This window comes from Pontibacter qinzhouensis (assembly GCF_008017455.1).
GTDB lineage: Bacteria > Bacteroidota > Bacteroidia > Cytophagales > Hymenobacteraceae > Pontibacter > Pontibacter qinzhouensis.
Window position 1 is genome coordinate 1 of record NZ_VRTY01000021.1, and the last position, 57,671, is coordinate 57,671.

Sequence of the window (57,671 nt, forward strand, 5' to 3'; positions counted from 1 at the left end):
CAAAAGGATGGTGGCCGCTCCTCCACATCCCTATAAAATGGTTATTGCTTAAGTGCCTAATTCAATAAAAAGAATAAAAAAATCATGACCCGCTAAATCGAGGTCCCCTTCCCCCAACAGTGCCGGCTCATTTGGTGCACCTGGCAAAGGTGCTGGCTCTGTTGCTACCTGTCGGAATATAGTAGAAAGAGCAGTACCAACCAACTTGGGTTATAACGATTAAAAAAAACCTCACAAATCCTCTACTTTATGATAGCACCTGTATATAGTTTCAATTTTTAGTAGAGTAAATGCCTGAAAGTAGACTGCCAGGGAGAACACTAAATAAAAAACCGTTCTCAAACCCTTGGCAAAATTCAGATGAAAATCCTTCTGAAGAGCATTTTCTTTAGAATAATTTAAGTAAACCACTTTCAAAACCGAGTAAATAATTTTTGCTTAATTTTATTTAGACTTGTTCTAAATAAAATTTGTTTTTGATATTTTCTCTTCTCTATATTTGTCATTATTTAGAATTAATCTAAACTTAAATCCGGCAAATATGAACTGTCTTTCTACTGCTTTTAAAAAGACAATGGCGCCACTCTGGCTGCTCTTCTTTTCTCTTTTATTCAGTTTACCGGCCATTGCTCAACAGGGCACCGTTGTTGGGCACGTAGCCACCACCGATAGTCATTCAGCCATAGGAGTTGGGGTTGGAATGAAAGGTACCTCGATGGGTGCTACCACCGATTCTGAGGGTAACTATAAAATTGCCAATGTTCGGCCTGGCACCTACCAAATAATTGTGCAGCAAATTGGCCTGGAGCCGCAGGAGCAGCAAATTACGGTTGTGGCTAACCAAACAACCCGCGCCAATTTTACACTTCGCGAAAGTGCTACCAAGCTACAGGAGGTGGTGGTGCAGGGAACCAAAAATCAGTTTAAAGCTGATTTGCCTTCTGCCACGCTCCGCTCTAATACACCGCTGCTCGAAACGCCTCAGAACATACAGGTAATTACCGAGGGCCTGATAAGAGGACAACAGTCGTTTGATATGTCGGAGGCCGTGGCACGAAACGTAAGTGGGGTAACGGCACAGGAACACTGGGGTAACTATACCCGCCTGAATATGCGTGGTGCCCGTATTGCTCCTTTTCGAAATGGTATGAACGTAGAATCGACCTGGGGCCCGCTTTCAGAAGATATGTCGTTTGTGGAGCGCATTGAGTTTGTGAAGGGCCCGGCTGGTTTTATGCTGGCCAACGGCGACCCGGCTGGTTTTTACAATATAGTTACCAAAAAACCGACAGGCATTAACAGGCAGTCTGTTGGGTTTACGTTTGGCAGCTTTAACACCTACCGCGCCACCGCCGACCTGGACGGTACCCTCACCACCGATGGCAAGCTGCAGTACCGCCTGAACGTAATGGGCCAGCTAAAAGACTCCTGGCGCGACTACGAGTACAACAACCGCTATTCTATTGCGCCCGTGCTCAAATACAAGTTCAGCGACAGAACCTCCCTTACAGCCGAATACACGCACCAGTATTCCCGCATGTCGGCTATTGGTTCTGCTTATGTGTTCTCTGCGCGTGGCTACGAAGACCTGCCCCGCAACTTTACCATTGCCGACCCCGATCTGGAGCCATCCGATATGCACGACAACAGCGCTTTCCTGATTTTTGAACACCAGCTCAACAACGACTGGAAACTGACAGCGCAGGCAGCTTATTTCCGTTATAACCAGGTTGGCAGCTCGCTCTGGGTAAACAGTGTGGCACAGAACGGCGACATGCGCCGCACCACCAGCATCTGGGATGCTCAGAACGACAGTAAATTCGGGCAGGTGTACCTGAACGGCACCGTTAAAACCGGCATCATCACGCACCGCATTCTTGGTGGCCTCGACTACGGCAACAAAGAGTACCTGGCCGATTGGAATCAGTATTTTGAACTGGATCAGGACAAGCCGTTTAATATTTACAATCCTGTGTATGGCTTTGCCGAAGGTGGTGCACCTGTTTTTGACCGCTCAAAACCATTGCGCGAAAGAGCAGGAGGCAATGTGCTGGCGCAGCGCTATGGTGCCGTGTATGTGCAGGATGAGCTTGGCTTTTTTGAGAACAAACTGCGCCTGACACTGGCAGGTCGGTACACCAGCGCCACAACAGAGCAATACGGTGCCTCTGTCAAAAACGAAAAGTTTAGCCCGAGAGTAGGTCTGAGTGCTTCTCTTAGCAGCAATACCTCCCTCTATGCCTTATACGACCAGGCTTTTATTCCGCAGCTTGGAGCCTTAAGAAGCGGGGAAAGTGTGAAGCCGATAACTGGCAACAACATGGAAGCAGGCTTTAAACGCGACTGGCTGAACGGCCGTTTCAATACAACTGTTTCGGTATACCAGATTACCAAAAACAACCAATTGGTGGCAGATCCGAACAGCGACCCGGGGCAGAATTTTTCGTTGCAACTGGGCCAGACCAGAACCCAGGGCGTGGAACTGGATGTACGTGGCGAGCTGACCAAAGGCCTCAACCTGATGGTAAACTATGCCTACACCGACTCCGAAATTACAAAAGACACAGATGCCAGCCGTATAGGCCTGAAGGTTTCTGGCTACGCCGAGCATGTAACCAATTCCTGGCTTACCTACACCCTGCAGAGGGGGCCGCTGCAAGGCCTGGGCTTTTCTGGTGGTTACCAGTGGCAGATCAACCGTTTCCCGTGGTTTGTGGCAGATGGCACACCAGGAGGCCTGCCCGATTACTTCCGCCTGGACGGCGGCCTGAACTACCAGTTTAAAAAAGTAAGCATCGGGCTGATTGTGAACAACCTGCTCGATACGAACCTCTACTCCGGCTCCCCTTACGACTTCGACTACAACGGCTCTATGGATGGCTACTACTGGCAAACAGAGGCACCTCGCAATTATCGTGTAAGCATTGGTTATAAATTTTAGCACATGACGTTTAAAAAACTAATAGGCAAACTGCACTTCTGGCTCGGATTCTCATCCGGGCTATTCGTGCTTTTTCTGGGTATTACAGGTTGCATACTGGCCTTTCAGCGCGAAATAGAAGAGGCCACGCAACCGTACCAGTTTGTGGAACAGCAGGCGCAAATAAAGTTGCCTCCTTCTAAACTCCAGGCCATAGCCGATGCTCAGTTGCCGGGCAAGCATGCGCACAGTGTCAGTTTTGCTCATGGCAAGGCGGCACAGGTAGTGTATTTCAGTCTGATGGAGCCCACCTATTATTATATTGTGTACCTCGACCCGTACAACGGGCAGGTGCTGAAGGTAAAAAACATGGACAAAGATTTTTTCCGGTTCATGATCATGGGGCACTATTACCTTTGGCTGCCTCCGCACATCGGGCAACCAATTTTAGCATCCGCCACATTGGTTTTTGTGTTCATGCTGATTTCCGGGCTGGTGCTGTGGTGGCCTAAGAACAAAGCAGCCCGTAAGCAGCGCTTCTCCATTAAGTGGAGTGCCAGGTGGCGGCGTGTTAACTACGATGCCCACAACGTACTCGGTTTTTACATGACCTGGGTAGCTATTTTTATTGGCGTCACAGGCCTGATCATGGGCTTTCAGTGGTTTGCCAAATCGGTATACTGGGTGGCCTCAGGAGGCAAGCAGCTGGTCGAGTTTTACGAACCACTTTCCGATACCACCGCCATAGATGCAAATACTTCAGCTGTTCCTGCCATGGATAAGATCTGGATGAAAAAATATCCGGAGATTCTTGGCACCAACGCCAAACTGGAGGTGCATGTGCCGGAAAGCAAGTCTTCGTCTATAGAAGTAGCCATAAACCCTGATCCTTCTACTTACTGGAAAGGCGACTATATTTATTATGACCAGCATACGTTCGAGGAGATCCCCGTGACGCACCAGTACGGGCGCTTTGCCGATGCCACAGTAGCCGATAAGATCATGCGCATGAACTACGACATACATGTAGGAGCCATAGGCGGCATTGTCGGGAAGGTAATCGCTTTTTTTGCCAGCCTGATTGCAGCCAGCTTGCCAGTAACCGGTTTTATAATCTGGTGGGGCAGAAGAAAAAAGCAGAAGCAGCCGCAACCGGTCAGATCAGGTAAAGTGGCAATGGTTAATTCAACGTTTGAACGAATTTAAAATCAGCAGAATAGCTGATTTTGCCTTAGCTATAAACAAGAGCGGGTGCAGGAAAGGTTAAACCTCCTGCACCCGCTCTTGTTTATTTGCGGCCTAAGCTGCGTTTATTATTGTGTTACCAGCATTCTGCGGGTTAAGCTAGAGCCATCGGTGCTCAGTTTGTAGAAATACATGCCGTTGCTCAGGTTTTTGTTCAGCTTAACTTCGTAAGTGCCAGCAGCCTGGTTGCCATTCGCCAAGGTAGCTACTTTTCTGCCCAGGGCATCATACACTTCTAAGGCTACAAAACCTGACTTCTTTAGTTCGTAAGCAATAGTAGTGGAGCCATTGAAAGGGTTAGGGTAGTTCTGACCCAGGTTGAAAGACGCAGTAGCAAGGTTGTTTCTAACACTGGTTACCACGGCAGGGTCTACGGCTGTAGTCGGAACAGGTAAACCAGCCAGGCTATACACGGCGTTTCTCCACAGAGTCAGGTTTTCGGCTGTCATGTTGGTGCCGTTGTCTTTGCTGATGGCGCCGAAGTTCATACCCATCATGATCATTCTGGTCTGGATAGCTTCAGAACCAATCATGGTGCCAGAAGGCAGGTCGTTTAAGAATACCGGGGTTCCTTCTTCTGCCAGACCTGCTACACTAGCCAGCAAGGTGTTGGTGGCTGAAAGTACAGTTGCATTGCTATAGTTAAGAGCTTTCAAGCCTGTTTCTGCCGGTCCGCCATTATCTAATGAACCGGTTTTGAACATTGGAGCAGTACCGGTTTCGGTAAAGGTCAGGCCATTAAACAGGGCGTTGGTTTGGTTGGCGGCGGGCACTGTAATAGCTAATACAGGGGTTCCCTCTACTGCTGCCTCTGCACCACCACCAGCAGTATTGGTTGTAAATGCTCTGCCACCATTTAAGGCATAGGTCTTGTTATAAAGCGTTGGCGCTGTAAATTTAGCCAGCCCCAGCGTTCCGGCAGGAGTTAAGATAGCTCTATTACCACCCATAGATTCCTGCACCACAATGGCATCGAAACCGGCCATGTCAACTTCTGTGTCGGCCGCATTAGCTTCTGCTTGTGTGAGGGCTTTAACTGTTAATTCAATATTCTCATCGGCACGCAACATTCTTATAATCGGATCACTTTCTACTGTCGTAGCAGTTTCATGCATCACTTTAATTTCGGTTACATACAGCACCTTCTTAATGCCAGCAGGCTCCTCATCTCCCGGATCTTCGTCTTCGGCAGGCATGGTGGTTCCTGATATAATAACATCCGAAAAAGAAATGTATTTTCCTGTTTGCGCAGCAGTTTGATTATGCACCCATGGATAGAATCGAAGGTAGAAAGTTTCTCCACTATTAACTATTATATCTACTTCTGCATCAACAGAAGAAAAAGTGGAAGGAATACTATTGTTTTCAGCTCCTGTACCGTCTGCTAGTTCATGAGGTGTTTCAAATTTAGGATCTTTTGAATATAATACTTTTGCTCGCAGATGGGCTGTGCTCATAGAAGCAATATCATACTTTAATGAATTTATATGGAGAGCCATGTTTGCAGTCGGAGTAACAGCAAACTGGACATAAGTATCCTTAATGATATCTGTCTGGTTTAGAGGCCATGAATTACCAATTTGACGATATCGCTGCGTACCTCCTACCCCAGTGAAAGATTGGAAGAGTTCCATTTTATGAAGTGTCATGACTCCGGTTACTTCTCCTTGACTTATTAATCTTTCTCCAGTCGCGTTAGCAGGAGTTTCTGCGGTTTTAAATTCCCACTTCGCAGAAGCCACGGCAGGAGCCTGAGCGAAAGCTACGTTAAACAGGCAGCACAGCATGCAAACTGCGCCTAGTAATGTGTACAGTTTTTTCATAAATGGTTATTTTTTTGTTAAAAGTAAAAATTGAAATACGACAAATTATGGAATTGTGCAATCGTTGGCATAAATATGGTTAATCTGGGTTAAACAACCAAACGTTTGTTAGTTTTATTTATGAAATTATATATTCTTAAATTGTAATGTAACTACCATTTAAACACAGTTTTAAATTTTTAAAATATAAAATAGATACTTTGTAATCGTGTAAATAACAGGTGATTATATAATTTTTGAGATTTTTGTATGACTGTTACAGAAAATGAATAAAGTCAAATGAATAAAGACAAAAGTGGCATCAAAAGCAGAATGAGTTGTGTACAGAAAAATCTTTATGGAGACTTACAAGATAGAAAGGCGGGTGTCTTTGCTGAAGACGCTGCGTGTTAACTAACAGAAAAGAGATTATCTGTATCGATAAAAGACAATTTGCTCCGCCATCCAGTTTATGCAGCAGGTAAAATTTTATGCAATTATTGAAATAAAACTGGCCTTCCAAAGGTAATTTGCTTCTATAGGTGTCAAGGGTAGCTGCCGCACCACAAGCACGTAAGTTCTTCAGAAGTACTGTTCCAGTAAGTCTCCAGGTAAGTTTCTTCCAAAGTGCTGGTCGGTTGGGGCAGTGGCCGAAGCGGCAGTGTATCTTTACTCCTGGGGTATGCTTTTATTTTTAAGAGTATGTAGCCAATTTAAATTTTTGATGCAGACCTTGGAGCATGTTGCCTTAAAAAGCATCCGGAAGGGTAAAACCATTAGAATAATTGTTTTCAGAAAGAAGAATAAACCAGAAAGTAGCGGCCTTTGCTTTTGTTTGTTCGCATGGACCTTTACCTTGTGACAGAACTAAAGCTAGAACGATGCAAACAATCCGCTGGGGAATTATTGGCTGTGGCGACGTAACCGAGGTTAAAAGCGGGCCAGCCTTTCAGAAAATACAACATTCTGAACTAGTAGCCGTGATGCGCCGCAATGGTGCCAAAGCTCAGGATTACGCGCAACGGCACCAAGTACCTACCTGGTACGACAAAGCCGAAGACCTGATAAACGACCCCAAAGTGGATGCTGTATATATTGCCACACCACCCAGTTCGCATGCTGCATACGCCCGGCAGGTGGTAGCTGCAGGTAAGGCAGTGTATGTAGAGAAACCCATGGCACTGAGTTACCAGGAGAGCCAGGCGATGCTGGAAGCCAGCCAGCAGGCGCAGGTGCCGCTTTTTGTGGCGTACTACCGTAGGTGCCTGCCTTCGTTTCTGAAGGTAAAAGAACTTGTAGAGGCCGGTGCCATAGGAAAGGTGCGCTACGTGAACGTACAGTTGTGCCAGCCTCCCAAGCCCAGCCTCGATTGGCGTGTGCGCCCCGAAATAGCCGGAGGCGGCCTGTTCTTCGACCTGGCCGCGCACCAACTCGATTTCCTGGATTACCTGCTGGGGCCTATCGAATCGGCAGCAGGACAGGCGGCAAACCAGGCGGGGCTTTATGCTGCCGAAGACATTGTAACGGCTCAGTTCAGGTTCCGGAGTGGCGTGTTGGGCAGCGGCGTGTGGTGCTTTAGTGTGGCCGAACAACAGCGCAAAGACTTTACTGAAGTAGTAGGCAGTTTAGGAGCCATCCGGTTCCCGAGCTTCAGAGATGAGCCGGTGGTGCTGGAGACAAAAGCAGGCGTACAGCAGTTTTCACTTCCAAACCCACCCCATGTGCAGCAGCCACTTATTCAAACCATAGTAGACGAGTTGCGCGGTCACGGCCAATGCCCCAGCACCGGCGAATCAGCCGCCAGAACTGCCTGGGTGATGGACCAGATCATGGGAAGGTTGGAATGAGCTGATTTTTCTATTTGAAGATTTGGGAATCTGAAGATTTAGAAATGCGGAGAAAGTATCAGGATGAACAATAAGGCTAAATATAAAATCTGTGTTTGCTGATACATTCCTTAAAGCCGTAGTCCAGGTAAAAGACCCTGGAAGCAAAAAGCCCCAAGTGCCATTGAAAGGGTGTTTTCATTAGCATAATTTGAATGAATCCCGAATAGACCTCGCAGCGTGCACAGTTCCTGCGAGTATCTGACCATAGCAGAAAATAAAACAATAGGAATCCTGTTCATCTTTTGATCCTGTAAATCCTGATTCTGACAAAAATGTGCTGTTTCAAAATAAAGCAGCACTTCACAGGATAGTACAGGATAGGAATTTTGGACCATGTTGTTAATTTTAAACAAACGTTCGTGCAAGCAGCTGACCGGGAATAGCGGCGCGCCAAACGAGCCATTACTCAATCACGTTTAAAAATTAACATGTTTCCAAAGCTTCATTTTAAAGCATTATTTCTTCTCATCAGTTTATTTACCTATCAGGCTGTTGCGCAAACCGGCATCGGGAACTACCAATCGGGTTTTCAGAAGAAAGGGAATGAGGTTTTTTTTACCAACTCAGGCGGTGAGGTGCGGCTGGAGTTCTGCACACCCGATATGTTTCGGGTACGGGCCAGCTGGAACAAGCAGTTTCTGCCGAACGAACCCTACATGGTCATAAAGTACGACTGGCCTGCGGTGCAGCTGCAGACATCAGAACAGAGCGATCATTTCCTGCTCCAAACAGACAAGCTTCATATAAAAGTTATCAAAAACCCGTTCCGCATAGAAGTCTCTACTGCTGATGGCAAATTACTTTCGGCCGATGCACTGGCAGGCAGGGAAGGTGGTTTAACCAAGCAAGGAGAGGCTGTGGCAGTAAGCAAGCAACTACTACCCGATGAGCATTTCTTCGGCTTTGGCGAGCGGATGGATTTTCTGGACCAGCGCAACAAGAAACTGAAGATGGATGTGGGCCGGGGCAAAGGGCTGCCGCACCACGTGGGCGCCTATAACGTGCTGGAAGCAAATTACTGCCCGGTACCGTTCTTTATGAGTACCCGCGGCTATGGCATCTTTTTCCATACGGCTTACCCTACCGAGTGGGACATGGGCAACAGCAACCCTAGCACCTACAGCTTTAAGGCAGAAGGCGGCGAGCTGGATTATTATTTCATGAGCGGTCCTTCTTTTAAGGATCTCCTTAACCAGTATACTTCCCTTACCGGCAAATCGCCGATGCTGTCGGAGTTTGCGCTGGGCCTGCACGTGGGCACCTACAGCGGCGGCACCTGGGGCTATGAGCACCTGACCTCCGATACATATGTAGTGGAACTGGGGCGGAAGTTCAGAACCCACGGCATACCTGCCGACCTGCTACACCTCGACTCAACCTGGCGTATTTTCGGCAAAGTGGGCGGCAAAGGGGCAACCTCTTTTGAGTGGCGCGAAACCTTTAAAGATCCCAAAGGCATGTTCGACAGCCTCTACGCCATGAACTACAAAATGGTAGGCCTGCACCTGCGTCCCCGCTTCGACAACGGCACCAAACTGAACCTGCTCGACCAGGCAAGAACTGCCGGGTTTGTATATCCTGAAAAAGATAACCCGGGCGAGTTTGTGAATTTTTTCGATCAGAAGGCGGTAGACTGGTGGTGGCAAAACGGTGTTAAACGCATTGCCGACCAGGGAGCCATGTTCCTTAAAACAGACGAAGGCAGTGCTTTTGGCGGCCTCGCGAACGAAAGTGATAAAGTAGGCCCGACAGGAGATAGTATTAAATGGATGCATAATGTGTTTCCGCTGGTTTACACCAAAGCCTCTTTCGAGAAGTTCCAGGAACATAACGGCATGCGCGGCATGGCGCACACCCGCGAAGGTTATGCCGGTATTCAGCGTTACCCCTTTATCTGGGCTGGCGACTGGCCGAGTGAGTGGCAGTATTTTGCGCCTGTCATTAAAGCCGGTTTGAATGTAGGCATGTCGGGTGTGAGTTACTGGTCGCACAACATGGGCGGTTTTGAACACGTGGCCGATCCGGAGCTATACATAAGGTGGGTGCAGTTCGGCATGTTCAGCCCGATTGCGCACTTGCTCGGTATGGAACACCCCAACTACAAAGAGCCCTGGAACTACGGCGAAGATGCGCTGCGCAACTTCAAGAAATACGACCTGCTGCGCTACCAGCTCATTCCGTATATCTACAGCCAGGCTTACGTAAACCACACCACCGGCACACCACTCATGCGGGCGCTGGTACTGGAGCACCAGAACGACCCGAACGTGTACGATATCACCGACCAGTACCTGTTCGGCAGCAACCTGCTCGTGAACCCGGTTACCACTAAAGGTGCCAAAACCAGAACAATTTACCTTCCCGAAGGCACCTGGTTCGACTACTGGACTGGTAAGCAGCACGAAGGCCGGCAGTTCGTGCATGTGCTGACACCTTTAGGCACCATTCCGATCTTCGCCAAAGGGGGAGCCATTTTACCCATGCAACCCGAAATGCGCTACATTGGCGAGAAACCAGTGAATACCATTACCTTGGATATCTTTCCGCACGGCTCTTCAAAATTTGAGCTGTACGAAGACGATGGGAAAAGCCTGAATTACCAGAAAGGAGCGTTTGCCATTACTGAAATAACATCTGAGCAAACTGCTGCTGGCTTAACTTTGAAAGTGCAGAAGCCAAAAGGAAACTTTCAGCCTCTAACCCACAATTACTTGGCGAAAATTCACTGGAACGGAGCAAAAGCACCAACTGCCATTTCTGAAAACGGTAAAAAAACCGCTGCACTGAAAACAACTGCAGCTCTGGAAAAAGGAGATGGCTGGTTTTATGATGCGCAAAGTAAAGTTCTGTGGGTGAAAACAAAGCGTTCTAATAAAGAGGATATAACTATAGTGGTGAAATAATTTACACTATGGCGCGAGCGTCCTCGCTCTTGTATAACCATTGCGCGGCCTCTGGCCGCTACTGAATAAATTGAATAGTAGCGGCCAGAGGCCGCGCAATAGCAATCACGAGCGAAGACGCTCGCGCTATTGGTTAATGAGATAGAATGTCTGAATGAACATCATTAACTATGAATTTAAAATCTTAACTAAAGTACCTGTGTCTAATAAACTGAGAACAGCCGGAATTGTAGCGATGATGTTGGTGGCAGCATGCCAGTCGCAAAATACACCGCAACATATTAGTGGGGTAGATGCAGGAAAACTATTTTTTGCGTCTACTCCAGCAGTGGTTCCAGAGCCCTCTACCGATAAACTAGACCAGGTGCGCCCGCTGCGCTACAAGCCCGACGGAACTGATTTTGTGATCAAGAATGGAACGAAGCGGTTTAACAGAGCACTTTATGGCACACCTACCGCTTTCAGGGTAGAGGCCGGCGACCTGCCGGAGTTCCTGCTCTACATGCCGAACAAAGGTGGTAACTTAAAGCTAGGCATCGCCACCGACAAAGGCGACAAATGGCTGATAGAGGCAGCTGATATAAAGGCCATCTACCGGCCCGGTACCATGCTTTACGAGATCAAAGACCCAATGCTGGGCGAGGGGCAACTGAACCTGCAGGTGCTGGCCATGGCCGATGATGAAGGGATGGTGCTCTCGCTGGAGACAACTGCCAACACCACGCCCTTTGAATTGATCTGGACCTACGGCGGAGCCAGTGGCCACCGTCCGGCGCGCGACGGAGACATTGGAGCAGACCCGGAAGAAGGCTTTTACCTGCACCCGGAGCACTGCAAAGGCAATGTCTTCAGCCTTCAGAACAACAGCTTTCGGCTTGGCTTTGAAATCGGGAAAAAGAATGCCGATACCTACGAAGAAGATATTACAGGTGTAGAAGACAAAGGAGCCCAGATTTATGGGGTGGTGGCACCCGGTAATGTTCTCAAACTTGGCGACTCCAGGCAGCAAAATTCTCCCACAGCACTATATCAGTCGGAGAAGTCTGAGCTGCCGGTAGTAGTGGGTCAACAGCGGCTAAAGGGAAATCAGAAAGTATATTTTGGTCTGCAGAATAACCTCAATACCAAACCAAAAACTTATAACGAATTGCCAGGCGTTTTTCAGAAAGCTGAAGAAAGCCGGAAGAAAGCCGCCAGCCATATAAAACTTGAAACTCCCGATCCGTTTTTTAACACGTTTGGAGGAGCACTGAGCATAGCAGCCGATGCTATCTGGGACGGCCAGAGCTACATGCACGGAGCCATTGCCTGGCGCATGCCGCTCAATGGCTGGCGTGGCGCTTATGTGGCTGATGCCCTCGGCCACCACGACCGTGCCCGCACCCATTTCCGGGGTTATGCCAAAGCCCAGGTAACCTCACCGGCCAGCGGGCCGGTAGTGCCGGACCAGGAGCGAAACCTGGCCCGTATGGAGGAGAAGCTGGGGCTGTCGCTTTACACCAGTGGTTACATCTCCCGCAACCCGAGCAGCAAGCATGTGGCGCACCACTACGACATGAACATGGTGTTTATAGACCAGCTGCTGCGCCATTTTCTCTGGACAGGTGATAAAGCCTACCTGCAGGAGGCATGGCCGATGCTGGAACGGCACCTGGCCTGGGAGAAACGCAATTTCGATACCGATAACGATGGGTTGTACGATGCCTACGCCAGCTTCTGGGCCAGCGATGGTGTGCAGTACAGTGGCGGCGGCGTAACGCATTCTTCTGCCTATCATCATTTTTCCAACAAAACTGCTGCACGTTTAGCTGCCCTTATCGGCAAGGATCCGAAGCCGTACGAGCAGGAAGCGGCAAAAATTATAAAGGCCATTGAGTCGACGCTCTGGATGCCGGAAGCCGGTGTGTATGCAGAATTTAAAGACCTGCTGGGCCTGCAGAAACTGCACCCTGCCGCCGCTCTCTGGACCGTGTACCACACCCTCGATTCGCAGGTGCCGGACCCGTTTCAGGCGTACCAGGCATTACGTTACGTAGACACCCAAATTCCGCACATCCCGATAAAATGTGCCGATTTGCCCGAAGAGAACCTCTACACCCTCACCACTACTAACTGGATGCCTTACACCTGGTCGGTGAATAATGTGGCACTGGCAGAGGTAGCGCATACGGCTCTGGCTTACTGGCAATCGGGCCATACCGAAGAAGCGAACCGGCTCATGAAAAGCATTCTTATAGAGAGCATGTACATGGGTTCCAGCCCCGGTAACCTGCAACAGCTCTCGTATTACGACCATTACCGCAACGAACTCTACCGCGATTTTGCCGATGGCATTGGCGTTAGCTCCCGCGCGTTGGTAGAAGGTATGTTTGGTATTCAGCCCGATATGCTGGCAGAGGAACTAACGATTCGTCCGGGGCTCCCTGCTGCCTGGGACCATGCCTTGCTGGAAACACCAGACATTAAGTACAGTTTCAGGAGAGATGGCCACAAAGAAACCTACCTGCTGGAACCACACTTCGGCAAGCCGCTGAAGCTAAAATTCAGGGCTGCTGCTTTGGGCGATAAAGTAGCAAGCGTAAAAGTAAACGGCCAGCCTGTAAAATGGACAGCCTATGCAGAGGCTGTTGGCACACCTCAAATAGACATTGTTCCAGCTGTTGCTGCTACATACGAAGTCGAAATTACCTGGGCTGGCGATAAACCTGCTGCACCGGCACATCAAACCATAGCAGCAAAAGGAGCCAACCTGGAGGTGGATTTCGGAAAAGCGGAAGTGCAGGAGCTGAAAGACACACAAGGTATTGTAGCAGGCTCCGACCAGAAAAAGAATAAGGTTGAGGTGAAGCTGGCAGGGCAGGAGGGGCACCGCACTTTCTTTGTACGCACTACCCAGGGCGACCTCAGTTGGTGGCAGCCGGTAAACGTAGAACTCCGCGAGCCATTCCGCCTTATCTCCACCACAGGCCCTGATGAGGCACAACTCCGGGTGGAGCTGCAGAACAATACTTCCGAAGCTTTAAATAAAGAAGTAGAGGTATTTGTTGGGAACTACAAACAGAAAATGAAACTGCAGGTGCCGGCGTTTACCTCCTCTGCTGCCATCGTTGTTCCTGCCTTACATCTTAAGCCAGGAACGAACCAGGTCCAAGTAAGCTCCGGCAACGAAACACTGGCAGCAGCCAGCATCACCAACTGGCATGTGCCAATTGCCACAGCAAAGGCTGCGCCCAAATGGGAAACGCTGGACCTGACGGCTCATTTCAACGATAATGTCACCCAGATTTTCAAGAACGAGTACCTGACCCCACGACCAACGTCTGCAACACTACAGCTGCCGAAGCAGGGAATTGGCAACTGGTGCTACCCGCTCGTAACAGCCGAGGTCGACGATTCAGGTTTACGGGCAAAGGCAGGAGAAGCCGGAAAAATAGCCTTGCCAAACGGCCTGCCATTTAAAACAACAGGGCCGGGTACTGGCAACAATATCCTCTTCACCAGCCAGTGGGACAATTATCCAACTAAAGCTGCAGTGCCACTGCAAGGCTCAGCCTCGCATGCCTACCTGCTCATGGCCGGCTCTACCAACCCCATGCAATCGCGGTTCGACAATGGCGAAGTGGTGGTGACTTATACCGATGGTACACAAGATAAACTGGTGCTGCGAAACCCCGAAACCTGGTGGCCGATTGAGCAGGACTACTATATCAACAGCTACTCCTTTACCAGTTCCAAGCCAAAACCTATCCGGCTGCACCTGAAGACAGGCGATGTACCGACCAACTTCAAATACGCGAGCATTCAGGGGTTTGCCTACGATAGCTACATTCCCGGCGGTGCCGCCACCGTGCTGGACCTGCCCCTGAACCCGGCCAAAAAACTAAAGTCGCTCGAAGTAGTTGCCTTGGCAAACGATGTGGTAATCGGGCTGATGGGGGTGACACTGGTGAGAAATTAGGGCCAAGATGCTAGATTATAGATGTTAGATTTTAGACATAGGAATTTATGAAAGAAAAACAGTTTACCGATTGAAGCGACTAATCACAACATCCTTAGTAAAGGAGGCACTGGGAGTGGTTAGGTGCAAACCGTAACGGAACATCATCCAACAGAACCAAAAGCATTTAAGAAGTCTAATATCTAGCGTCTAAAATCTAAAATCTAAAAAACATGCAGCGATTTGCTTTTAAGATGAAACTAAAGCCTGGTTTTGAGGCTGAATATATAAAACGGCACGATGAGATCTGGCCGGAGCTGGCGCAACTATTGAAAGAGGCGGGTGTGAGCGATTATTCTATTTTCCTGGATGAAGAAACCAGCACTCTTTTCGCAGTGCAAAAGCAGTCTGGGCAATCGTCGCAGGATCTGGGAACGACTGCGATTGTGCAGAAGTGGTGGGCCTACATGGCCGACATCATGGAAACAAATCCGGACAACTCACCGGTGAGTATCTCGCTGAAAGAGGTTTTCTACCTGGCGTAAAAGCTAAGACCTCACAGTGTCTTCCAGACCTCGGAGTTTCTGGGTGAAGCCTAAATATACCATAAGTTACGGCTGTGCCTAAACTTGCGGCAGGAAAGGTAATTTTTCTAATGAAAAAGGGCTTCAGAAGGAATTTCAGCATATTTTGGCCGAGGGTATACCCGATAGATTTAATTTGTATCCACTTAATTTTGTAATCCTGGTTAAGACAAAAAAGTCTATTATCCACTATCTAGCATCTAACATCTTACAAATGATACATAAAAATAAACTTCTCCTCACGCTGGCGCTTTGCGGAGCAGTACTCACCAACTGCCGCCAGTCGCAACCTGCTGCCTCTGCCGACACAGTCACGGCCAGTAACCAACAGGCGGAAAATGCCTGGCCGGAAGTGCAGCGCGAAAACAAGCCCTGGACCCGCTGGTGGTGGATGGGCAGTGCCGTAGACGAGCAGAACATCGACAAGCAGATGAGCCAATATGCTGAAGCTGGACTGGGAGGTGTGGAAATTGCACCTATTTACGGAGCTATGGACCACGAGAGCCGCTACATCGATTTTCTGTCGCCGAAATGGATGGGCATGCTCGACTATACCGTGCAGAAAGCCAACAACCTGAACATGGGCGTGGACCTGACACAAGGAACCGGCTGGCCTTTTGGCGGGCCCCAGGTGAAGCCGGAATTTGCCGCAGCTAAACTGATTGTGCAGACCTACACTCTGAAAGCTGGCCAGACTTTAAAGGAGACGTTAAAGGTGCAGGAAGCAAAACAGCAGGAGCTGAACCCGCAGTTGCAGGCAGTGATGGCCTACAGTGGGAAAGGAGAAACGCTGAACATAACAGATAAGGTCACCGCAGATGGCAAACTGAACTGGACTCCAAAATCCGGAACCTGGACGGTATATGCAGCCTTTAATGGCAAAACGCGCCAAATGGTAAAACGTGCTGCACCAGGCGGTGTAGGCTATACCCTTGATCACCTTTCTGACAAAGCTGTGAACGCTTATCTGCAGCCCTTTACGGAAGCCTTCGGAGGGAGCAACCACGGCGTGAGAGCCTTCTACAACGACAGCTACGAAGTGTACGGAGCCAACTGGTCGCCTACTTTTTTTGAAGAGTTTCAGAAGCGCCGTGGCTACGACCTGCGCCTTTACCTGAAGGATTTGGTTAGCAAAGAGCAGACGGAGCGGGTGGCCAGGCTGAAAGCTGACTACCGCGAAACCATGAGCGAAATGCTCTACGATAATTTCTATAAGACCTGGAACAACTGGGCGCACCAGCACAAGAGCTTCACCAAAAATCAGTCGCACGGCTCACCCGGCAACCTGCTCGACCTGTATGCCGCCGTAGACATTCCGGAGTGCGAAACGTTCGGTTCCAGCTACTTCCCGATTCCGGGCCTGCGCCGCGACAGTGCCGATGTGCGCAACGTGGACCCGGACCCGATCATGTTGAAATTTGCCTCATCGGCCGCACACGTAGCCGGAAAGAACCTGACTTCCAGCGAAACCTTTACCTGGCTGGGCGAGCATTTTAAAACGTCTTATTCGCAGATGAAGCCGGAGGTGGAGCAGGTGTTTCTATCGGGTGTGAATCATGTGTTCTACCACGGTGTAACCTATTCGCCGGAGGATGTTGCCTGGCCGGGCTGGTTGTTTTATGCTTCTCTTAACCTGACGCCAGCCAATAGCCTTTGGTCGCACTTCGGGGCGTTTAACAACTATATTGCGCGGGTGCAGTCGGTGCTGCAGTCGGGTAAGGCTGATAACGAGCTGCTCATGTACTGGCCGATACACGATGTGTGGAGCAACCCCAAAGGCATGGAAATGCTCATAAAAGTGCACGACATAGACGAGTGGCTGCACCCGACACAGTTCTACAAGCAATCGCAGCAGCTCATGGATGCCGGCTACTCGCTTGATTTTGTGTCGGATAAAATGCTGCAGGAGGCGAAGGTGAACAACGGGCAGATCGTAACAGCTTCGGGTGCGCCTACACGTAAGGTGCTGATCGTGCCGCAAAGCAAGTATATGTCAGAAACCACGTTTGAGCGGGTAATTGCCCTGGCAAAAGAGGGTGCCACGGTAGTGCTCGAAGAGTTGCCAACCGATGTGCCGGGGTTACAGGACCTGGAGAACCGCCGCAAAAAGCTGGAGCAACTGGTGCAAAGCCTCACTTTTACGGATGCCGGACAAGGTGTACGCCAGTTTAAAGCCGGTAAAGGAGAGATTCTGCTCTCTAAAAACGTGCAGCAGGCGCTGGAGCTGAAAGACATTGAACGGGAAACGCTGACCGATACCGGCCTCAAATTTATCAGAAGAGAGATAGAAGGCGGTAAATATTATTACCTTGTTAACCACACGCCCAAAGCCATCGACACCACTATTCCGCTGAATATGAAGGCGCAGTCGGTAGTGATCATGGACCCGCAAAGCGGTAAGGCTGGTTTGTCAAAATCTACCTCAACCAATAACAAGACCAATGTGCGGGTGCAGCTAAAATCTGGCGAGGCTTTGATTCTGAAAGCTACCAATGCTCCTGACCCTGGTTTAGTGGCCTGGCAATACCTGGAGCAGCCAGGCGCACCTATTGCCGTAACCGGCGACTGGAACCTGCACTTCACAAAAGGCGGCCCCGAAGTACCAGCCGATAAAAAACTGACGAAGCTGGTGTCTTGGACCGAACTGGGAGATAAGAAAGCAGAAGCCTTCTCGGGAAGCGGAGAGTACACCATCACGTTCGATCTGCCAGCCAAAAATGCCGGAGAATATGTGCTCGACCTGGGCAAGGTAAGCGAAAGTGCCCGTGTCTGGGTTAACGATCAGGAAGTAGGGCACCTGTGGAGCATCCCGTTCCAGGCGAGGGTGGGGCAGTACCTGAAGCCGGGCAAAAACACCCTGAAAGTAGAAGTAGCGAACCTCATGGCCAACCGCATCCGCGACATGGACCAGAAAAAGCTGGAGTGGCGCAAGTACCATGAAATCAACTTCGTGAACATTGATTACAAAGCTTTCGATGCCTCCGTATGGAAACCAATGGCCTCCGGCCTGATCGGTCCGGTAACCATTACACCTTATGTCACCACCGCCCAGGGGCAGGCAAAAAAGTAGCTGCCACCACACAGACCTCGCAGCGTCTTTCAGACCTGCGAGCGTCTTGTGGACTACGAAGCAATTTTGAAATGGTGACTGAGTGAATAGGAGGACGAGTGCTCTTTCAAATTAAAAATTAGAAATTAAAAATTAGAAATGAGGTAGAGAAAGCACGTTTGCTGGGCTTTTAATTCGAAAAACTAAATTGGAAGAGCACTAGAGCTCTGTCTAATTAGAAATTAAAATTTCAAAATGACCATGGCGCGAACGTCCTCGCTCGTGCCAGCTATTCTGCGGCCTCTGGCCGTTATGGAGTTCTTATGCCGATACATGTGTTTTTTGACTATTAATCTGGTGAAGCTCCATAAATTATTCTAATAAAATAGGCCTTCCAAAGCTTTTTGTACCATTTCTGGTCAAGGGTCTGAATCAGAATCTGCGGCATGTTGGCATGTGTGGAGTTGTTAAATTCATGCTTGAAATTCTGATTCAGACGAATTTTCCGTAGCTACCAAGACACTCATAGGAGCTGTGCGCGCTGCGAGGTCTTTACCCATTTTACTTATGAAAAGAAAGCAGATACTTCTTGCCGCATTTGCCTTTAGCTCCCTGTTAGGAGTGCAGGCTTCCCTGAAGCAGCAGCAAATCATAAATTCTGAGCAAAAGCAGGAATTGCCTGCCACACTTATCATACCTGCCTCTGATTTTTTGTATGATCTGCCCAAGGGAGATATCATCGCGGATGCTGGTATGCTGCAGGTGCCGTGGCTTTTTAACAACACTGCTATCCGGCTGAATTCTCCGACCAACCTGCTCACGCAAATACAGGTACCGGAAGCAGGAACGTACTTTCTCTTTGTCAGGAGCCAGGGCGAAGGCAATGCTTCTTTTAAGGTGGCGGTGAATGACCAGGTAACTTCGGAGACCTTTGGTAATGGAGATTTAGCGTGGAAGCGGGGCGGCACCTTCAACTTAGAAGCCGGTACAGCTGTGGTGAAAGTTACCCGCATACAGAGAGGTGCTGCCGTAGATGTGCTGGTGCTGAGCAAGAACCCAAACCTGACGGAGGAAGACATCAGGCCGTACCAGTTGCACGAGGAAGTAAAGCTGCTGAAGGAGTACAAAATACCGGAATCGAATGCTGTAAAGTTTGGTGATGTAAACGGCGACGGCCAGACGGATCTGCTGGTGCTGACGCGTGATTACTCGGCTCACATGATCGACCACAGCGGCAAAGAACTCTGGTCGTGGAAAGCGCCGGAAGAGTTCACCAAGGAACGTTCGGAGTTCGAAGCGCCGGGCGTGCTCTGGGATTTTGATAGAGATGGAAAAGCCGAGGTAGTGCATTGGCGGCAGCTGGAGGGGAAGGAGTGGCTGGTAATAGCCGACGGACAAACCGGCAAAATAAAACGCAAAACAGAATGGCCCACACAGCCGCTGCCACACGTGTACAACAACTTCCGGCTGGCCATCGGCAAGCTCAGCAAAGGCGAGCCAAACCATATCGTAGTGTTTACCGACATGGGCGGCACCATTAAAATTACCGCTTACACCGATAAATTGAAGAAGCTATGGGAGCACACCGAGAACCGCAAAAAAGATAACCTGGGCCACTATGTATATCCGGTTGACCTGAACAAAGACGGCATAGATGAGGTGCTGGTCGGATCGCTGCTGCTCGACTCAAAAGGCAACAAAATATGGGACCGCTTCGCCCTGCTCAACGATAACCACGACCACGCCGACAGCTACAAGTTCGGTGATGTGGACGGCGACGGTAACCTGGATATTGTAACAGCCAACAGCGAAACCGGCGTGTTTGTGTACAAAGCCATGACAGGCGAAATACTCTGGCAGCAGGTAGCGGAGCATGCCCAGCAGGTACAGGTCGGCAATTTTCTGGAGCAGGTGCCGGGGCCGCAGGTGGTGGTAGGCGGCAGAACCTACGGCAACAGGCAGGTAAATGAGCCGTACCTTTCCAGCCAACTCTACTGGTTCGATAACAAAGGCAACCTCCTGAAAAAGTGGCCTGGCAACCCCATCAACGGCAACCCCGATTTTGTAAAAGGTAACTGGCACGGGTATGGCAATGATGAGCTTTTCTGGTTTAAGTTCAGGCTCAACAAGCAGGGAGCAGGCGAACTGTACTTCCCGGACCCGGTTTTCCATATGTTCGATTTTATGGGCAGAGGGGCAGAAGAAGTAATAACTCTGAGCCGTGGCATGTTGCGCGTGTATGGTTCCGGTAAAGCCAGTTACAGCAACAAAGACAGTAAGAAGAACCTCGACTACCTGAAAAACACCGTCGTTAACCATACACATTACTAAGTGTTGCCTCATACTCTGCTACCTAAACCCTTGACATCTTATCGGCTAAAATACCTTTGGAAGGGTATTTTCATTTGAATAATTTGATTGCTGGTTGTTGAATTGTTAATTGAGTTCATCTTTCAACTTATAGCTTTCGATTCTTAACCAATAACTGCCCTTGACTCAAAATCGATGATAGTCCTTTTGGAGGGCATTTTCATTAGAATAATTTATTACATACAGGTGAGTTTCATAAAAAAGGAGCTAATGACTAAGTACATGTAAGGCAAACATGTCTGATAGACCCTTGGCAAAATTCTGATGTAAAACCTTCCGGAGGCTGTTTTCATTTGAATAATTTAGAAGCTAAGACTGAGACCGCTATGACCAATTCGACAGAACTTCCTTGCAGGTACTTCGTCGTGCGGAACGGGAAAGCGACCGGTGTGGTAATATTTTGTTTGAAGGAGCGCTGAACCTCACAACAAGGCAACAGACTGACATACATACTTTTTCAGCTGCACAATGCCTCACCCGCCTTTTCAGATTCACTCACCTGCCAGGCTTGTGCTGCTAATGTGAAATTTCTAATAAGTTAAGCCATTATCATCTTTCATTTCTTTTAAATCAGGCTGCTGTAAGGGTAACCTGCAGGATACTGCATGTTACTACAGGATATATAAATGTATCTTAAACCCTAGATTTGTGTAAAATTGGATAATACTGTTGTGGGTTTAGTCGTATGAGAGCGGCTTTTTAAACTGATGATAATCTAAAACGATGGTGATTAGTCAAATATAAAATTATTTAAAAACCTTCGGATAATTAAATAACAAATAGTAGTTAGTTAATGTAAATCTTGTTCCAGATTTGGTTATATTTATCTAAACAAAAATTAGATTTTAATGTGCTAACATCAAGTCTGTATATTCAGTTATAGCAATGCGCAGGGTGATCAGAGAACTAAATTGCTGACATCAAGAAGCTGCTAAATTATAATTATATGAGTTTTGAAATTGTAAAAAAGATAGTAAGAGCAAACTTAAACCTTTAAACATGAAGAAACGAGTACACTATGCGCACTATGCGTTTCTGGTACTGCCCCTGCTTGGGCTCTCGCCAGTAACCACGCAGGCTGCAGTGCTTGCCCGGGAAACCCATGAGCCCGGAGCTAATCTGCACCTTTTTAATTCTCTAAAACAGACCGGTGTAACGGTTACGGGTAAAATAACCGGCGATAATAACGATGGTTTACCTGGTGTTGCTATACAGGTAAAAGGAACAAGTCTGGGTACTGCAACTGACATAGATGGCAATTACCAGTTGGCAGTGCCCGATGGCAATGCTACACTGGTTATCTCGTATGTGGGCTATACATCACAGGAAGTACCGGTTCGGAACCGGACTACCATAAATGTAACCATGGCCCCCGACGTAAAAGCGCTTAAAGAGGTGGTAGTAGTAGGCTATGGTACTCAGAATAAAGCAGATGTGTCGGTGGCGGTAGGTAGTGTAACCGGTGAGGCCATTGCAGAAAGAGGTACCGTAAATGCGCTGCAAGGTGTGCAGGGGCAGGTTGCCGGTGTCGATATTTCTTCTGGTTCTGGTCGTGCAGGTGCTAACTTCAGTGTACAGATCAGAGGCCAGAACTCGCTTGCCAATGCACAGCCGCTTTTTGTGGTAGATGGAGTTATTGTGCCGGATATCAACTTCCTGAACCCGCAGGATATCGCCAAAATGGACGTGCTGAAAGATGCTGCCTCAACAGCTATTTATGGCTCTCGCGGATCGAATGGGGTGGTAATTGTAACAACGAAACAGGGAACCGGCGTGAAAGGCGGAACTTCTATTTCGTACGACGGCTATACCGGTGTGCGGCAGGTAGCGCGTATGCCCGATTTTATGGATGGCGACCAGTGGTGGGAGTTCAGGCAGAACTCCTTTATTGTTCCTGAATTAATTGCCGGCAATAATGCGTATCCGAGTACCATAGGCGGTGCCGAAAACCCTGCCATAGCCCAACTTATAGCCGATAAAAACTATACCAACTGGCGCGACCAGGTGCTACAGACCGGTAGGCAGAACAACCACTGGATAACAGTTGCCGGCATGAGCGAAAACAACATGCAGTACGTAATTGGTGCTGGCTACCAGAACGAGAAAGGCAATTTCGTAAACGATAATTTTGAGCGCTACAACTTTAAAGCCAGCGTTGATCATAAAATAAGCGACAAATGGGCTGCGGGGGTTAACTTTAACTTTTCTCTTTCTGAAATTGAGCGGGGAAGCGATCTTGCCGTTACCAACGCTTTCAGGATGGCACCTATTTTCTCGCCTTATGATGCAGACGGGAACTTGGTTTTCCGACCAGGGCAGATCCCGATTCCGGGCACGACCAACGTGACCAGTATGACAAGTTCTGTAAACCCCCTGATAGACAATGCTAACTCGGTGAACAACACCAGGCGCTATTTCGGGGTTGGTAACCTGTACCTGCAATACTCCCCGGTTAGCTGGCTCGACCTGCGCTCTACTTTCTCGCCGAGTGTCTCCTTTAACCGCCAGGGGCGTTACTGGGGCCCTTTAACAGAATCGCGTGGTTTACAGGCAGCTGCTGCAGAACTAGAGCGTCGGGAGAACTTCTCTTACATTATGGATAACATTATTACAGCACGTAAAGAGATCAACGAGCATAGTTTCACCTTTACGGGCTTGCACAGTATACAGCGCGATCAGTTTGAGTCTAACTTTAACCGGGTGAGCGGTTTGCCTTTCAACTCCTCCTTCAATAACCTCGAAACGGCCACTACACGGGAGCGCTCTACCAGTGCCTATAGCGAGTTCTCTATTATGTCGTTTATGGCACGGTTAAACTACTCCTTCCACGACAGGTACCTGGTAACGCTGGCCAGCCGCTGGGACGGTTCATCTAAATTGTCTACTGGCAACAAGTGGTCATCTTTCCCTTCGGTAGGTCTGGGCTGGAGAATTTCTGAGGAGAACTTTATGCAGGATGTCTCGCTGGTTTCGGAGTTAAAGGCCCGGGTGAGTTTGGGCTATGCCGGTAACAACAATAACGTGAACCCTTATGGTACTCAAATGAACCTTAGCAGCCCTACCTTCTATGACTTTGGAGGTGCAGTGGCCTTAGGGTATACACCCAATCAGTTGCCTAACCCCGGCCTTAGCTGGGAGCGCACCCGCGAAGTTAACGCAGGCCTGGACTATGGTATCTTAAATAACAGAGTTACCGGTAGCGTCGATGTCTATAATAAGCTTTCAGATGGATTAATATTAAGAAGACAAATTGCTTTGGAGAATGGATACCCTGATGTTATTGACAACATAGGCTCCGTAAAAAATACTGGTGTGGAGCTGTCTTTACGAACAGTAAACGTATCGACAAGTAAAGTAACCTGGACAACTACCTTTAACTTTTCCAGAAACAAAAACGAAATTGTAGAGCTATTGGGTGGGCAGGAAGATATGCCGGGTAACGCCTGGTTTATCGGTCAGCCGATTAACGTGAACTATACCTACATTTTTGATGGCATCTGGCAGGAAAACGAGCGCGACCTGGCAGAGGTATACCGCCAAATTCCGGGCCAGGCCAAAGTCGTGGACATCGATGACAACCAGGTTATCAATAACAACGATAGAGCCGTTATTGGTCAGAAAGACCCGAAATGGATTGGTGGTTTCTCTACGCAGCTAACCTTTATGAACTTCGACCTGTCTGCCTCTATGTTTGGGCGCCAGGGCCAGTTGGTATACAGCCCCTTCCATGCAGAATTTGTAAACATGGGCGACCGCGGCCGTAACAAGCTCGATGTAGATTATTATATGGCACCCAACAGTGTTACCCCCACAAGAGCCTCTAATACTTATCCGCTTCCAGGCCGGCCAGGCGACTATTGGGGCTTGGTAGGTTATTACCGCGATGCCTCCTTCTTTAAAGTGCAGAACATTTCGCTGGGTTACAGCCTGCCTGCACCTGTTCTGGAGCGCATCAGGGTAAAAGCATTGCGTGTATATGCCAATGTGCTGAACCCCTTTGTGTTTACAAAATACGACGGGTTTGACCCAGAATATGCAGACGGCCTTGACCGAACTACCACTAATGTAAACAATAACACAAATGGTAACCTGAACAACACCGGGCCAAGCACTATTACTTACCAGTTTGGTGTAAACGTAAAATTTTAATTGAGCAACATGAAGAAGTTTAAAATACTTAGTCTGCTGATGGCAGTGGTTGTTATGGCAGGCTGCAAAGATTTTCTGGAGGAGGAGAACCGGTCGAACATAGAGGCCGATGCTTACTTTGCCACCGCTGAAGGATACGATAAAATAGTAAATGCCTCTTATGCATCGCTTAGGCCCGTGTATACCGACCCCTGGTTGTTTGCAGCCGGCACCGACATGTATGTGGAGGGGCGCGATGCTCAGCCCAAAGGTATAAGCGAATACCGCGAACTGAACCCGGAAGATTCGAACGTAGAAACATTTTACCGCAGGGTGTATGCCGGTATTCAGGTGTGCAACAATGCGCTCTATTTTAACGAAAGAACAGCTGCTGCCCCTACGTTGGCAATCAGAAAGGGAGAGGTGCAGTTTTTGCGAGCTTACCACTACTTCTTGCTGGTGCAGCAGTTTGGTGGCGTGCCATTGGTTACCGACCGTTTCTCTGCCCCCGAAGATGCTTTTTCCAGAAATTCAGCCGAGGAGGTGTATACCTTTGTTATCAATCAAATGACGGAGGCGCTGGACCTGGTGCCTGAAACTACAACTGAGTTTGGCCGGGTTACCAAACGTGCGGTGCGCCACTACCTGGCCAAGGCGCACCTGACCCGTGGCTACGAGACCTTTGCTGCCTCCGACGATTTTGCCAAGGCTGCTCAGTTTGCTGATGCCGCCATTGCCGGACAATCGCTGGCACTCTCGTTCGAAGAGCTCTTCTTCCCGGGTAATGAGCGGAATCCTGAAATCCTGTTTTCTATTCAGTACGATGCCGGGTCGGTGGCGAACCCTCAGAACACAGGCAATAGCCAGAACTACTGGTACGGACCTTATATGGGCGGTCAGGGAGCAGCACAAGGGTATCCGCAACGTGCTTTCAGGCTGGTGCCAACCATGTATACTTTCGATGTGTTCACGCAAAACGATGCCCGCTTCGATGCCACTTTCATGATCGAGTACTACCAACGCTACTACGATTATTATGACAGGAGTGCGGAGCGAAACACCCTGAACGTACGCTTTTATTACGCTCCCAAGTGGGCTAACTCTGCTGCCGATATCGCGGCCTGGCGTGCGGCAAACCCTGATCGGCGTAACGGGGCACAAGTTATACCCTACTCTACAGTTTGGGAAGCCAACAACAGCACGGCTCTGGATAATGCCACACCTGCCATTAAAAAGTTCGACGACCCTCGCTCTGTATTCGGCGGTGCCACCAGTACCCGCGATATTTTTCTGGCCAGACTCGGCGAAACATACCTGCTTGCGGCAGAAGCTTATTTTAAGCTAGGTGATAACGGAACAGCTGCTGCCCGCATAAACGAAGTAAGAAGAAGAGCCGCAAAACCGGGTGCCGAAGAAGCCATGCGCATTACACCTGCTGATGTGACCATTAATTTTATACTAGATGAAAGAGCCCGTGAACTGGCTGGTGAGTACCACCGCTGGTTCGACCTGAAGCGCACCGGAACCCTGATGGAGCGTACCCGTGAGTACAACAGAGATATCAGAAACTGGTACAACCGTGGCTTTGATCCGTTCCTGGGGCAAGATGGTGCCTTTAAAATTTTACGCCCAATTCCGGCAAATGCGCTGCTTTTAAACAATGCAGAAGTAACGCAGAACCCAGGGTACTAACTCAAAAACACGTATTTTCAGCTCCTGCCATTCTAAATCAGGAGTAAAGTAAAAAGCAGCAGATCAGGAGGTTCCTGGTCTGCTGCTTTTTACTATTAAACCGACCCAGACCCTTGACCTCTGAAAGCCTTGTTTGCCTTCGGAAGGGCATTTTTATTTGAATAATTTGAATGGTTAAATTGTTTAATGGTTAAAGGGTTGATGTGGGGATTATAGGCTTCACCTTGAACAGTTTACGAATACACGAAACTGCAGCAGAAACAGAGAGGTCTTAGCAGAGCGGGCAACTCCTTACCCTTGAGACAAGTTCATGCAAAATACCTTCTGGAGGCTCTTTTTATTTGAATAATTGGAGTGCACACAACGGAAGGGCGGTACGGCTCTATTGTAACAACAAAGAATATTCTTCTATCACAATTTTTTGGTTCGAGGTTATACAAGAGGCGAATTTTTAACTTGTATGTACTACTTCTATGCTTATTTCCGTGGGTTAAAGAATAAATGACATAGAGCCAAACAGGCTACGGCTTAAACCGGATCGTCACTTTTACCTGTTGGGAGGTGGGGGTGCCATTGCTGGTGGCGGGTTGCCAGGCCGGGCCTTGCTGCACCAGGCGTTTGGCTTCGGCATCGCAGGCAGGGTGCAGGCTTTTGGTAACTTGTAAATTAGCTATCTGGCCATTTGGCAGCACGGTAAAGGCAACCACTACTTTGCCTTTTATGTTAGCTGCTCTGGCTGCCTCAGGATACTTCAAATTAGCTTTAATATATTTGTTAAACGCACTGGTGCCACCAACAGGCCGAGGTGCTACCATAGTGGCTGGTGTTGCTGCTGCTGTTGCATAGCCCGTTACAACTACCTCGCTTAAGGCGCTTGTGTTGGGGAACAAACTGATCTGCAGATTAGAGGTAGTGGCATCTATGGTTGTTTCAGCTGTTTCGTAGCCAATGTAGTTAAATACCAGCGTTCCGCTATCGGTGGGTGCTGGCAGCGTAAAGTTACCTTCCAGATCGGTTGCAGCACCAGTATTGGCGCCTCTTAAAACTACCGTTACGCCAGGCAAACCTTCTCCAGTCTCTGATAATACCCTGCCTGCTAATTTACTGCTTTGAGGTACCTTTGCCAGCTTTGAACTCTCTCCTGCTCTAGCTTTTGCCACAGTTGCTCCTGGTGCTGCCTGGGTTTGGAAGCCTGCTTGGCTGGTGGTCGTGCTATCTTCCTTCAGCTTGGTACTTGTCGCAGCCACAGGTGGAGTTGTCAGAGGTTTGAAATCGAGAGTGTTTAACGTATTTGTTTCTACTTTAAGTTCTTTTTTTGCCAAGAAGGGGGCTTGCTTACCAACAGTGGCAGGCGCAGTCGGGGTTTCAGTACCCGCTGCAGGTTCAGGTGCAAAAACCTCTTCTCTCAACTCCTCAGAAAGCGGTGCAGGTGCAGCTGGCGATAGCTCAGTTGGCTTGTTTGCCACAGTTACGGCCGGAGGGCGCTCTTTCGTGAATTGGGTGTACTGGTAATAAATAACCAGGGCCAGAGAGCACAGCAGAGCCACAATGGCAGCTGCAGCCCGCCAGTCGAGGAGGGGCATAGCTGGCAACCGACGTTTCTTTTTGGGCTGTTTCAGGTTTTGTAGCCGGAAGTTGATAGAGTGGACTGCATTGCGGGTAGTGGCACGATCGGCCAGCACCATGCCATCTACCACATCTGTACAGATGTCGCAGGTAAGAAGGTGCTGCTCTACCTCCAGGCTTTCAGCAGAAGGCAAGGTGTTCTCCTGGTACTGGCGCAGCTCCTCCAGCGTGGGGTGCTCCGCGCCTCCCCAAATCAGTTCCTCTTTATGGCTGCTCATGATGGTTCTCCAGGTAAATTTTAAGATTTCTTCGGCCGTTCTGTATGTAGCTTTTCACTTTGGGTAATTCACATCCGGTTATAAGGGCAATCTCTTTGTAACTTTTATGCTGCAGGTAAAACAGCTCCAGGCAGGTTTTCTGTTCAGGAGGCAGTTCTGTAAGTCCTTTTTCCAGCAGCTGCAGGGTTGCTTCCTGTTGGTCTTCCTCTACAAGATGCAGCAAAGCTGTTGATTCCATAAGCAATGCTGTTTTGTCGTCTACTGGCACCTGCTTAGTGTTGTGGCTACGCAGCAGTACCAGGCAGTGGTTGCGGGTGGTAACGTGCAGCCAGCTCTTGAAATTGGTTATCTGGTGTTTTTTCAGAAGCTCGATCAGCTTTTCGAAAACCTGCATGGTGGCATCCTTGCTGTCGTCCTCATCTTTCAGGTATTTGAGGCAAACGAGGTACACCATTTCCGTGTAACGCTCAAAGAGTTCTCCCATGGCGCGCATGTCGCCGGTTTGCTGGTACTTTTGCACCAGCTCCAGGTCGCTTGGAGGCGTAGGTTTGGAGAACAGTTTTAGAAACATGGAGCTGTAACGGTAGCTTTGGTTGTAAGCAGGTTATAAGTAAAGCCAGTTTTACACTTGTACGGATATCAAAGGACACACGGCAAAAGCTGTCAGGAATCGTGGTTGTAACCTAACGAAAATTTTCCGAAAGAAAAATCCTGTTTTTTTATGGAAACACCGGGCTTGCTGCATCCTTTTACAAACCATATAAACTAAGACTATGATCAGACATGCCTCTATTCTCGCCGTGCTGCTAAGCCTCTTTGTGCTGGGCGGCTATGTGTTTGCGCTCCAGACACAAGACCGAATTATAACAGGTAAGGTTACTGCCGCCGATGATGGGGCACCTTTGCCGGGTGTTACCGTTTCGGTTAAGGGCGCGCAGGTGGGCGCCACCACCAATCAGGACGGACAGTATAAGCTGGTGGTGCCTGCTAACCATAACATGCTGGTATTCTCTTTTATTGGGTTTAAAACGCAGGAAGTAAAGATAGGTACCCACACCGAAGTTAACGTAAAACTGCAGCTCGACAACAGGCTGCTCGAAGAGGTGGTGGTAACCGGCTACGAGAGCCGAAAAGGCAAAGTAACGCGCCACGGAACAATTTCCGAAATGCAGGTAATGGCTCCTGCACCCGTTAAACATACCACACCGGTTCTACAGCAAAATTCCGAAATGGTAGTAACAAGCCGGTTCAATACCGAAGAGTACGATGCCGTGCACGAAAGCATCTTTCTGGAAGCCACCCGTAACCCCCTCTCCACCTTTTCTATAGACGTTGATAATGCCTCTTATAGCAACGTGCGCCGCTTTTTGAATATGGGGCAGAAACCGCCAAAAGATGCAGTCAGAGTAGAGGAACTTATAAATTACTTTACCTATGATTATCCGCAGCCCCAAGGCCAGGAACCTTTTTCTGTTACGACAGAACTCTCTGCCTGCCCCTGGAACCCGCAAAACCAGCTGCTGCATATCGGGCTGCAGGGCCGCAGCATACCGGCAGAAAACCTGCCGGCCTCTAACCTGGTGCTGCTGGCAGATGTGTCGGGTTCTATGGATGAGCCTGCCAAGTTGCCGCTTGTAAAAGCCGGGTTTAAGTTATTGGTGGAGCAGCTTCGGCCTCAGGACAAAGTTGCCATTGTGGTGTATGCCGGGGCAGCAGGGCAGGTGCTTGCGCCAACCCCCGGTAACCAAAAGGCAAAAATTCTGGAGGCCATCGAGAACCTGCACGCCGGAGGTTCTACAGCCGGTGGCGAAGGCATAACGCTGGCCTATGCCATTGCACAGCAGCATTTTATAAAAGGAGGCAATAACCGAATAATTCTGGCAACAGATGGCGATTTTAACATAGGAGCCTCAAGCAATGCCGACATGGAGCGCCTGATAGAGCAGAAACGGAAATCGGGGGTTTATTTAACTGTGCTGGGCTTCGGCATGGGTAATTACAAAGACTCTAAAATGGAGATTCTGGCCAACAAAGGCAATGGCAACTATGCCTACGTAGATAACCTGCTGGAGGCAAAAAAAGTGTTTGTGAGCGAGTTTGGCGGCACCCTCTTTACCATTGCCAAAGATGTTAAGCTGCAGCTGGAGTTTAACCCGGCCAACGTGCATGCCTACCGCCTGATCGGGTACGAGAACCGCGCCTTGAAAAACGAAGATTTCAACAACGATGCCAAAGATGCCGGCGACCTGGGAGCCGGCCACACCGTTACCGCACTTTACGAAATTGTACCTGCAGGAGCTGGCACTGCTACAACTACACCAGCCCCTGTAGATGCCCTGAAATACCAGCAAGCACCAGCTACCACGGCTGCAGCCAACACAGGTGAGTTACTAACACTGAAACTGCGCTACAAGCACCCCGACGGCGATAAAAGCAGCTTGTTGCAACACACAGTGCAGCAGCAGGTTATAGCAGGCCCCAACACCTCCGATAATTTCAGGTTTTCGGCGGCTGTTGCCTCTTTCGGCATGCTGCTCCGCGATTCTGAATTTAAAGGCAATGCCACTTTTGCCTCCACCCTGCAACTAGCAGAGGGTGCCAGAGGCAAAGACAAAGAAGGCTATCGGGTAGAATTTATTAACCTTGTAAAGTCGATGAGCCTGCTGAGCAGCGGGAAGTAAGTAGATTTGTAGATTACTGAAGGAGATTTTGTACTTTTTTTTCTGGTCTGCAATTTTCAAATATCTTGTTTACCCTTGGCATTATTTGAACCAAAATCCTTTTGGAGGCACTTTTCATTCGAATAATTTAATTTTGCCGTAGCTGTTGTATGTGTCTTTAAGTTGAAAGTAAAGACTACTCCAAAAGGTTTTCTCCTTCTGCTGTTCAGATTTCAGCAGAAGGAGAAAACCTTTTGTCCTGTGCCCTCATGCTTATGTCTTGTTTCTAAAAGATGTCTGATTACAAAGTCAGAAAGATAATACTGGCTGCAGGAGAAATCATTTACCTGGCAGAGGTACTTGCAGAAAACCAACGTTTTGGAAGTACAGAGCGCTGCTGGAGGTAAAATAACTAAAAAAAATTATTCTTATAGTTAACTGTTTCAGAATACTTTGCAGTTAAATTGAATTTTTTAAAAAATGCTTTTGTATATATCCATACGATCGACTAGATTTATCATAAAGTTCAAGATTTAATAGCATTTTTCTGTTATTATTTTTAAAAAGACAGCAGCTTTTTCAGGGTTAATTTGTTATGGAATGGAGAGTAATAAGAGTAGTGGCGTATTAGGTCGGGTAGTTGATTTTTCTCTTGATCTGATTTGTGCTATTGACAAAGAAGGACAAATTTACCAGATAAATGACATCTGCAAGCAAATTCTGGGTTATGAGCGGGAGGAACTGGAGAACAAGAACTTCTTCAGTTTTATTCATCCTAAACATTATGAGGCCACCCGTTCTTTTGCAAAAGATATCTTTAAAAAAGCTAAGAAAAGTTATTTCGAGAACTGCTACCTGAGCAAAACCGGCCACGAGGTGCACCTGCAGTGGTCTACTGTCTGGTCTGAAGAAGATGAACTGTACTTTTGCATCGGGCGTGATATAACCGAGCAAAAACGGGTTACGCAGCAACTCCGCGAAAAAGACGAGCTCTACAGGTCGCTGATCGAGTACGGTGCCGATATGCTCGGGTTACTGGATGCCACAGGTACTTACCTGTATGTTAGCGAATCAACGAAAAATGTGCTGGGCTATTTGCCAAGCCAGTTGCTGGGGCAAAACGCTTTAAGTTTAATACACCCCGATGACCTGGAAAAAGTGCAGGAGGGGCTCTCTCAGATTAACACAGGCAATTATCTTCAGATTCTCGAATTTCGATTTAAAGCGGAAGATGGAAATTGGCGCTGGATCGAAACCAAAGCCAGCAACCAGTTAAATAACCCGGCCATTAAAGGCATTGCCATTAGCTCGCGCGACATAACAGAGCAAAAGCTGAACCGGCTGCAGCTGCAGGAGAGCGAGCAACGTTTCCGCTCTCTGTTCGAGAATAATCCGAACCTGGTGTATTACCAGAACCGCGAAGGCAAGATACTCGATGCAAACCCGGCTTTTTTAACCGCTTTCGGCCTTAGCAAAGGTGGGTTCGTGGGCTACTCAATTTTCGATTTCCTGCCATCGGATGTGAAAAGTTATACCTACCAAAAACACCTGGAAGCCTTTGATGGAAAGCTGGTTAGCTACGATCTCGAAACGGAGATAATAGGTTTTGACCACAAAGGCCGACGAAATTTTAGCATTACCAAAGTTCCTGTTACTATAAACGATACAGTTGTCGGGATCTACAGTATTTTAAAAGATACAACAGACATTATTCAGTCGCAGAAAACAATTCAGCAGCAGGCTAATAAGCTGAACACGATCTTCGAAAGCATTACAAACGCATTTTTTGTACTCGACAAAAACAGGAACTTTAACTATATAAACAAAGAAGCAGAGCGGCTGCTGCAACTTAACCGGAAAGATTGCCTGGGAAAAGACATTCTGACATTTTTCCCGGAAGAAAATACAGGCGGTTTCATACCTTATTACCAACAAGCCATAACAACAGGTGAAACAGTTTATTATAAAACGTTCATTCAAAAGGCAGATGTGTGGTTAGAAGTTGCCATGTACCCGTCTGAAGAAGGCGTTTCTGTTTACTTTACTGATATTACTGATAGAGTAAAGACAGAGCAGGAACTTGTAAAGCTTTCGTTGGTGGCCAGTAAAATAACAAATGGCGTTAACATTATGGATGCTACCGGCCACATAGAATGGGTAAACGAAGGCTTTGCTGTACTTACCGGCTATACGCTGGAAGAAGTGGTTGGCAAAACGCCGGGTGAGTTCTTATACGGGCCGGAGACCAGCCTCGAAACTGTTAACTACATCAGGGAACACCTGGTAAAGGGCATGGCTGTATCAGCAGAGATGCTCGATTACCATAAATCTGGCGAAAAAATTTGGCTGGCGGTGAACATAACCCCGATCCTGGATACTACCGGCAAGGTTAACAGGTTTATTAGCATTCTAACTGATATTACTGATAAAAAAGAAGCAGAGCAGGAGCTAAAGCAGCTGTCGTTAGTGGCCAACAAGATATCTAACGGCGTTACTATTATGAATGCCAGTGGCTGCATTGAGTGGGTAAACGATGGCTTTACCACCCTTACGGGCTACAACAAAAGCGAGGTTATGGGCCGTAGGCCACAGGATTTCCTGCACGGTCCCGAAACAAATCTCAACTCGGTTCGCCTGATAGGGGAGCGGTTAAGCAACGCCTTGCCGGTTTCTGTTGAAATGCTTGATTATCAGAAATCGGGTAGCAGAATTTGGCTGGCTGTAGATATTACACCTGTTTTGGATGACGCTGGCAAGGTTGTTAATTTTATCAGCATCCAGACCGATATTACCGAAAGAATCAGGTTTAGAGAGGAGTTGAAGAAACTCTCGCTGGTGGCCAGCAAAACAACCAACAGCGTTATTATAATGGATGCCTATGGCCGAATAGAGTGGGTAAACAAGGCTTTCTGCACGTTCTCCGGTTACGAAATGGCTGATGTGCTCGGGCAGGTACCGGGTGAGCTTCTAGCCGGCCCCGACTCTGATGCAGCGCAGATACAGGAGCTCCAGGACAAGTTAAAAATGGGGTTACCCGTTTCTATGGAGCTTTTAAATTACATTAAGTCCGGTGAGAAAAAATGGGTTCTGGTAGAAATAACTCCCGTGAAAGATAAAAATGGGCAGGTATTGCGCTTAATTGCCATACAAACAGATATAACAGAGCGCAAGCAGGCAGAAGTACAGCAGATGAAAATGACGCAGGACCTCTACAAGCAGAACCGGGACCTGCAGCAATTTACCTACATCGTGTCGCATAACCTGCGGGCACCCGTTGCAAACGCCCTTGGCCTTACTAACCTGATGGGAAGGGTAGATAAACATGACATAGCCTTCGATAAAGCATTGCTCAACCTTAAAAAAAGCATTATGCAGCTCGATTGTACTTTAAAAGATGTTAACACCATTCTTACAGCACGAAATCATAAACCAGAATCTGCTCTGCTTAATGTAAAGGAGGTTTGCCAACAGGCAGAAGAAGCGTTGCAGGACCAACTCATAGCCTGCTCAGGCAATATTCATTACAGATTTACCGGAAATTTGTTTATTCAGGCAGATAAAGCATATCTGTACAGTGTTTTTTACAACATGCTCTCCAATGCCATTAAGTACCGGTCGGCAGACAGGGCTTTAGATGTTGTCGTTACGGGTTCAAGTACTCCCGAAAATACAATAGTGCTGTCTGTTGCCGACAACGGATTAGGCATGGACCTGAAAAAAGTAGGGAAAGAAATGTTTAAGCTGTATAGCCGGTTTCATCCTGATATTAATGGCCGGGGCATTGGGCTATTTCTGGTTAAGTCGCATGTAGAAGCGATGGGAGGCAGCATAGAAGTTGAAAGTGAATTGAACGTAGGAACCAAATTTATAATTAGTTTAAACTGATAAACATGCAAGTTTTTGTTATAGATGATGACGAGATAAGTACTTTTCTGGCAGAGCAGGTCTTGCTGGAGGAGGACGAAGCCACTTCTGTCTCAACTTTTGCCTCGGCTTCAGATGCCTTTGAAACATTAACAAAGCATGCCCAGACCGATGTGCCAGAGATGGTGCTGCTCGACCTGCACATGCCCGAAATGAGCGGCTGGGAATTTCTGGATGCGCTGAGGCCTTATGAGCAATACCTCTATGGCAGATGCCACATCTATATTCTCAGTTCCTCACTCGACCCGGAAGATGAGACAAAAGCAGGCTTGTATACCCTCGTAAGTGGCTTTCTGCAAAAACCTATTGACCCCGATGTGCTGCAGGCACTTTTCTCGCAGGTAAAAAACGACACTATATTTTAACGCCTCTCCAGTAGTACCAGTGCCAGGTGGTATGCCATTGCTGCTACTGCTGGTTGTGGTTAAGGCTGGTTTTTCTACTGCGCTGCCGGGGTTTTAACTATAATGTTTGGTTTTGGCGGCTTGGCCATGCCGTGGCCCAGAAAGTAGCTGGTATGTGGCGGCTGGTTGTAACCTACGTTCTGCCAGGCAATGCTCAGGCGGTACTGCGGGTCGTGCATGAGCGTGTAGAGCCGGTGCTCGGTAGGGATGGTGGTGGTAAAGATCCGTAATTCTTTGCTGTCTTCTGTCCGGAACATTACCTCTTCGCGCCAGTCGCCTAGTATGTCGGCGCTAAGAGCAGGAGTGGCCTTGGTGCCGTTGTTGGAGCTGCAGCCTTCAGCGCTGAACAGGCGCACGGCTTCTTCTTTCTCGTAATCCCACTTGTCTATAAAATTTCGGTCCAGGATTTCGCGTAGCAGGTCACCATCCCACCAGATTCCGAAGTTAACAGATGTAGGTGCTTTGCTGATGCGCTTGCCTTTTACATTGTAGAGTCCATCACTACCATTCCACCACATTTCAGCGCCAGGGTTACGTGGGTCCAGGTCGGCTATCATGCCGCGGCCTACGTCTCTTTTTTCTTCGCCACCCCAAATTATTTCGCCGGTACGGGCATTAAACAGTGCCACGCCATACCCTTCGGCTGCAAGACCTTCTTCTGTTTCAATTTCGTGCACGCCCCACACCAGCTGGTCGGGGTTAGTTGGGTCGAAGCGGCTCACGTGCAGGGCGTCGCCGTGGCGCAGGCCGGTGGAGTAAATGCCTTTGCCATCGTCGTCTACTGCCATGGCACCGTACACAATCTCATCTTTGCCGTCACCGTCTATATCGTTCACGCTTAAGCTGTGGTTGCCCTGGCCCGAGAAAGGGTTTTTGCTGTTTTCAGAGTCGAATACCCAGCGCGAAGTGAGTTTGCCATCGCGCCAGTCCCAGGCGGCGATAACGCTGCGGCCGTAGTAACCACGGCACATAAGCACACTTGGGAGCTTGCCATCTAAGTAAGCGGCACCGGCCAGAAAACGGTCGGAGCGGTTGCCGGAGCAGTCGTTGCCACCGTTGCCGCCTACGCCGCCCCAGCCACACAAGTCGCCCCGGCCCACCAGGTAGTCGGCCGTGGCCAAGGCTTCGCCTGTTTCGCCGCTGAACACTGTAAAGAACTCCGGCCCCTGCAGAATCTTGCCATCGGCATCACGCCAGTCTTTTGATGCGTCGCCAATAACCTTGCCTTTGCCATCGGTGGTGCCATCGGCTGTTTTGCAGGCAAATTCTGCTTTGCCGTCGCCGTCCATGTCTATCACAATAAACTGGGTATAGTGTGCACCTTCGCGTATGTTTTTGCCAAGGTTAATTTCCCATAAGAGGGTGCCGTCCAGTTTATAAGCCTGAAAAATAGGTTCATCGGTAAAGCCTTTGGAAGGAGTGTCGCGGCTGCGGCCGGTCATATGAATAATGACCTCATACTCGCCGTCGCCGTTCAGGTCACCAACGGAGGCATCGTTGGCGGTATAGCCTTCTGGCGTTTGTAATGGAATGCTCAGGTAGTTTTGCTCCCATACTACGGCTGTTTCTGAGGCTGCCAGTTCTTTGCCTTGCAGCACAGGCTTTACAAAATAGCTGGTTTCCTTTTTGAGGTCAGCTTTGGTGTCTACAAAGTTCGTGCTGCTGGTAATGGGTTGCTTGTTAAGCCTGACAGGTTTTTTGTTGCCGCTTTTCCGGTAGAGGTTAAAGGCTGTTTCTTCTGGTTCGGTACCAAGTAAACGCCAGCCAACATAAACGGTGTTATTGGGGTTCTTAACGGCTACGATGCCTCTGTTCAGGTATTCCATCTGCCGTTGGCCCAAGGTGGCGCCGGCAAACAGGTAGCAAAAGAGGAGGGTAAGCGAAAACGTTTTGAGTATGGTCATGCGCAACGGTATTGCTATTTGTGAATAAGTAGGGGCTTCCTGTAAATGAATCGCTACTCGTTTTGATTGAATTATGCTAACCTATTAATGCGGTAGTAGCGAATTGGTGAATAGCTCTCTTTCATCCTCTATTAAGAACTCTTTTGAGCCAGACTCTACTGGTTTAGTAGTACTAAGTTTACATCGTTGCGGCTATTGCTGTGACCTCGGGGTGAAGCTGTTGTATTGCTGGAGTCTTAGTTCTTTTTGTCTTGATACAAAAAGAACAAAAAAAAATCAAGACGATTTTGTCTAAAGTGGCCCCTGCACCTCCACTCGCTGAACGCTCAGACAAAAAACCGGGGATAGGTGCACCTGGCTCAGGTGTTCGCTCTGTAGCTTCCTGCCGCAATATTGTTTTGTATAGTAGCTTTCTTCCGATGAAATTATTCTAATGATTTTGCCATTCCAAAGGCTTTTTAACGAAAGTCGATCTAAGGGTAAAACATCACTCTCTTAATCATCGATGCAAGGTTCACTCAAAACAACCATTCAACAATTTAACAATCACCAATCAACAACCAGCATCAAATTATTCAGATGAAAATAGCCTTCCAGAGATATTTGACCCATAGAAGGGTCAAGGGTCTCCGGAAGGCTATTTGAAATAATTACTTTGCTGTGGAGGAAAACTGTACGGAGCTATCGTTCATCTCAAACTTGTTGCCTTTTAAAAGGTTAATCATTTCGGCTCCGGCGAGCAGAACAGGGCCGTAGCCGTGGGCGGCGTATACATTAATAGGGCGGTAGTAATAAAAAGCCGGATCGAAGCCCATGCCTGTGCCTACACATGTGCCCTCTACCTGGCCTTTGTCGTTTACTTTGGTTGATACGGCGTTCCAGGCGAGCAGAACCATCGGGCCGTATGCCTGTTTATCGAGCCAGCCCTGGTTTATGGCGCGGGCAATGGCATAGGCATAAATAGCAGTGGCGGAGGTTTCGAGGTAAGAGTCGTTGCGGTCGAGGAGCTGGTGCCAGAAGCCTTCGCCCGACTGGTACATGGCCAGCCCTTGAACATGTGCCTGCAACTGCGCCTGCACTTTCTGGTAACCGGCATGTTCTTTTGGCAGTACATCCAGCAGCTCCACCAATGTCATAACGGCCCAGCCATTGGCACGCGCCCAATGGAACTGCGGATGCGGCTCCATGCCCTGCACCCAGCCATGCATGTAAAGCCCTTTTTCTTTGTTGAACATGCGGTCGGAGTACTGCAGCACCTGCTTCACGGCATCGTCGTAGTAACGATTGTCGTTGGTAAGTTTGCCCATTTGCGCCAGGGCCGGCACGCTCATAAACAGGTCGTCGAGCCAGAGGGTGTTGGGCAGCGGACGGTTACGTGCCAGCGTACCGTCTGGCAACCTGAACTCTTTATTGCTGATGTAGTCCATGTAGTTGTCGATGATCGGGCGCAGGTTTGTTTTGGTGGCACCGCTGCGGCTGGCTTTGATCATGGCGGCTGCCATGGCTCCGGCATCGTCGAGGGCGTGTGGAGCGAGCATCTGGCGGAGCGGACCTTTGGCATCTGGTTTTTTCTTTAGCTCGTTTTGGTAAAAAGGAGCAGCATCGGCCAGGAAGTTCAGGCGTTGGGTGGTATAGTTGGTGTAGCGTTTGTCACCGGTTGCCTCTCCGGCCAGCAGCATGCCGGCATAAGTTACACCCCATTCGTAACTAGTAAGCCTAAAATCGCCTTGCTCCAGCGTCGACTCATTGTTTAGCTTTTTCAGGTCGGTGATGGCTTTGCCATTTTTGTCGAGCATGCGGGCGGGGGTGGTGGCATCGAGGTAGCCGTGTACCCGCTGCAGCACTTTGGTTATATCCTCTACCGTAGTTTTACCATAGGGTGTAATGTAGTCGGGCTGCATGGCGTGCAGCGGGGTATTGGTATCAGTGGTTTTGGTCTGCGCCGTGGCCGCTTGCAAAGTACCGGCAGTTATAGCCAACGCCAGAAGGGCTTTTCTCAGGTTCTTGCCAGCGCTTCCTGTTGTGGAAGCAGTTAGTTGTTTATCCATTTTTTTATAAGTAGAAAGTCGGTTACTTTGAAAGTATTTTGCTTACACAGCAGAACTCCTGGTGCAACAACAGGAGGCAGGCTAAAAATATATAAAACAAACGTTTGTTCTGTAATAAAGCAATTAAATATGTTGGTGTAAGTTATTTAGTGGTTTTAGCAGCATGTTTTTCTAAAGCTACTGATATTCCGCTTCCATTCTATCCTGCGCTGTCCGGTACCATGCGAGAGACAGGAAGAGGGAGTTCTCAGATGAATTATTCTAATGATTTTGCCCTTCCAAAGAAGTTTTGGCTATTTCAGGTCAAGGGTTTGGTACACTTTTATTTAATTTCCCGGAACTTGCAATGGCACTACAGTCTGTTAAAAGACGCAAGGCACAAGATTTTATATCAACTCGTAAAGAGGTTCCAAGAAACAGCTTCACGAAGTTGTCACAGCAGTAAACGCAACTATGCGAACTTAAGACAAACATTACAAGTAGCCATTGCTTTTGGATTTCGCCCACAAGATTCTTCCAGAATGACAGAGTGGTTATAGCTGAAACAGAAATGGAAAACTTTAATACTGTTTGGTATCATATTGCATCTTTTGGTGTGTAAAGAACAAATTTTGGCAAGTTGTATATTTGTGAATCATTAGCAGAATGTTCCTTAAAAACGAGAGGCTGCCATTTTGCGGCAGCCTCTCGTTTTTAAGGAACATCAATTGTTACCTTCCTACTTCTTCATCTTTAAAAGATTAGAACAGCTCATCTTTTACAGGTCGGCTAAACTGCTCGGGAGCAGCATCGTCTGTTTTAGGTAAGCCGAAGTAGAAATAAAGTGTTCTTTTGATCGGGCTGTTTACCTTGTTGGCCTCGCCGGTAGGGCCGAGGTTGTGGGTGTTTGCGCTGATGTTCAGGGCCAGTTTGGTACCCAGTGCCGGAATGTTATCGAGGAACGAGATGTTGCCGACTGGCAGCTCCGGGTGCGGTTTCACGCCGGAAAGACCATAGAAATCGAAGCGGCGCACGAACAGGTCTTTTTCCTTGCTGGCCACCAGGAACTTGCCCTGCACGGTGTTGAACTCCATCCAGGTAACATCGGCAAAATAGCCTTTAAACTCGGGGTAGTTCCAGGGGCCACTGCCCGTATGGGTGTCGTTGTAGTAATTTTCCCACACGTTGTGTGTAACACCTTGCAGCCTGTTTTTCCAGACACGGTAGGGGCCTTTGCCCAGCCACTTAGCACCAATCACGAAGTTTTCGGGGTAGGTGAAGCTGATGCCGGTAAATGGGTAATCGCCATTCAGGCTGTATTCGTAGTCGAGGCTGAGCCAGCCGCTGCCGTGCATTTTCCAGCGGGCATATTTCATGTCGCCGCTGTAGCTTACTTCCACCACATGGCCATCGCCTTCTTTGTAATGCTTCATGTTGGCCATGGTCGCCTTGCCCGTCACCATTACAGGTCCGTTCCCGAAAAACAAACCCATGCTCTTGGTGTTGGTCAGCTGAGCGATCTGGCCTGTTTTTCTATTAAAGGAAATTCCGACCTCGCCGCCTTTCAGGGTAATGGTAGAGTCGGTTTCAGTTACTTCCACAGAGCTTTTATCGCTCAGGTCCACAATGCCCGCCAGCATGGCCTCATTCGACCTTATGTTCCAGCTCCAGGTGTAGATGAGTTCTTTGGCCGGATCGTAAGCCGACAGCAGCAGCAGGTCGTGTTCTTTCCAGTCGGCGGGGAGGTTGAGTTTCAGGTTGCCTTTGGCTACGGGCGCAATGGCTGGTCCGGCTCCGGTGCCTTTCTTTTTCGTGATGTGGCCGGTAAACCTGTCGCCTGGCTTACGGTAATCGGCCAGCTCCCACTGGAAGGTGCATTGGTTCAGGTTGGTGAAGTGGAAGCGGTTCTCTACGGCAATCTCCCCGTTAAAATTGGCTGGCAACTCTTTCAGATTGATCTTCACGGGAGAAAAAACTTCTCTTATAGCCCAAAAGCTGCCTTCTTTCTGGCGGTAAGGTCCTACCACACCATCCGGCGCATTTACTTTGTTTACATCGATGTAACCATCCAGGTCTGTGCGTACAATACCTTCATCTACCAGCGCCCATAAAAAGCCACCGGCTCCGAGTTTGCTGTTCCAGTGCAGTTCCCAGAAATCGTGGAGAGAGGTGCCGCCACCGCCATCGTCCTGAGAGTGCAGGAATTCAGTTGGCATGTAAATGTTCGGACCTTCGAGGATGCTTTTGGTGCTGTAGTAATCTTCGTAGTGGTTGCAATCTATACCGTTTAGCTCGTTGCCCGGGCGGTGGTGCGCATGTATAACGGGGCGGTTGGAGTGGTCGTAAAGGGCGTAATCATCTATGAGTTCTTTGTTGTGGCCGCCTTCGTTACCGTTGCTCCACAAGATGATAGAGGGGTGGTTGGCATCCCGTATCACCATTTCCTTCACCAGCTTAGCGCCTACTTTGGTGTTGTAGGCGTTCTGCCAGCCAGCCAGTTCGTCGAGTACGTAGAGGCCCAGCGAGTCGCAGATTTCCAGGAAAGCTTTATCGGGAGGGTAGTGGGCGCAGCGCACGGCATTCATATTCATCTCCTTCATCAGCTTTACGTCCATCAGGTCTATTTCGCGGCTCACCGAGCGGCCCGTCTCAGGCCACCACACATGGCGGTTAATGCCTTTCATTTTAATCTTGGTGCCGTTTACGTAAATGCCGTCACCTTCCCGTATCTCGATGGTGCGGAATCCGAATTTGTCTGTTGTTTGCGAAACTGTTTTTCTGCCAGATACGATGGAAGTCCTGACGCTATAGAGGTTCGGGGTTTCGGAGGTCCATTGCAGTGGGTTAGCAACCTGTGTTTTCAGGTTCACGAGGGTATCTGTTTGCGCAAATGCCTTGCGAGTGGTGGCTACTACTTTGCCACTGGCATCCAGAATTTCGGCCAGTACCTCGTGTTTTGCCTGCGGATTTTTCAGGTACACGTTCATCGAGAAAGAACCGTCGGCTTTGGCATCTACAGCAGTCCAGTCGATGTGCTGCTTTGGCTGTGCCTCCAGGTAAACCGGCCGGAAAATGCCACCGAAAATCCAATAGTCGGCCAGTCGTTCGGCACTGTTCACGGAGGGGTCGGCCGACATTTTGCTTACCGTTACTTCCAGCAGGTTGTCCTTGCCAATCTCCAGCTTGTCGCTGATGTTGTACTTGAAGCGATAAAAAGAGCCCTGATGAATCGGACCGGCTGGCTTGCCATTAATCTTCACTTCGGTGTCGGTCATAGAGCCTTCAAACACAATGTAAATCTCTTTGTTCTTCCAGCCTTTAGGTACCTGAAAGGTGTGCTTGTACATGCCTTTTTCGTCGGCGAACCGGAAGTTCTTACCATAGGTCACATAGTCGCGGCCATAGTTGTAGGAGCCGAAACCCTGCTGCTCCCAATGCGATGGCACCTGAATCGTGCTCCAGACACCGCTGTTGCGGCCACCGGTACAGAAAAAGTCCCAGGTCACGGTGTTCTTGTTATCGGTGCCGGAAAGGTATTTTACTTCCCGTTGAGGCGAATCTTTAGCGAAGGCCGTGTTGGTGCCAATTAGAAGTAAGCAAAAGAAAAGCAGTTTTTTTATCGACATGAGTTGATAGGAATTATGCTGATTGTTTTCGTTATAACAACTTTACCCGCCACCGGAATAGCAGCAGGTAAAGTTGTATAAAACTAGCCGGTCTGGCAAACTTAACTGTCCTGCGGTATCCGGCAAAGGTTTTAAATGAATTTTATGGAATGAGTTGAAAAGGCTGATGCTTTCGGTGTGATGGGTAGTTTTGGGCATGAAGAAAGAAGTCCTCTTTTGAAGCCAATTTTGTAGTAGAAGCTCAGTTTCCAGCATGGAGCACTAGTGTGGGCTTGGAGCTCGTACTTTCACCAAGGATGAGTATATGGCTTGTGAAGGAACGAGCTGCAAGCTCGCACCAGCGACTAAAGAAAAAAGCTCCGAAAGGCCTTGCTGATTAGAATAATTGGTTTCCAGCCTAAGGCCTGATACTAAATGGTATCTTAGCAAAAAACCGGCTGTCGCAGAGAGAGATGCCACAACTGCGACAGCCAGATTGAACGCAACAAAGTTATTTCTTAGACTGAACTGTAGCTTCAGCGCCAGCGCCGGCTTCCAGTGTAATAGGTGTCAGTAGCACCGGACCGATTAGCCCAGAGGCACGGGGCTGCCATTTAGCGGCAGTAAAACCACCTTGGTCGTCCCTGTTTTCACTCCTTCGGGCTGCTACATTCACGTTGTAGAATTTCTTCCACGCTATCTTATTGCGATCCATGTAGGCGGCACGGTTGGCCATAGAGTTAGAAACCTGCACTTCCAGCACATTTTTCTTCCGGAGCAGGTTGTCCGGAATGGTGAGCTGGTAGGTTGGCCCGATAAGCGTTTCAAGTTCTTTGCCGTTCAGGAGCACCCTCGCACTTTCTTCTACCTGCCCCAGGTCGAGGAGCCAGGCTTGCGCTTTGCCTTTAGGTTTGGTAAAGGAGAGCGTGTAACTTGCTGTGCCGGAGAAATTCTTATACTCCTCGGCTCCAAAATCTGCCCAGGATTTAAGCGTAGAGGTTTTGACTTCGGCAGGTTTTGCCGGACCACCCTCTGTAAATCGAATGGTCCAGTTGCCACTTAGTTCCTGCGCATTGCCTGCTGGTTTGGTGTAGGTATAAGGAGTTCCGCTGGCGGTAGTGGTCCTTGTTTCCAGGATGCAGGATTCGCCTGGTGCCAGTTGCAGGTACACCTCATTCGTGCCATCACCGGATTTACGAATATTGGAATATCCCGTTTTCCCTGTCATAGGATCAAACACGGCGACAGATAGCGAGTTTGCCTGCAAGGGCACATAACCATCAAAAGCTTTTTCACCCCAATTAGAAATAAAGTAATAATTGCCCTGGTCGTGCTGGCGGCGTACGTACTGTAGGCCACTGTCTACCATCGGCTCACGTTTCAATCCGGCAAATTGCAACGCTTCATGCAAATCGCTGCCTGCTACAAAAGAGCCTTTGCCAATAGTTGCTTTCCGGATGCCAGCTTTATCGGTGTTGCTGAAGTTTAGTTGCGCCACCAGTTGCTGGTACTTTGCCTGGCGCTCTTTCAGGCTGCCCAGACCCGGTACATCGGCAGGCAGGTTTTTATAAACGACAACAGTAGCCCCCTCTCTTGCCAGTTTCACCAGTTGCTCAAATGTTTCGAGCGGGATGAGGCGGGCATCCGGAACCACCACTGTTTTATAAGCAATGCCGCCAGTTTGCAGCGTGTTCTGCGCGGACTTTACCTGCAACAACTGCCGGTCCGAGATAAAATCGAAGCTGTAGCCTTTGGCCTGCATTTCGTTGGCACTGGCTTCTACTCCTGTTCCCCTGAAACCATGCGCTATGCCATCGAAGTGTTGCAACAAGGCATTGCCGGGAGTGGAGTAGGTGTCGTAGATGGGCAGGTAGAGCAGCACGTCGTTGTTGGGTTTGCCTGCCTGCAGGAACGACTGGCTCCGGGCTACATAGTTATTGAGTGCCGCAAAATCGTTCCAGAAAGTATTGCTCGGGTTAAAGTGCACGGCGGCATAGAACAGCCAGCCCGGCCACGCTGCTGCCTGCGGCGAGTAGTTGGTGCCGTGGTAAAAGGTGTGGTTAACGCCTCCCAGCAGGAACAGGTCCATCGCTTTTTTGACATCGCGCAGCGACGACAGGAAATGCTCGTTCTCCCAGGTAGCCGATTCTGAAGAACTCAGTTTTTTGCCGGTTACGTTGGCGGCAGAAGAGGCAAATTTAATGCGCATAATATCGGTGCCTTCTATCTCCGGAATGTCGGTGGCGGCGTACAGGTCAAGGATGTTGGCTGGGGAGCCGTGCGCCTGGTTCCGGATAAGAGCGCCGTGCTTTTGTGCCCATGTGTGCCACTCCTGTGTGTAATTTTCCAAGATCAGGTCAGAAATGGTTTCGCGGTAATCGCAGCGCACGCGCTGGTTGTTTTCTAAGGTGCTTTTTCCGAACAGCGCAGGCAAATGGTGGCGCAAATCGTAGCCACGGCGTTTCTGGAACTCTTCGAGCAGGCGGGGTGTCCAGTTGGCTTCGCCTTGTGCATCGTCTACTTCGTAAGAGTCGTTGAAAAAAGCACGGAGCGATTTAATGTCCTGTCCTTTAAATGCCTCGTCGAAACGCTTCAGGTAATTTTCGGTGGCTTGTTTGGAGAAGTGGTCTATTACATCGCCTTCGCCACCGGGGCCTGCGCGTTCTACCATTTTACCATGCCAGCCCTGAAATATCGCGTACAAGTTCCAGTTTCCGGCAGGGGCTTTCCAGCTTAAAGTTCCTTTCTGATCTACCTTGTTCGTCAGGTCCAGTACCTGGCCTTTGTCGGAGTAGGCCATGAGGGTTTGTAGCGGAAGCGGCTTCGGGAAACGTACCTGATCGAAAGCGTGCAGCTGCAGGTTGGGGTTTTTTATGATGGGCTCCTGCAACTTCTCTATGGCAATCTTCTCGCCGACAGTGCGCACAAGGGGCTGCTGGCTAAACTGCACCGGCTCTTTCAGGCTCTCGCCACTTTTCAGGGAGTAGGTTTTGTGCGCCACGTACTTGCAGGCATCTTCCTGGCTCACCCACGGACCGCCAAATGGCCAACCCGATGCCTGGGCCATGTCCACGCCCATATTCAGCCGCTCGCCCTCCCGCAACGTATGCTTTAGCATCTCCATCCACTTAGGCGACAGAAAATCGATGAATTCACTTTCGGTGCCTTTTACTCCATAAATAGGTGTTATCTCTACACCGCCCAGGCCAGCTTTTTGGTACTGCTCCATCAGGTACGACAGGTCTTTTTCGTTTACAGCAGAGCCCATCCACCACCAGCGCGTCCAGGGTTTGGCTTCCTGCGTTATAGTGGGCCATTGAGGTGCTGGCGCTGTTTGCGCTATGGCAGTAGTGCTTCCTAGCAGCAGTATGAAGGCAGCGCCAGCGCTGATTTTTCGAAAAGCTTTCATGATGGAGAACCTTGCTTCTTTATATTTGTCAGAAATTGAAAATGATGACCTTTAAACCCCAGGTGTTTTAAACCGCTAAAACCCTTTGGAGAGCTTCACCAAATTAAAAATTAGAAATTCAAAATTTGAAATGTTGAAAAATGTGCTTCAATGGCCCTTGCAGAAGCATTTATTGTCAGTTTTTCATTTGCGGGTTGCTGATTTAGTAGTACAGCTTTACTGGAAGGCTGTTTTCATTAGCATAATTTAAATTGTTGAATTTTCGCTTTTGTTAAACGGCACTTATTTACTCTTTGCTATCTCTGCTGCGTACACCTGGCTATCGCCTTCAAAATTAGCCCTGAAAATGATCCACTTGCCATCTGGCGAGAAGTGCACATTGGGTTCGTGTTTGTAATAGTGGTGCTTCATGTTCACCAGTTTCTCTGATTTTAGCTTGTCGCCTTCTGGCCGGAAAAGATAAATCCACATGCCGTCTTCTGCTTTGGCTACCTGGCCGGGATCACCGCCATCACCGGCAAATAATTTCTGATCCGGGGAAATGTTGAAATGGATCGACCATTCATTTCTATCCATCTCATATTGTTTCTCTTTGCCAGTGGCTACGTCGGCTCCTGTTAAATAGAACTTCACGCCACGCGGCACCTGCTGATCGAACCAGATCGTTTTGCCGTCGCGGCTGAAGAACTCGTGTCCGGCAATTTCACCTTCTACAGTACGCTTATGCATGTTCTTCACTTCATTGGTCTTCATGTTATAGGTCCAGATGCGGTCTACCTTGTGCCAGGGACCTTCGTGGCAGAACATGAGCAGGTTCGGGTCGGTGGGGGAGAACTGGATGTGGCCGAGCCAGGTATTTTCGGAGTGAATCTCTTTCATCTCGCCGGTCTCTACATTTACGGTGAAGAGCGTATGCGGAATTTTAGCGTCGAAGATGCGGTTAAAGTAATCGCTCTTCTCAGGGTATTGCTTGTAAATCTCATCTTTCTCCGGTCCTGCAAAACTTCCTGCCAGCAGCGTCTCGTCAGCATTCAGGGTCGTAACTCCGGTTCGCATGCCTTCCGGAAAAACATAAACCAGGCGGGTTTTCTTCGTATCGATGTTGGTAGCGAATACGCTGTCGTTGGTCTGGTAAATCACCTCTCTGCGTTTTGGGGCCAGAATCTCACCTACTTTTTTGGATTTACTCGTGGTGAGCTGCTCATTCTTCAGCGTTTTCAGGTTGATGGTGTAAAGTTGCCGGGTGCCAGCGGCATCGGTATTGTAGAACACCATTTTGTCGCCTTCGTTCTTGAGCTGTTTCACAAATGGGTTGTTATGGAAATAGAAGCTGGAGTTGCTGCCGGGGGCGCTGGAAAGGCGCATAAGCTTATGGCCGGTGTCCTTATCGATCCATTGCTGGGGCATCGGTTTTTTTGCGCCTGTCTCCAGCTTTTGCTGGGCGGTGGCTGGCAGGCTCATGCAAAAAAGCATGCTGGCTGCCGCTATGGTAAGTAATCTGTTCTTCATGAGTGGTATTGTTAAAAAGTGATTTAATTTTGATCAGGGTCTATTCACCAGGTTTTTGTAGTCTGGTGCTACCTGCTTGCGCGCCTGCTCCACATTCAGGTAGCGCTTCAGGTCGCGGAGGGCCACAACTTGGTAGTTATTGTCTTTCAGGTACTGCAGGTATACTTCAAACAGTTCTGGTGGCGTGCTTACCCAGTCGTGCGCTACATCCGGCACACCATGTATCGTGAAGACCACAATCTTTCCGTCTTTCGCTTCGCCGATGGCACCCATTACACGCGCTTTATCAGAGGGGGTATTGCCGGTGGTGCTGTAGCTGGGAATCAGGTAAGGATGATCGGTGGTGGGGTTGTAGGGACGGCTGCCACCGGCGCGGGCAAAGAGGTAGCCTCTTTCCTGCAGCGTTTCCAGGGCGCTGGGGTGGGTGCTGTAGCCGGGGTAGGCAAAGGTAACGGGTATGGTGATTCCCAATTCTTTGCATTTGTCCTCGATGTACTGTAGCTCCTCTGCCTGCTGCTCCTTGCTCATTTTTGCAACGTGGGTATGGCTGCGGGTGTGGCTGGCAATTTCAAAGCCCAGCTGGTGCAACTGCTGTATCTGCTCCCAGCTCATGTACTTGGTTTTATCCTCAAAGTCGGGCGGAAACTCGCACACGAAGAAGGTGCCGCCAAAGCCATACTTTTTCAGGAGCGGCGCCACATACGTAGCATGCGAGGCTGAAGCGTCATCGAAGGTTAGCACGACCAGCTTATCGGGTAGCTGTTTCCGCAGCACCTGGGTAGAGGTGGTGCAGGAGGCAACCAATAAAATGGCGGCTGCAGCTATAAGCCGGTAAACGTGCTGATTTATTTTCTTCATTTCCGGAGGTTGTACATGCTGCCTGTGGCAGGTTCAGGTGCACCAGCTAAAGTTATTCAATACTATAATAACAAACATTCGTAATTTTTTAAACTAGTCCATCCTGTTATGTCCTGTAAGTATAGGTGTGTCTGCTATAAATCTGTCTATCTGCCCTTGGGCCAAATTGCAGCGAATTCCTTTGGAAGGGGTTTTTCATTAGAATAATTTATCAGTTGCGGCAGTTTAAATAAATGTTGCTTTCTGAAGGATGGTTAGGAAGCGGCGGCGGTTAAAACTTCAGCCAAATAGTTTCTTTAACTTTTCATATTCTTTGCCCAGACACTCGCAGGAGTTGCGCACGCTGCAAGGTCTTACCTGCTCCTCTTCGAATCAACTATTTAAAAAATAATCCATTTAACAATCAACAACTAGCAATTATTCTAATGAAAATGGCCTTCAGAAGAATTTTGAACTGATTTTAGCTTAGGGTCCAGCCAATATTTTACGATGTAGTAGGTGCTCTTTCTGAAAAAAAACCGGGCACCCTTTGCAGAGTGCCCGGTTTAACCTAATAATAGCCACAGGAAATGCTTAGTAACCCGGGTTTTGCTGGTAGAGCCCTTCTTTTACGGTTAATTGTGTAAACGGAATGGGGTAGATCACAAAGTTAATGTTCATGGATTCCTGCATTCTGTTCAGTTCGTCTTCGGTCGGGAGCCAGGCATCCATCACCTCTTTTACTTTGCCCGTTCGTACCAGGTCGTGCCAGCGCAAGCCTTCGCCTGCAAATTCGCGTCTTCTTTCGTCCAACAGCACATCGAGGGTAACATTTGCCAGGGGCGTTAAGCCGGCTCTGGTCCGCACCATGTTCACTATGTTATCGACCTCCTGCTGCGATCCTCCTGAGGCACCCTGTAAAATGGCTTCAGCCTTCATCATCATGACATCGGTTAACCGGATCAGCGGGAAGTTGATCGGCCAGTCGAAACGGTCCAGAATGGTGGCGGTTTCGTCCAGGAACTTTCTGTAAAAACCACGGGTCTCCACAAATCCGTTCGGGTCTGTAAAACTTCGCTGAACCGTAACGGCCAGGCGGGCATCGTTAGCCTCATAAGAATTTATGAGGTTTTTAGATACCTCCCTCATTTCTACAGAAGACTGTGGCAAGGCAATATTTCCTGACAAGGTGTTGAAATAAGCCGGTGTGCCCATATAGCCCGGCAGCGTGGTACCTATCCCGATCTGGCCACTCTGGAACTGCACATCAAACACAATGTCGGGGTTATTCTCGTTGTTGTAAGAGAAGATGCTGGCATAACTGTTTACCCAGCTAAACGGGCCGTTGTCGATCACATCGTTAAGCAAGGTAAGTGCCTGCGAATACTCGTTTGCCGCTACTCCCGGACCGTCGATGCCGTAGGTATGGCCGGACCTGGTGAGGTGAACGCGTGCCAGCAGGGCTTTGGCCGCCCAGGAAGTAACTCTGCCTTTGTTTGCGGCATTGTAAGTAGGGGGCAGAAGTTCTATTGCCCTGTTCAGGTCAGAAAGAATAAGATCGTATACTTCCTGAACAGAACTACGGGGAATTTCGAGGGCTTCTGTTGGGGTTACCACCCGGTCGTATAACGGAACTCTTCCGAACCACCTTACCAGATCGAAATAATAAAAGGCACGCAGGAACCTGGTTTCGCCCTCGAACCGGTTTCTGATGGCTTCTTCCGGTACGAGGCCAGGATCAAGTCTGTCCAGCACCGTATTGGCGCGCATAATGCCATTAAAATTATTGTTCCAGGCTTCAGCAATCAGCTCGTTGTTTTCGAGCGTGTTCACAAAGTCGTTTACAGGGTCCCAGGGCCTCACACCGGTGGTGGAAGAACCATACACATTGTCGGATCTTGTTTCAGAAAGGTCGTAATACCGCTCTGGCACCGGGCGCAACTGCCCGTACACACCATTTACAGCCTGCTCAAAATCTGCTGCGTTCCGGTAAAAATTTGCCGCACTGGCATCTGATAGCGGGAACTGGTCCAGCTTGTCTTCGCATGCGAGTAAACTCAGCGCCAGAAAGGAGTATATAACTACAGAATACTTTTTCATCATGTTCATGTTACGCTCTGTTAGAATGTAATATTTAAGCCCACAGTCATTGCCTTAGCCAAAGGGAAGGCACCATAGTCATCGCCTACAATAGAGCCTCCGTCTGCATTATTAACTGCTTCCGGATTAAAGCCGCCATCGTATTTATCACCGCCAAACCAGTTTTCGGCACTAACATAAATTCTGGCTCCCTGCACAAGGTTTTTGTTGGTTAGCAGCTTTCCCAGGTCATACCCAAGGGTAATGTTTCGAACGCGCCAGTAGTCGGAGGAGTATAGCCAGGCATCGCTTTTCAGGAAACCGAAGCTTGAGTTCACTTTTCCGCGTTCTCCGGCACCCGGGTCTTCAGGTGATCTCCAACGGTCGCGGTGCAGCCCAAGCGTATTCTCTACCAGGCCCTGGCCGGGTCGGTCCATGGCACGGCCGTATAAGGAGTAGAGCTGGCCACCGTTCTGCCCCTGAACCAATACTCTCAGATCAAAGCCTTTGTAGGTAAAGGTGTTTGTGATGCCCCATACATAATCGGGGTTTGGTTTGCCTACAATTACCCGGTCATCGTCGTTAATAACGTTGTCGCCGTTAGCATCTACGTAGCGTGGGTCACCCACTGTCTGGTTGCCATAGCGGGCTACTCCGTTGTCGATGTCGGCCTGTGTCAGGATGCCATCCTGCTCCACCACGTAGATGCTCCACAGCGGCTGCCCAATTTGCAGTAAGCGGTGTGGCGTTCCCCAGCCCCCGGATTGGATAGGCGTATTATTAGGGCCTAGTTGCCTTACCTCATTCTTATTAAAACTCAGGTTAGCATTGGTCGTCCATCCGAATGGACCAGTAAGGTTGCGTGTGGTAACCTCCAACTCCCAGCCGGCATTGTATACCTCGCCTATATTGGTGAGGGCAGTGCTAAAGCCTGTTGCAGTAGGTACCGGAATTCTAAGTAATAGGTTGGAGTTGGTGCGGGTGTAATAATCTATAGACGTAAAAATACGGTTCTCTAGTAAGCCTACATCCAAACCGACGTTCACGGTTCTGGACTCTTCCCAGCCTATGTTCGGATTAGGGAAGTTAGCTGGAGCCTGCCCAACGGCCAGACCAGGTGCTGTTCCGCCAAAACTGTAACTGGCAGGAGAGAGCAAGGAGATATGGTCGTAGTTTCCGATGGCGTTGTTACCCGATATGCCCCAGCTGGCCCTTAGTTTAAGGTCATTTACAGCGCTTACGCTTTCCATAAAGTTCTCCTCAGAAATTCTCCAGCCGATGGAGGCAGAAGGGAAGGTACCCCATTTGGTAGCAGGTCCAAACCTGGAAGATCCATCGCGGCGAACGGTGGCACTGAACAGGTAGCGGTCGGAGAAGTTATATTGCACCCGGCCAAAATAAGAAAGGAGGGTGTGTTGGCTCTCCGTTGCAAAGGTGCTGTTTACATTTATGTTGTTGGCACCGTTAATGGTTGTAATGTCATCGGAGCGGAAACCGCCGGCGCTTCGGATCTGGAAATTATTGAAGCTGCCCATATTATAAGAGGCTCCTAACAAAGCCGACACCTGATGCTTGTCGTTAATTTGTTTGTCGTAAGACAATGTGTTTTCGTTTACAAAGGTCTGCCTGCGGTAACCGTCGAAACCACCGGAAGCCTGCCGGTTGCCCCGCTGGCCGTTTACAAAAGATGGCGTAAAGGTTTTCCGGTTTGCGTCCGAATGGTCGAGGTTCACAGTGCTTCTGAACCGGAGGTTGTCCAGAATACTGTACTCTCCATACAAGGTAATCAGGGTTCTGAAAATTTTGGTCTCGCCGATCGAGTTTTCGATTACCCGCACCGGGCTGCTCCTGGATACGCCCCATTGGTAAGGCAGGAAATCGCCGGTGTTCACATCCAGGCCAACGGTGTCTTCCACCACCGGGTTAAAGCCAACGGCGATGTGCATCTGCTGGTCTTTCCCTTCCACACCGGGGTCGTTCGCGATCGAGAACGAAGGGTTCAGGTTCAGGCCAAACTTCAGTCTGTTATTGGCATTCACTTCCACATTGGCCCTTGCAGAGTACCGTTCGTACCCTACCCCGATAGCAATACCTTCCTGGTTCAGGTAATCGCCCGAAACAAAATACTGAACGGCATCAGTACCTCCTGAGGCTGCTACCTGGTAATTTTGCACAAGTCCTTTCCTGAAAACTTCGTCCTGCCAGTCTACAATTCTTAGCCCTGGGTAACCTGGCTGTAACCAACGTTCATCGGCCATAAAGTTATTGGCGAAACGCCCGAGTATGGCTGTTCGTTCGGCGGTAGTCTGGTTGGCTGTTCTGCCGGGGGCCGAGTTTACCCAGTTGTAGTTCACCATTTCAATGGCTCTGTCTATCCACTCTTCCCCGCTGAGTACATCCAGTTTTTTAGCTGTTTCGTTCCAGCCGGTATAAGTGTTAAAGGTTATCCGGGGTTTACCTGACCGGCCAGATTTTGTGGTGATTATAACGACACCGTTGGCTCCACGAGAACCATAGATAGCAGCCGCTGAGGCATCTTTCAGTACCTGAATCGACTCAATATCATTCGGATTTATATTGTCCAGCGGGTTGCCCTGGCCAAAGCCTCCGGAGGCACTTTGTGTAGCCACATCCAGCGGGAAACCATCGATCACGTACAAGGGCTCGCTGCCTGCTGAGATGGAACCGGAGCCGCGCACCTGAATGCTGAACCCTCTGCCCGGCACACCGCTTGTCTGCTGCACCCGCACCCCGGCCATCTGGCCAACCAGCGCCTGATCCACGCGGGCTATTGGCCTTTCTTCAATGGCTTTGGCATCGAGGGTGGCAACGGCGGCGGTTACGTCGCCTCTTTTCTGGGTGCCATAGCCGACTACCACTACTTCATCCAGGGCTTTGGAATCGGTGCGGAGCGTAATGTTGATGGTGCTGCGGTTGTTTACGGCAACCTCCTGTGGCAGGTAACCTACATAAGAAACAACCAGGGTGGCATTGCCAGCCGGAACTGAAAGCGAGTAATTCCCATCAAGGTCAGTTACTGTTCCCTGAGTTGTTCCTTTAATTTGTATACTAACGCCTGGTAAACCTTCGTTCGTATCGCTTATAACTCTGCCGGTAACTGTTACAGCCTGTCTGGCAGAGATCTCTAAAGGTACTATGGATATGTCCGAACTTTCGTTTGTTCTATTTAGTGCAACGGTTTGCAGTGCTGGTGCCTGAAAATAATCAGTCTGTTTGTGGAGCGTAAAAGAAGGGATACTTTCTGCCTGGACCAGCTGTGTGCCCAGCCCCAGCAATGGAATTGCCCAGGAAAAGCATCGGGTGTAGTAGACCCTGTTTCTCATATTTTTAGATTTAGAAATTAAACATGTGACCACTATTAATTTAGTTAAATTCTCTCAAATAAAATAGATTTAATTTAGGAAGGTATCCTGTAGTAACCTGTTGGCTAAGAGGTGTAAAAGCAGTGGCTAATTTAAAAAGCGCTAATTGTTAGTTGTTATAACGGCAAAATAGAGTATTTTTTGCTTTTAAAATGAAATACTAAAAGAATAGTGCAGTCTAATTTCTAAATAAACTGCTTGAGTTTAAATTGTAATTTTTGAATATATGTAATTATGCCTGTTCCACGCTTTCTCCGGTAAAAACTCCTACAGCTGCCAGTGCAGGATGCTTAAAATTAGCTGCCGGAGAGCTTCTAAACGATACATCTTATTTATCTTTAGATAACTCCAAAACTCTCTCTCGTTACTATTCTTCAGACGCCGTGTCCGGCACGGGGCAATTGCTGAGAGCATCAGCTCTATAAGTTGGTATAAGTTAAAAAGCTAAGAGCTTCTGTTTTTGAGTTACTACTCAAGAACAGAAGCTCTTAGCTTTTTAAACAATTAAGTAAGAAGACAAAAGTATTAAGACATAAGATGCAAGGCTTTTGTTTTATTATGATTTACTTTTCAGAAGATTGGGCCTTGCCATGACTTAACAGATGTATCCAACTAATTTTGTCCTCCTGCTTAGGTGAACTTGATTGCCTATGGGGCAATCCATTATTCCACTTATTCTATCAGTATGCTTAATACCCGGGGTTTTGCTCCTGCTGCTTTTCAGTAGAAGTCAGGGCACTTCCGTTTTTTTGGATGGCATCGAGGTGAGACTGCGGGATAGGGCGCAGGTTGTGCTTGTCCTGAATGTTTGGAGCAGCCCCTCTGTTAAAAGCTCTGGCCCGTGCTATTAAGGTCTTGGTTCTGGAGAGATCTTCCCAACGGTAAAATTCTCCCATCAGCTCACGGGAACGCTCATTCAGAATAAAAGCCAATGCCCTATCGTACTCGCTGGCATAACCAAGCGTCCTGATGATGGCCTCATCTTCGGCAGGCAGTTGCGCAAAACTGGTGATGGTGAGGCTCGTTTTTGCTGTAGTTACAGGCATGTTATTCGATTCGTAATAGGAGTTTTCAGGATAGAAGGAATTCCTGGCACCAAAGCTGGCATAACCTGCAGGGTTGGAGGTCGCATTGTAAGCAGCGCCACCATCGGTGTAGGCCGTGCGGTTTTCACCTTCCTTGTAAGTTCCACGTTCACGAACCGTGTTAATATAAGTTAAAGCTTTGCCATAATCACCCTGGCGGACAGCCAGCTCGGCAGCTGTCAGGTAGGTGTCGGCTAAGCGGGCCAGTATGCCATCACGATACCCGATTACATCTCCTACGGCTTCGCGGGAACCATCGATAAACTTGTTCAGCGGAGCAAATCTGTTCTGAAAATTCTCGTTGTTCAGGTAATCGGCGCCCTGCGCGTAAATTGGAAATACGGAAGGAATAACTTTTCCTGTTTTGGCATCAACTACATTACTTAAACTTCCGGCTGTATTAAACCGGGTGTCTGATGGGTTGTTGATAACGTACATAACGCTCAGATCGCCGAGCTGGTAAATGGAGCCGGCAGCCGGGTTGTTAACCGCATACTTGGTCTTGAAGCTCTTCCAGAAGCGGGAATCATTTACGCGGTCATATACATTGTAGGCGTAGTAGTTCGTGCGAAGACGCTGGTATTCACGTCCGCCGGCAATATCGCGCATCATGTGAGGCAGGTTGAGGTATTGCGACAGATAAAATAAGTGCATCTGGTTGCCGTAACTACCTCTTGTCGATTGATCGAACGTAAATTGAGCAGCTAATAGAATTTCATTAAGGCTTTCGTTCGGCCCATTTACGGTGGTGTAGTTCCATAAATCAGCGAAGTTGGGAGCTAACTGGCGTCTGCCAATTACTTCGTCGGCAAATCGTAGGCCTTGTTCCAGATCGCTGGCCTTGGTAGCACCGTTCCAGCTGTCGTTAATTTCGCTGGCGCGGAACAGGTAGGCTTTTGCCAGAAAATGAGCGGCAGCGTCTTTGGTGATTTTACCAGGCACTGAAGCCGTAACGGGTAGCAGGTTATAGGCATCGTTAAAGTCTGCAATAATCTGTTCCACTACAGCCTGAGTAGAGCTACGTTCAAATTCTCTCTCAACGGTGGTGCTTGGAGTCAGTTTTAAAGGAACCCCACCATACTGGCGAACCAGCTTCAGGTAATTGAAAGCACGAATAAAATGAGCTTCGCCTTTGTAGGTGTCTTTTGCTGTTCCGGCCGGCAGGTGCGCCTCCGCATTCTGGAGAAGGAGGTTGGCAGAGTTAATACCGATATACATGTTGTCCCAAAGGGTCTGGGCCATCACGGTATTCACATTCACGGCGGGAATCAGAGAGTTGAAGTTCCCTCCGTAATCGTTCCACATAGAATTAGACGCGTCGCCGCCTACTCTGAATTCGTCGGTGCCGTAATTTGTAGTGGCAAACCCCCACTCAGAAGAAAAATGAAATCGCAGGTTGTAGTACATACCCACTGCCAGGTCCTGTATGCCTTCTTCTGTTGTAAAATATTCGGTAGTTCGCTGTGTCATCAACTCCTCCTCGAGGAAATCTTTGCAGGCAGAGATGGGGCTAAGCAATACCGACAGCGCCAGAATTCTTATATAAATTGATTTTCTATAGTTCATGATTTTTTTCCTTTGAATGATTTTAATTGATCAACCTTAGAAGCCAACGTTAAGTCCTACCACATAGCCACGGTTCCAGGTAGACAAGCCAGTGTCCATATCGAGCCAATCTATTTTAGAGTAAATCATGCCTGGGTTTCTGGCTTGCACATATATTTTCAGGTTCTCGATCTTCATTTTGTCGGTTACTGATTTTGGCAAAGCATAGCCCAGGTTAATGTTGCGGATCTTCACGAATGAGCCGTTTTTGTAGCCCAGCGTATTATAGTAAGGGTCGCCGCCAGCTACGTTATAGATAGGCTTTTGGTACTCAGCATCTTTGTTGTTTTCATTATAATAATCGATGCTGCGCTGCACATAGCGGCCTCCCTGCCATTCGCCATCTGTATTAAAGGTGTAGCCTAGGCGGCCATACACGAACACAGCAAGGTCGAAGTTTCCGAGCGTGAAGTTGTTGGTTAAACCTGCTGTCCAGCGGGGGCGGGTGTTGCCTATAATCACACGATCATTATTCGGGTTAATGGTGTAGTCGTTGTCTTGATCAACAGGGCGTGCCATACCAATTTGGAAGTTGTGCCCATTTGCGTTGAACCGCGCCATTTCTTCTTCATCTCCTTCACGCCATAAACCATTAGATGCGTAGCCATAAATAGTGCCGATAGATTCACCGATAAACCAGTTGTTTAAAATATCGTCTGCTTTACCATTTGCCAGCGAAACAATTTCGTCTTTCTGCCAGGAGGCGTTCAGGCTGGTTTCCCAGGCAAATCTTCCGGTCTGCACATTCAACGTGTTCAAGGTCACGTCGATACCTCTGTTCTTGGTTGCGCCGACGTTCGCATAAGTGGTGGTGTAACCGGTTAAGGCCGGAATAGACATTTGCATCAGCAGGTCAGAAGTTCGGGAAGTATAGACA

27 protein-coding genes (1 of these 27 running past the window's edge) are annotated in these 57,671 nt (G+C 48.7%); 14 read left to right on the plus strand and 13 right to left on the minus strand.

The genetic code is table 11. The features are described from left to right. Window positions 1–541 precede the first annotated feature (541 nt). Together FVR03_RS07345 and FVR03_RS07350 are read left to right on the plus strand one after the other, a co-directional pair. On the plus strand, window positions 542–2,941 hold the full coding sequence (locus FVR03_RS07345; protein ID WP_255474114.1) for a TonB-dependent receptor: 2,400 nt from the start codon (window positions 542–544) through the stop codon (window positions 2,939–2,941). Window positions 2,942–2,944: 3 nt separating this feature from the next. Next, window positions 2,945–4,126, plus strand: a complete 1,182-nt coding sequence (locus FVR03_RS07350) for a PepSY-associated TM helix domain-containing protein (protein ID WP_147921095.1) — start codon at window positions 2,945–2,947, stop codon at window positions 4,124–4,126. 107 nt (window positions 4,127–4,233) lie between these two features. Here FVR03_RS07350 and FVR03_RS07355 read toward each other — a convergent pair whose 3' ends face one another. Next, window positions 4,234–5,433, minus strand: coding sequence for a T9SS type A sorting domain-containing protein (locus FVR03_RS07355; RefSeq protein WP_187270077.1), 1,200 nt, complete (start codon window positions 5,431–5,433; stop codon window positions 4,234–4,236). Window positions 5,434–6,848: 1,415 nt separating this feature from the next. Between FVR03_RS07355 and FVR03_RS07360 the strand changes: the two genes are divergently transcribed. From FVR03_RS07360 to FVR03_RS07395, 8 genes are all read left to right on the plus strand, one after another. After that, on the plus strand, window positions 6,849–7,814 hold the full coding sequence (locus FVR03_RS07360; RefSeq protein ID WP_147921097.1) for a Gfo/Idh/MocA family protein: 966 nt from the start codon (window positions 6,849–6,851) through the stop codon (window positions 7,812–7,814). A 470-nt stretch (window positions 7,815–8,284) separates the two neighbouring features. Next, window positions 8,285–10,759 (plus strand): glycoside hydrolase family 31 protein, encoded by a 2,475-nt coding sequence (locus FVR03_RS07365; RefSeq protein WP_147921098.1) that lies wholly within the window; start codon window positions 8,285–8,287, stop codon window positions 10,757–10,759. Window positions 10,760–10,958: 199 nt separating this feature from the next. After that, on the plus strand, window positions 10,959–14,717 hold the full coding sequence (locus tag FVR03_RS07370; protein ID WP_187270078.1) for a DUF4450 domain-containing protein: 3,759 nt from the start codon (window positions 10,959–10,961) through the stop codon (window positions 14,715–14,717). A 212-nt stretch (window positions 14,718–14,929) separates the two neighbouring features. Then, complete coding sequence (gene rhaM / locus FVR03_RS07375) at window positions 14,930–15,241, plus strand: L-rhamnose mutarotase (RefSeq protein ID WP_147921100.1); 312 nt, start codon at window positions 14,930–14,932, stop codon at window positions 15,239–15,241. Between the two features lie 253 nt (window positions 15,242–15,494). Further along, window positions 15,495–18,350, plus strand: coding sequence for a glycosyl hydrolase (locus FVR03_RS07380; protein WP_147921101.1), 2,856 nt, complete (start codon window positions 15,495–15,497; stop codon window positions 18,348–18,350). A gap of 546 nt (window positions 18,351–18,896) precedes the next feature. After that, window positions 18,897–20,660, plus strand: a complete 1,764-nt coding sequence (locus FVR03_RS07385) for a hypothetical protein (RefSeq protein WP_147921102.1) — start codon at window positions 18,897–18,899, stop codon at window positions 20,658–20,660. 1,038 nt (window positions 20,661–21,698) lie between these two features. Beyond that, window positions 21,699–24,848, plus strand: a complete 3,150-nt coding sequence (locus tag FVR03_RS07390) for a SusC/RagA family TonB-linked outer membrane protein (protein WP_147921103.1) — start codon at window positions 21,699–21,701, stop codon at window positions 24,846–24,848. Between the two features lie 9 nt (window positions 24,849–24,857). Next, window positions 24,858–26,519, plus strand: a complete 1,662-nt coding sequence (locus FVR03_RS07395) for a RagB/SusD family nutrient uptake outer membrane protein (protein WP_147921104.1) — start codon at window positions 24,858–24,860, stop codon at window positions 26,517–26,519. 521 nt (window positions 26,520–27,040) lie between these two features. Here FVR03_RS07395 and FVR03_RS07400 read toward each other — a convergent pair. Together FVR03_RS07400 and FVR03_RS07405 are read right to left on the minus strand one after the other, a co-directional pair. Further along, window positions 27,041–28,363: an energy transducer TonB gene (locus FVR03_RS07400; protein WP_147921105.1), complete on the minus strand. Its 1,323-nt coding sequence runs from the start codon at window positions 28,361–28,363 to the stop codon at window positions 27,041–27,043. Further along, complete coding sequence (locus tag FVR03_RS07405) at window positions 28,350–28,934, minus strand: RNA polymerase sigma factor (protein WP_147921106.1); 585 nt, start codon at window positions 28,932–28,934, stop codon at window positions 28,350–28,352. The genes FVR03_RS07400 and FVR03_RS07405 overlap by 14 nt, the downstream gene beginning before the upstream one ends. A gap of 202 nt (window positions 28,935–29,136) precedes the next feature. Here FVR03_RS07405 and FVR03_RS07410 point away from each other — a divergent pair, with 202 nt between their 5' ends. The 3 genes from FVR03_RS07410 to FVR03_RS07420 all read left to right on the plus strand — a co-directional run bounded on the left by FVR03_RS07410 (window position 29,137) and on the right by FVR03_RS07420 (window position 35,312). Then, window positions 29,137–31,044, plus strand: a complete 1,908-nt coding sequence (locus tag FVR03_RS07410; RefSeq protein WP_147921107.1) for a vWA domain-containing protein — start codon at window positions 29,137–29,139, stop codon at window positions 31,042–31,044. A 579-nt stretch (window positions 31,045–31,623) separates the two neighbouring features. Further along, window positions 31,624–34,908 carry a PAS domain-containing sensor histidine kinase gene (locus FVR03_RS07415; RefSeq protein WP_147921108.1) on the plus strand — a complete coding sequence of 1,095 codons (3,285 nt, stop codon included), beginning with the start codon at window positions 31,624–31,626 and terminating at the stop codon, window positions 34,906–34,908. 5 nt (window positions 34,909–34,913) lie between these two features. Continuing rightward, window positions 34,914–35,312 (plus strand): response regulator, encoded by a 399-nt coding sequence (locus tag FVR03_RS07420; protein ID WP_147921109.1) that lies wholly within the window; start codon window positions 34,914–34,916, stop codon window positions 35,310–35,312. A gap of 74 nt (window positions 35,313–35,386) precedes the next feature. Here FVR03_RS07420 and FVR03_RS07425 read toward each other — a convergent pair whose 3' ends face one another. Together FVR03_RS07425 and FVR03_RS07430 are read right to left on the minus strand one after the other, a co-directional pair. Next, entirely contained in the window at window positions 35,387–37,255 is a 1,869-nt protein-coding gene (locus FVR03_RS07425; protein WP_187270079.1) for a rhamnogalacturonan lyase, read from the minus strand. Between the two features lie 650 nt (window positions 37,256–37,905). After that, on the minus strand, window positions 37,906–39,303 hold the full coding sequence (locus FVR03_RS07430; RefSeq protein WP_147921110.1) for a glycoside hydrolase family 88/105 protein: 1,398 nt from the start codon (window positions 39,301–39,303) through the stop codon (window positions 37,906–37,908). 104 nt (window positions 39,304–39,407) lie between these two features. On the opposite strand from FVR03_RS07430, the gene FVR03_RS24325 reads away from it, so the two are divergent. After that, complete coding sequence (locus FVR03_RS24325) at window positions 39,408–39,842, plus strand: hypothetical protein (protein ID WP_187270080.1); 435 nt, start codon at window positions 39,408–39,410, stop codon at window positions 39,840–39,842. 201 nt (window positions 39,843–40,043) lie between these two features. On the opposite strand, the gene FVR03_RS07435 is transcribed toward FVR03_RS24325, so the two are convergent. The 8 genes from FVR03_RS07435 to FVR03_RS07470 form a co-directional block, all read right to left on the minus strand. Next, complete coding sequence (locus tag FVR03_RS07435; protein WP_147921111.1) at window positions 40,044–42,908, minus strand: glycoside hydrolase family 2 protein; 2,865 nt, start codon at window positions 42,906–42,908, stop codon at window positions 40,044–40,046. 490 nt (window positions 42,909–43,398) lie between these two features. Then, window positions 43,399–46,296 carry a glycosyl hydrolase gene (locus tag FVR03_RS07440; RefSeq protein WP_147921112.1) on the minus strand — a complete coding sequence of 966 codons (2,898 nt, stop codon included), beginning with the start codon at window positions 46,294–46,296 and terminating at the stop codon, window positions 43,399–43,401. A gap of 282 nt (window positions 46,297–46,578) precedes the next feature. After that, the gene (locus FVR03_RS07445; protein WP_147921113.1) at window positions 46,579–47,805 is read right to left on the minus strand and encodes an oligogalacturonate lyase family protein; all 1,227 of its coding nucleotides are present in this window, start codon (window positions 47,803–47,805) and stop codon (window positions 46,579–46,581) included. Between the two features lie 33 nt (window positions 47,806–47,838). After that, complete coding sequence (locus tag FVR03_RS07450; RefSeq protein ID WP_147921114.1) at window positions 47,839–48,663, minus strand: polysaccharide deacetylase family protein; 825 nt, start codon at window positions 48,661–48,663, stop codon at window positions 47,839–47,841. Between the two features lie 573 nt (window positions 48,664–49,236). Further along, window positions 49,237–50,751 (minus strand): RagB/SusD family nutrient uptake outer membrane protein, encoded by a 1,515-nt coding sequence (locus FVR03_RS07455; RefSeq protein ID WP_255474115.1) that lies wholly within the window; start codon window positions 50,749–50,751, stop codon window positions 49,237–49,239. A gap of 11 nt (window positions 50,752–50,762) precedes the next feature. Next, window positions 50,763–54,065, minus strand: coding sequence for a SusC/RagA family TonB-linked outer membrane protein (locus FVR03_RS07460; RefSeq protein WP_147921115.1), 3,303 nt, complete (start codon window positions 54,063–54,065; stop codon window positions 50,763–50,765). 728 nt (window positions 54,066–54,793) lie between these two features. Then, window positions 54,794–56,755, minus strand: a complete 1,962-nt coding sequence (locus FVR03_RS07465; protein WP_147921116.1) for a RagB/SusD family nutrient uptake outer membrane protein — start codon at window positions 56,753–56,755, stop codon at window positions 54,794–54,796. 36 nt (window positions 56,756–56,791) lie between these two features. After that, window positions 56,792–57,671: the end of a SusC/RagA family TonB-linked outer membrane protein gene (locus tag FVR03_RS07470; protein WP_222707191.1), read on the minus strand. It continues 2,315 nt past the right edge of the window; only the last 880 of its 3,195 coding nucleotides appear in the window; its start codon lies off the right edge, out of view — the gene reads right to left on this strand; the stop codon is at window positions 56,792–56,794.

What these genes read in the sequence shown, in the direction of transcription:
- FVR03_RS07450 (WP_147921114.1), bottom strand. Translation starts at nt 48,663, where the DNA reads ATGAAGAAAATAAATCAGCACGTTTACCGGCTTATAGCTGCAGCCGCC.
- FVR03_RS07435 (WP_147921111.1), bottom strand. Translation starts at nt 42,908, where the DNA reads ATGTCGATAAAAAAACTGCTTTTCTTTTGCTTACTTCTAATTGGCACC.
- FVR03_RS07400 (WP_147921105.1), bottom strand. Translation starts at nt 28,363, where the DNA reads ATGAGCAGCCATAAAGAGGAACTGATTTGGGGAGGCGCGGAGCACCCC.
- FVR03_RS07460 (WP_147921115.1), bottom strand. Translation starts at nt 54,065, where the DNA reads ATGAGAAACAGGGTCTACTACACCCGATGCTTTTCCTGGGCAATTCCA.
- FVR03_RS07465 (WP_147921116.1), bottom strand. Translation starts at nt 56,755, where the DNA reads ATGAACTATAGAAAATCAATTTATATAAGAATTCTGGCGCTGTCGGTA.
- FVR03_RS07390 (WP_147921103.1), top strand. Translation starts at nt 21,699, where the DNA reads ATGAAGAAACGAGTACACTATGCGCACTATGCGTTTCTGGTACTGCCC.
- FVR03_RS07410 (WP_147921107.1), top strand. Translation starts at nt 29,137, where the DNA reads ATGATCAGACATGCCTCTATTCTCGCCGTGCTGCTAAGCCTCTTTGTG.
- FVR03_RS07445 (WP_147921113.1), bottom strand. Translation starts at nt 47,805, where the DNA reads ATGAAGAACAGATTACTTACCATAGCGGCAGCCAGCATGCTTTTTTGC.
- FVR03_RS07405 (WP_147921106.1), bottom strand. Translation starts at nt 28,934, where the DNA reads ATGTTTCTAAAACTGTTCTCCAAACCTACGCCTCCAAGCGACCTGGAG.
- FVR03_RS07395 (WP_147921104.1), top strand. Translation starts at nt 24,858, where the DNA reads ATGAAGAAGTTTAAAATACTTAGTCTGCTGATGGCAGTGGTTGTTATG.
- FVR03_RS07420 (WP_147921109.1), top strand. Translation starts at nt 34,914, where the DNA reads ATGCAAGTTTTTGTTATAGATGATGACGAGATAAGTACTTTTCTGGCA.
- FVR03_RS07440 (WP_147921112.1), bottom strand. Translation starts at nt 46,296, where the DNA reads ATGAAAGCTTTTCGAAAAATCAGCGCTGGCGCTGCCTTCATACTGCTG.
- FVR03_RS07425 (WP_187270079.1), bottom strand. Translation starts at nt 37,255, where the DNA reads ATGACCATACTCAAAACGTTTTCGCTTACCCTCCTCTTTTGCTACCTG.
- FVR03_RS07380 (WP_147921101.1), top strand. Translation starts at nt 15,495, where the DNA reads ATGATACATAAAAATAAACTTCTCCTCACGCTGGCGCTTTGCGGAGCA.
- rhaM (WP_147921100.1), top strand. Translation starts at nt 14,930, where the DNA reads ATGCAGCGATTTGCTTTTAAGATGAAACTAAAGCCTGGTTTTGAGGCT.
- FVR03_RS07345 (WP_255474114.1), top strand. Translation starts at nt 542, where the DNA reads ATGAACTGTCTTTCTACTGCTTTTAAAAAGACAATGGCGCCACTCTGG.
- FVR03_RS07415 (WP_147921108.1), top strand. Translation starts at nt 31,624, where the DNA reads ATGGAGAGTAATAAGAGTAGTGGCGTATTAGGTCGGGTAGTTGATTTT.
- FVR03_RS07385 (WP_147921102.1), top strand. Translation starts at nt 18,897, where the DNA reads ATGAAAAGAAAGCAGATACTTCTTGCCGCATTTGCCTTTAGCTCCCTG.
- FVR03_RS07360 (WP_147921097.1), top strand. Translation starts at nt 6,849, where the DNA reads ATGCAAACAATCCGCTGGGGAATTATTGGCTGTGGCGACGTAACCGAG.
- FVR03_RS07365 (WP_147921098.1), top strand. Translation starts at nt 8,285, where the DNA reads ATGTTTCCAAAGCTTCATTTTAAAGCATTATTTCTTCTCATCAGTTTA.
- FVR03_RS07430 (WP_147921110.1), bottom strand. Translation starts at nt 39,303, where the DNA reads ATGGATAAACAACTAACTGCTTCCACAACAGGAAGCGCTGGCAAGAAC.
- FVR03_RS07455 (WP_255474115.1), bottom strand. Translation starts at nt 50,751, where the DNA reads ATGAACATGATGAAAAAGTATTCTGTAGTTATATACTCCTTTCTGGCG.
- FVR03_RS07350 (WP_147921095.1), top strand. Translation starts at nt 2,945, where the DNA reads ATGACGTTTAAAAAACTAATAGGCAAACTGCACTTCTGGCTCGGATTC.